Consider the following 57,671-nt stretch of genomic DNA (forward strand, 5'->3'; position numbering starts at 1 on the left):
TTTGTTCAATATACCCGGCGTCAAAGGAATGAGTCGGGCAAAAAAGGATGTACGCAAACGGCTAAGCATGGAGAACGTCGCCCGGTGGGAATACAAACGCTCTCCGTAACGGCTCGCCGCCCGAAGCAGTCCAAGCAGCTTGACCAGCGAGGTGAGTACAATTAAGGTGTACAGCGGTGGCGCAAATACCGTTTGCGAAATCAGATACCCGCTCGCCGAGAAGAGAGCCACTCCTGCAATCCCTGCAATAAACCCACCAAGAATGGAAAAAATGATATCCTTGCGCTCCTGAATCATGGCTTTGGACAAGATTGCTAGCTCATTCATGCTAAGCCCCCCTTTCGTTGAACGTCAATCATCTCGGCATACTGGGGTAAACGCGCCATAAGCTCTTCATGGCGTCCCGTATCCAATAACACACCTTGGTCCATAAACAATATGCGGTCGGCATGTTGAATCGTATATAACCGATGAGCCACCGTAATCATCGTCGCTGTGTCTGCCAATGTGGCAATAGAACGTTGCAATATCTGCTCTGTGCGCAGATCCAGTCCTACCGTGGGTTCATCAAACAATATGATGGATGGCCGCTTCAAAAAAGCACGCGCCAAGGCAAGTCGTTGCTTTTCCCCACCAGACAGCCCCCGACCTCCTTCACCAACCAAGGTATCGAAGCCATGCTCCAATTGAGCAACAAGTTCGGCAAGCCCGGCATCCTCTGCCGCCTGCTCGATTTCAGTTCTGGACACGTTCTGCCCCGCACCAATCGCAATGTTCTCAGCAAATGTACCTGCAAAAATATACGGATGCTGTGTAATGTAGCTAATCTGTTCGAACCATGCAGCCTCATCATATTTGGATAGCTGCTGTCCATTTACCAGAACCTCTCCTGATACTGGCTTCAGCAAACCCGCAATGAGATGGAGTAACGTCGTTTTCCCTGAGCCACTTTTGCCGACAATGGCAATGTGTTCTCCCGGGTCAAGCTGTGCTCGACCCGTCTCAAGCTCGAATGATTCGGGCGCATATCGAAATTGGAGATGGTTCAATATTATGGACGGCGGCATGGAACTTCCATTGGAACGGTCCATTTGCAATGTCCCTATCCCGTTCTCCCTTTCCATCCGATCCATGTTATCGACCTCGTCAATTCCATCGGATGTACCTGATCCTTCTTTGCCATCTGCCGATTTACTCTCCCCAGCTGTTTCCTCAAGCATCTGCTCTACCTTACGAACTGCTCCCATACTTGTTCGCCCGCTGTGAAAAGCCGTTCCCGTATTTTTCAACAAACTGTAGAACTCGGGAACGAGAAGCAACACTAGAAACGCGGTGTGGAACGACATCGATTTGAATACAAGCAGCTGGATTGCCAGTTCAAGAGCCACGATACCGATGCTTAGCATTACGATCGATTCCAGCATGAACGTATTGGTAAATGCAATCCGCAAAATGCCCATCGTGGCATCCCGATATCCCAGGCTGGTGCGTTCAATCTCCTGCTGCTGACGATGAGCCCGTCCAAATATTTTCAACGAAACCAGCCCTTGAAGAGAGTCCAGAAACGTACCGGAGAACTCGGCCAGCTGCGCATATTTCTCCTCTGATTTGTTCTTCGTTTTCAGTCCCACCAAAATCATGAACAAGGGGATAAACGGAGCCGTAAACAGCATAATGAAGCCTGAATTGGCATGCTGCATAAACGTTACCACCAAAATCAGAATTGGAATGATGGCAGCCTCCATCATACGCGGCATATACTGACTGAAATAACTGTCAGCCTCATCCACAGCATCCAGAGCAACACTGACCTTTCCGCCTGTTTGTCCACGAAGGGTTGATGGTATCGATGCATGGGTCAAGTTTTGCAGCACGGCTGCGCGCATATTCTTCTTCGCACTGGAAGCCATATGCAAACCAACTTTTCCGTTCCCATAAGACAACCCCGTACGTACGACCATGACAGCCAAGAGTATCCCTAGCAGCATGACGACCGACGAAAGGGAGGCCTGCTCCACGAAAATCCGTTGCACTGCTTCAGCAAGCAGCGCAGCCTGACTTACAATTGCTGCACCCAGCGCAAGTGAAATCACTGCAAGGAGCACGAGACGTTTTCGCTGCCCAGACATTTGTTGAGAGATCAAGCTTGTTTTCCTCTTCATGCAAACTCTCCTCCTTTCTATGAACCTGTGAGATTACTCCCTTATGTCACATACTGCATTTAATTATTTTTTTCCCTTAACATAATCCGCATCAAACAGAAACAGTTTGAAAACCAGAATCAAGGAAGGAATCAACATACACATGCCACCGATAAACACAACTACCAGTGCGAAGCCCATCGCTGGTGAGGTCACACTATTCTGAATTGTAATGAACGGATCAAGGATATAAGGATATTGACCAATTCCATAAGCGAAAAAGGCACAGAAAAATTGCAGCATGATACATATAAACGCTAATCCGTAGCGGCGGCCGTTATAGATCAGCCACATCGCAATCATGAAGAAGGCAACGGAAAGCGCAAGCAGCCACCATAAATCCATCATATTTTGAAAATGTCGCACATTGTGCTGTCCCAAATAAATAAATGCAGTCAGTGCGATGATAATCGTCGGTGTGCTCCAGAACAGGGCATAGGTTCGCACCAGCTTCAATGCAGAGTGATCCTCTGCCCGCGACGCATAGAAGGCCAGAAAAGAGCTGCTAATGAACAATACGGATACAATCGCCAGTCCAACGATGCTCCAGGATAACGGATTGGTAAACAGCGTCCAGTAATCCAGAGAAACCGTCGAACCCTGCTTCACAATAAAACCACCTTCAGACAGCGTTAGCGCCACTGATAGCGAAGCGGGAATCAGCAATCCCGAAGCTCCATAAAGAAACAGATACACGATGTTATTTTTGGAGCCATAGTTCTCAAAGGCATAAAACGACCCCCGAATAGCCAGTAAAATGACCGCAATGCTTCCCGGTACGAGCAGCGCTGATCCGTAATAATAAGCTGTGTCGGGAAAGAATCCAACGATGCCAATATAGAAAAAGACAAAAAATACATTCGTAATCTCCCACACCGGTGATAAATAACGGGAGATCAGACGATTAATCAGGTGATCCTGTTTCGTCAAGCGTGCATAAAAGGCAAAGAAACCCGCCCCGAAATCAATGGAGGCTACAATCAAATAGCCATACAAGAACAGCCAGAGTACCGAAATGCCAATCAGTTCGTAACTCATGTACGCTCACCCTTTTCTGTAGACTGATTGCGCTTCTCCTTCATCCATTTCTCCATCTCGACTTCTGCCGGATTATTGTTGAATAAACGTCTTAATACGAGAACACACATCACTCCCAGAACGATGTAGAGGAGCAGGAAGAAGAAAAAGATCATTCTGATGTTGAGTGATGAAGTGGCGGCTTCCTCCACACGCATATATCCCCGGATAATCCAAGGTTGTCGTCCCAGTTCAGCATAGAACCAACCCAGCTCAACCCCGAGAAAAGCCATTGGAGCACCCAGCGCTATGATCCCAAGCAGCCACTTGTTCAGCTCATTGCGCTTTTTCCAGAACACAAACAGGAAGTACAGAACCGAGATAGCCAGCAGCGTAAATCCGATTCCCGCCATTAAATCAAACAGGTAGTGAACGAGCAGTGGCGGCCATTCGTCCTCCGGAAATTCCTCCAGTCCGGTTACCTCGGCATTAAAGTCACTAAAAGCCAGGAAGCTGAGCAGTTTCGGCAGGTGGAGGGCTCCTATAATTTCATGCTCTGCATTCAGCCATCCCAATAAAATCAAATCTGCGCCGCTCTCCGTCTCAAAATGCCATTCCGCAGCTGCAAGTTTCTCCGGCTGATGCTCGGCCAGAAATTTGGCGGACACATCTCCCGCTAATGTGTTCAGTAAGCCGAACAGCAGAACCACCGCCATCATGAGATTCAAGGCTTTTTTGTGGTAGGCGGATGCTCCTTTTCTCAGCATTGCAAAGGCTGCAATTCCGGCTAACAGGGCAGCTCCTGTCAAATAGGCCGAGCTTAATACATGAAACACCTTGGAGAATGTCGCCGTATTCAGCATCGCCTGCACCGGGTTAACCGCTGTGAATTGGCCTGCTTCCATGACAAAGCCTCCAGGCTGGTTCATGAAGCCGTTCACCGTCGTAATAAACACAGCCGACATACCTGCACCGGTGACGATGGGAATCGTCAGCAGCCAGTGGATGTATGGATTTTTGAATCGATCCCACGTATACAAATAAATGCCCAAGAAGATGGCTTCAAAAAAGAACGCAAACACTTCCATGAATAGTGGGAGTGCTATGACATTGCCTGCCAGTTTCATAAAATTCGGCCACACCAGGGCCAGCTGCAGTGAAATCGCTGTACCTGTCACCACACCAACCGCCACAGAAATGACAAACCCTCTTGACCACCTCTTCGCCATCAGTGTGTAATGGGGGTCCTTCTTGCGAATTCCCATGAACTCTGCAATTGCGATCATTAAGGGTACGCCGACGCCTAGCGTCGCAAAAATAGCGTGGAAGCCCAGCGTCATGCCTGTCACCAGCTTGCTCCACATCACCGTATCGATTGCCATTGTTTACTGCCTCCTTTCAAACTCTGTTCGATTTTCGTACTGATTTGAATCTTTTAATTATTAGGTCAGTCAGCCCTCGGACTACGTTTTTTATCAGGTTGATAGAAACCCCACTAGACTGGTTCAGGGTCTATCCATAAAGCGTTCCTCCATCGTTGTATGTACAAAGAGAATTTTTTCACAAAGTATGAGACGAAGGAGCTTTATCACACCATCATTGTGTATTGATACACATCGTTACTGGACTTAGCACGGTTTGGCGAGCAATGTTTTACCTGAAACGGAAGAGCCAAAGTACTTAACAGGACCTAATAGTTAAAATTATTATATCTTTGTGAATTAGCAATTCAATCACTGACACGTCTTCGTCCCTAAATGTTCAAGAAAGGATCAACTCTTTCTGACAACTCGGTGAAAAGCGTAAAAAACACCCAAAGGGGCTATTGATTCATTAGGCACAACCGTGGTATTGCAATTTTAAATTCTACTATGCATGCAAGATGTTCTGGAAAACCGTTCGCGGTTGCCCGGATTCTGATAGCATCTTACAAGTAAAACAAAAGAAGCCGCTCGTATAGCGAGCGACTTCTCCACTTCTTTTTGTTCATAAATCTGCATAGCTTCAATTCTATTACTGTACGGTATCCTCCAGCCATTGCTGCAAAGGAGTATCCTTGGTCAACTCACCGAGCAGAATGTGACTGAATATACCTTCCTGATCTATGATTAAGGTCGCTGGCAACCCGGTGATGCGATACAGGCTGGAGACCTTTCCGGTCACATCAATGATAAAAGGGAAATCGAATTGCTGTTTCTCCATGAATTCTCGAATGGTGCCCTTCGCTTCCCCCACGTTGACAAACAGGGTCTCTACATCGTTTTGATACGTCTGAGCGATCTGATTAATCATTGGCATTTCCCTCACACAGGGCGTGCACCATGAAGCCCAGAAGTTAATCATGACGACTTTGCCCCGATAATCGGAGAGCTTGACCTGTTCTCCCTCTGAATTAACCGCAGTGAATTCAGGAGCAATTACACCTGCTTCAATAGTACCGGTTCGTTTGGGCTCGGATGATGAAGTCCCCTGGTAAATTGCCCACACAGCGGCCAGCACAGCAGCCATTCCAATCAGGATAGTTATCAAACTTCTCATTTTCGAATTCATTTTAGCACTATTTTTTTTCAATAAATTCACCTTCATTTTAAGCCAAGACTATGATGAAATGCAGCATGAAGCGACCCGAACTGTTGACGAAAGTCTTCAGTAGGACCATTTCCCACATTACGTCCTTGGTTCATAAAAACAATCTGATCGGCAACATCATCTGCAATCTCAAGCTGGTGGGTGGAGAACACGACCATCTGTCCCTCCGCCTTGATCTGTTTGATCAGATTTGCAAACTCTTGCATCCAGAAGGGATCCAGTCCATTCGTCGGCTCATCCATGATCAGCAGCGGAGGCTTGGCCAGCAGAGCCTGGGCAAATAACACACGCTGCCGCATACCTTTGGAAAAGGTCGTGACCCGTTTCTTTTTTTGATCGGCCAAGCCTACCATCGTTAGCACTTCCGTTACTCGCTCTTTGGGCACTCTCCTAAGCGCCGCCCAGAACTGGAGCACTTCCTCTGCGGTCAAGCCCTGGTTGAAATGATAATCATCGGGCATATACCCGATCTGTTCCGAATATCGCTTTCGTTCTTTGGACCAGCGCATCTTGTTTATAATGATTTCACCCGAGGTAGGTTGAAGAATACCTGCAAGCATACGCAGAACGGTGCTTTTTCCCGCCCCATTTCCGCCACATAAGGCAAGCACATGACCGGAAGAAACGCGAAAGGATATATCTTCAACGATCTGTTGTTTTTTTATGGATTTACACAATCCAACAATCTCTGCTTCCACGTTATCCATGAGAACGCCCCCTTTCCCAGATCCCGTAAACTGCCACGATCGAACATGCAATCCACAGCAGGCATATCCCCATAAAGATCCAGCTCCCGCTGGATGGCTGTACCCAATCTACCCACTGATAATATTCAGGTCCCAGTATCGAGCCCCCTCCAAGTTTGATCACCACAAACAAACGTACCAGCTCAGCCGGATTGATGAAGGTTAGAACGGTGAGTAAAGGTTTTATCCACTGATAAGGCATGAGACCCAATACGGAGATTAGAAGCGTAGGCCATCCGATCACAGCAAAAAACCAAACGGAGACGGATATCGTTAACGCTTGCCAGCGATTTTTGGATAACGAACCGATAAACAGTGCAATAGTCAGAAATAGCAGCACCAGTCCACAGGAGAAGACCAGAAACAAAAGGTACGTCATAACATCCAAAGGGCTGCCCACCCATCCACTAAGAAGTCCCATCAGGCCATAACCGAATGTAATGATCGTCATTAATACAACCGACAGACCCAGATATTTGCCAACAATAAAAGACATCGTACCGATAGGGTATGTGGACAACAGCTGCCAGCTGCCCTCTTCCTTTTCAGAAGTCAATGAGAATGAGCCCAGAAAAAGGGTCATCAGCGGCAACAGATAAAGAATCAGATTTAACATGGAACCTGTCGTGCCAGAGTATCCTGCTACAAAATTCTGAGAGTTAATGATCAACAAACTCAGGCTAAATACGCAGAAAAGAATCAAAAATGAATATGCCCAAGGGTTGCGAAATCCCATTTTCATCTCTCGTCGAACGACTTGCAACATATCTCCCATCATGCATCACCATCTTCTTTGGTCATTTACTTATGGCCTGAATCTTCCGTTGATTCACTTTCCTCATGTGTTTCTTCATGCATGCCCTCACCCATTCCCTCTTCGGAATGCCCATGTTCACCCATCATATCCATCGTTTCTGTGTTTTGTTTCCAGTCGTGGGAGGCGAGGTCTTCAGCAGTCATGATCGTTCCCACACCCTGCTCGGCAACAAATGCTTCGGCAGACTGTTTATCCTTGAAATTGAGAATGCCGTAAGCCATCGGTGTACGCAGTGAAGTATCATATACATACGTCGCTTTGCTGTACTCAATCCATTCCTTGTCATTATAATCACGAACAAAATCCATCCCGATATTATCTGTTCCGTTCTCTTCTTTCCACTGGTGCATACAACCAATGTCATCAAATTTATAATTTTTACCGTCTTTCGTGGTAAGCTGCGTGGCATAGGCATCATCTTTCACCTGCATTTTGCAAATGGCACAGATATCCACGTCTTCATTGATGGGCAATGCCTCGTATTTTTTTCCGCAAGCTGTTAATAACAGCACCCCAAAGAGAAGCACCATAACTGTTTTCCAATATGTTTTCATTTTCATTTTCGTAATCCCCCCATTTTGATCATAATAAAAGTGGCCATGCCCAGCAAAATGCATCCGATGATCCAAACCCTGGTTGGCTCTTTAACCGCTTGTGTACCTTGTGTACACGACTTCGTCGTCTGTGATTCCGCTTTCATACTCATTAATGGCGATCTGTCGCTTGTCCACTCTGCCTTCCCTTCCGTAAACAAGTTGCTCATAAAGATCATGCCTGGAGATTGAAAAAAAAGCTGGTAGGCTGAATTTCGGTTGACTACTTGCTCATAAAAAGGATTAATCCCATAGGACAGTTCACTGATCCCATCATTGTTCAAATCAAGACCCTGAAAGGAATCCCAGTAATTTTCCTTCATCTCATTGTTCCGGCTCTCCATCGCTGAAGCTTCAATCACATTCGAAACAAATTGGTTTCCACTAAACTGATTATCCTCTGCAAGCACGAGCTGAATTCCGATGAAATTCCGAAGCACCGCATTGCCGCGAATTTCATTTCCTGAGGATTCAGCAATGTTCATGCCAACACGATTACCTTCCACGACATTGTTATGAACCGAGGATTGCTGTACGTCATACAACAAAATCCCTTGTGAATGCACATTTTCGTTCTGTTTGCGAAAGGAATTACCCGATACAACCGTATTCTTGACGCCCATGACCATGGCTCCGGTACTGTTGTTCTCCCCCACATTGTCCATAACAGAAGAACCATCGATATACATACAATGAATGCCATACCTGGTATGTAACAGTGTGTTGGCCTTCACCGTAAGATTGCGACTGTTCTCCAGGTAGATACCATCCCGCATACCCGTAATTTTGTTGTCTTCAATGTGGGTACGATGGGAATTGTACAGATCAATGCCATTCCCCTTTTGACCACTGGAAGCAGACTTCGGTCCAGCCCATGAAATGGTATTGCTATGTATGCGCCCGTCGACGGAGCCCCGCAGCACAATTCCAAAACTTTGACTCTGAATAACCAGGCCCGTGATCTCTACACGGTCTCCTTCAACCTGAATCGCTGCAGTGGGTTCGTTTGTTAAGTGTCGTACCGTGAAACCCTGCAAAGTCACTCCTTTTGAACGAATGGTGATTGCGGATTCAGCTTCCGTATTCCATAGCGTTACGGATGAGTCTCCTCGAATGGATATATTCTTGTCTATACTTACCGGACCAGAATAAATACCCGGCTCAAGAACTAGCACATCTCCAGATTTAGCATCATCAATGATTGACTGAAGTGGAATAACGTCTTTGGTTTCAGGAGCAGCGTTTGCAGTGACAAGCGGGTAAGATAGCGGGATCGCCAGTATCCCTATAAACAGCAACATACCCAGGACAATCCGTCCGTTTAACATCATAACCTCCTTTATGAAGCACACTGCTCATAGTGTACATAAAAACAAATTTTTACCATATAGCTCAATCTGGCTATAGGGCTGGACGTTTTGTGTCCAAATTGTGAGATCATTGTGGTGAAAAGCAGAGAAAGTGACATCCTCATCCACTTAACAAAAAAAACAGAGAGAACGCTCCTTTATAGTAAAAAAAGCTTATTACAGACGATTGTGATCTGTAATAAGCCCTTGCTCCAGCGCATAACGTGTCAGTTGAACACGATTTTGAACCTGCAGTTTTTGCAAAATGTTTTTCAAATGATTCTTGACCGTATACTCTGAGATTGTATAATTCACAGCGATTTCTTTGTTGGTCCATCCTGCAGCCACACCATATAGAATATCCTTTTCCCTTGTCGTTAGTGGAACGTCAGGTTCTTTTTTCTCCGTTAGGGAGACATCCTTCAGGATTTGGTAAGCCACCTCCCGGCTCAATGGAGCTTCTTCTGTCACGATGGAATGAAGATATGCCAACCACATGGACGGTTCCAGATTTTTGAGCAGATAACCCTGAGCTCCCCGCTTCAACGCTTCCAGAAGGTGGAGTACATCATCCGAGACGGTAATCATAACAATTTTCACATAAGGAAAGGCCAGTTTGATCCGCTGTGTTGCTTCGAGACCGTTCATAATCGGCATCTGAATGTCCATGAGGATTAGATCGGGAAGCCACTGTTCTGTATAATCAATCGCCTGTTGACCGTCCGATACGACGCCAATCACCTCGAAGCCGGGATCCATGGATAAAATTTCACATATGGCTTCCCTTGCATGAGCGTGATCGTCTACAACAAGTACGCGAGTATGGCTCATAACATCTCACCGTCCTTTGAAAATTCGACAACAGTATACTGCTGCTCCCTACGGATTTGCATGTTAAAGTTCAGCTCATTCATCCGCTCTCTCATGATTTTCAGTCCATATCGATCCTTTCGTTCAAAGGGATTCATCTCAAATCCTTTTCCATTATCTCGAATCGTGACATTCCAGCACTTCTTGTCTCCGTTTCCCTGAATCCATCCATTGGAAGCAGATGCGTGCTTTTGAATATTAAAGAGAGCTTCCCGAATACAAGCGAGCAGTTCTACTTTCTCTTTGTTAGTAAATGCATCCTCCGGGATGCTCCAATCCAGTTCGATTCGCACGGGGATATCTCTGGCAATTCTTTTAATTTGACCAAGTAGTGTGACCGATTCGTTCATAGCCAAGGCATAGTTAGCATTAGGATCATAGCGCAAGTCGGCAATGGCCTGGCGTACATAACGATTGACTTCATGAACCGTTTTTTTGATCGAATACACATCGTCCAGCTGTTGATCCTGCTTGGCCTGTTCCTCCAAACGTCCCACTTTCACCGATAATAAAAAAAGGGATTGGGCGATTCCATCATGAAGTTCTTTTGCCAGCTTTTCACGGGATTCAAGCGCGACTTTGGCCGCACGCTCATGTTCCAGTTCTTTTTGAATACGTTCCAGGATAAGAAACAGCCGAGTTAACAACGTTATACTCACAACATATACAATGACTGGCGTAAGCCAGTTGCCCAAATTCATTGATATATAGGGGAGCAGAAACTGATGTCGTACATATTCCCAGAGACCAACGGTCAAAGTCGGAATGAGCAAGATCATCCACTTGATTTGTTTGTAAGACATATTCTCCTCCTCTGAACTGCAATATAAGAATCAGTGAGGCAAACGAAGAATATAGCCGAACCCCCACAGGGTGTGAATCAGATCTTCCCGATTCGGCACATGCTCGGATAGTTTGTCACGCAAACGTTTCACATGGGTATCCACGGTTCGATAATCGAGATCTTCCTCATGCTCCACTTTCCAAACAATTCTCAGCAAATCCTGTCTGGAGAATGCGATTTCCGCGTGTGTCGCCAGATGAAAAAGCAAATCAAATTCTTTGGGAGTCATATGAATCTCCTCATCTTCTACTGTGACTTTTCGGGAAGTAGGCTTGATTAAAATAGAGGAGATCAACACTTCGCTTGCTGAATGGTCTTTTGGTACAGGTTTGATTAATCCGTTATAACGAGCCATCATGGTTTTGATGCGCAGCACAACTTCCCTCGGACTAAACGGTTTCATGACAAAGTCATCCGCTCCAGCTTTGAAAGCTTCAAGACGATTCCCCTCTTCTGACTTGGCAGTCAGAAACATGACGGGTATGCTTAAGTTGGTCCGTAGATATTGGCATATTTCAATCCCCTTAATATCGGGGAGAATCCAATCCAGAATGATCATGGCATACGAGTCATGATGAAGCTTGCTTAAGGCTTGCCAGCCCAGCGAAGCCTCCTCAACGATAAATTGTTCTTTCTCCAAATACTTTCGAAGAAGTCCACGGACCCGTTTATCATCATCCACAATCAATATTCTATTTTGCTGCAAGGTCCCGTTCATGGCTTACCTCCAAATCTTTGCGATATTCGGGTCATTTTCTTAGTTTCTCATTGTAAAGCCTCAAGCCAGTGAGTGAGCTTGATGTAATCAGCATACCTTCAACGAACTCAAAAGGCATGACTCCATGGAGCCATGCCTTTAATAATCTATCTCTGAATTGTAGACAATGTATGAACGAGATTATGTTCAGGCTTATTTCTTGCCGGTGACGGCTGTTACCACATCGTCGGCAACCTTGCCGTCTGCAATTGGGCCCGACATCATCCAATGTCTCGCTGACACTTTGAACACATGGTTTGCCTTTACAGCAGGCATCGTTTTCCATACATGAAGTTTCTCGACCTCCGTTGCAACGGCACTGTTCTCATTGAACTCTTCTTCCGTGCTAATCGATCCTCCGTAGATGGCAAACACATAATCAGCTCCAATGGAGGGCAGCTTCTCCAGCGATGTCGTGACTCCCCAATCGTCCTTAGTATCCTTCTGGAATGCTGTAACGCTTTCGTCGGGAATTAACCCCAATTCAGTGTAGATAAGTGGAGCGAAGCTCGGAAAGAACACCTGAAGATCCTTGTCCGACGGACGCATGAAGACAACGGTTTTGTCCAGGCCCACAGCCGAAGTGATATCTTCCTTGGACCGGTTCAGTTTATCAGTATTCGCCTGAAGCACCTCCTGCGCTTTATCTTCAAGGCCAGTTGCCTTGCCGATTTCCACAATGGTTGTCTTCCAATCATCCGGTGAATAGGCAACGGTAGGTGCTATCTTGCTCAGTTCCTCGTACGCTTTGTCGTCGATGGCGTTTCGCTGTACGATGATAAGGTCAGGCTGGGTTGCCAGGATAGCCTCCAGATTCGGATTGAAATCCGCATTTCCAGCGAGGGGGATGTTCAATGCTTTGAGTTGGTCATCCAAGTAATAGCCATCAAAGTCGTATGCATAAACCATCGGTACGCCCAGGGACAACGTAAGATCCTCAAGACCAAATACGGCAACACGTTTTGGATGCAGCGGAACTTCCGTTTTGCCCATGGCATGTTCGATGACCTGAGTCTGAGGCTCTTCAGCAGTTTGAGTGACTGCGTCTGCGTTTGTCTTGGACGTTTCTGTTGCGGCTAGCTCCCCTGCTGTATTTGTTTTATTTCCGCAGGCAACTAACATAAGTGAAAATACCAACAGCATGAGCATCAAACCTGCAAATCCGCGTTTCCTTCCGTTTGTAGTCTTTTCTAAACGACCTCTTCTAAAGAGATCATAATTTTCTGTGTGAGACATGAGTTCCCCTCCGCATTTCTGTATTGAGAATGATTATCACATGATGATTATACAGATGTTCTTTGGCGAAGAAAATAGAAGAAGATGTCTACTTTGACCCATTACCGGGCACTAAATAGCAAGTTTACTTCCTGGAGCAGAAGTTCATGCCGATTGGCTGTATGTTCCAGGATCGGTTCGCTTAACCAATGGCCTCCCTGTGTCAGATAGACGTGGCGGTTTCGTACGGCATGCAGCTGCTTCCAGCTTTCCGCATGTTGGAGCCTCTCCCACACCATTTGGGAAAGGTGATCCTTCATAACACTAACGATGATGACGTCCGCATCAAATGCGGCAAGCTGTTCGGCTTCTACGTATCTGGTAAATTCAATCTGTTCCACACCTGAAGCCGGGGCAATCTTCAAATCGTCATAAAATACGGTTCCTGCCCTTCTGCCCCAGATCTGAATGCCCCGGGGAGACACACTTAATGAGATTAACTTTCCTTGTTGAAACGAATGAGGAAGATGATGAAGAACCGATTCCACTTTTTCCTCATATCGAAGAAGCCATCTTTCACCCTCATTCTCACGATCCAAAAAACGAGCCGTTCGCCGCAAATGTTGCCGCCAGTCTTCTCCGTGCCAACTTAGAAACAGCACCGGTGCGATATGCCGCAGCTTCTCCTTCTCCTCTTCGGGGATCATTTCGTCCAAGGCAACAATCCGGTCTGGCCTGGCCCGCATCAATGCTTTGAGATTGAAATCATAGTCGTGGCTGAGTGCCACCTTGACGTCATAACGATATTTTCGATGGTAATCATCTGTCCAAAACTGATCAATGGGCGCTGCGAAGGGGATCATCTGCAGGGTCAGCAAATGCCCGATATTGGGCCAGCTGTACGCAGCTGTTTTGCATTTCCTGTTCGCAATATATGTACGAGGCGGTAGCCCAACCTGCTTTTTGAATTGGCTGCTGAAGTAGTGTTGGTCCTTGAAACCTGCCAATAGTGCAACGTCTTTCAGTGGTTGTCCTGTTTCCATCAGACGTTTGGCCTCGTTGGTGCGAATTTCTGCCAGATAGTCCATCGAACTCTGACCGAACTTCTCTTTGAATGATCTCATGAAATAATAGCGGCTCATGCCCGCTTCATCGGCCAGGTTCTCGATCGTGATTGTATCCTGATAGTGATGCAGCATGTATTCCCGTGCTCTCTCGAGTGCATTCTCGTGCTGGTTCTGCTTCTTGAACAGCAGATGCAGAAGGTCCTGGAAACCCGCTTGGCTTGCGAAACGATCTGTTGAATCACCCGTATGCCAGTAACCGACAATTTTTTCGCAAAATTGCTGCACCTGTGCATCTGGAAACGTGATCGACCGACCAAGCTCGGTCAACAAACTCACAGAGGACTCCTTCTGTCCATCAGATGGAATGATGCCGAAATGAATCCGGTATACGACCTGCTCTCCATCTGTTAAGTAAACGGTCTCGACTCGTTGTCCTGGTAATACACAATGGGCACTATTCGGAACGAACGGATGCGGTATGCCATCGATGACGATTTTGCCATGACGATTTGCAGCAACAAGAATGACATGATCTGGTGTTTCTTCGTATACCAAACGATAGGCTTTGTTGACCGAATCCTTGAATACGTTCTTTAACCCATACCATGCGAGATCTGCTGCTGTCTGTCCTTCACCCTCCGGGTGATTTTGTTGTACATGTGTCATCCTAGCGCATCCCTCTTTTCGAATCTTCTTCAAAATTCTAAATGATAACAATTCTCATTGTCAATCACAATTCTCTCATGCACCAAATATCATGTCTTCGAATATGGATATCTACTAAGCCACAAATTTTTTAAACCTAGTAATAGAGCCCATTCATCAGGTTTTTCACAAAATTGATACCAATATGCATTTGACAAAGCTATATATTGATATAAAATTAAGAAAGCAATCTATATATAGTGTTTGTTTTTGATCACCTTTCATTTGTCAAGGAGGAAATGATAGTGCTAATTGTGTATGATTCGATAACCGGGAATGTTAAGAGGTTTATTTCCAAGCTTCAACTGCCGGCTGTTCAGATTCAGAATCAAATGACGATTGATGAACCGTACGTACTTGTGACATATACAACAGGTTTTGGACAGATACCTGATAAGGTGTCTTCTTTTTTGCAAAAAAACTCTACATACCTGATTGGCGTGGCCGCCAGCGGTAACCGTAACTGGGGTGAGCGTTTTGCCAAAAGTGCGGATTTGATATCTGCATCGTATAACGTCCCGGTTATTAGTAAATTTGAATTATCTGGCTCCAAGAGAGATGTGGAGTATTTTGAACAGGAGGTGAGCCGCATTGCGTCATATTGAATTAAATAACATGCTGCTAAAGCGCGACTCTGATGGCTTCTTCCAGTTACATAAGGATAAAGAGGCTGTAGAGGAGTTTATGAAAGAAATCAAAGATAAAAGTATGGCTTTTGCCAACATTGATGATCAGGTCCAATTCATGATTGATCATGATTATTACGAGGATTTCTATGCTTCCTATACAGCTGACCAAGTTAGAACCGTATTTGAAATTACGCGTGGCTATCAATATCACTTTCCTTCCTATATGGCAGCGTCCAAGTTCTATACTGATTATGCATTGAGAACATATGACCGCAAAACATACCTTGAGCAATATGCGGATCGAGTAGCAGCCGTAGCACTTCATCTGGGTCAAGGACACTTCGATACGGCTTGTTTGCTGTCTCGTTCTATGATGGAACAGCGTCTTCAACCCGCAACCCCTACTTTTCTAAATGCGGGAAAAAGCCGGCGCGGTGAACTGGTTTCCTGCTTCCTGCTTGAAATGGATGATTCACTGAACTCCATAAACTATGTACTAAACACTTGTATGCAGTTATCCAAAATCGGTGGTGGCGTTGCTGTCAACCTGTCAAAGTTGCGTGCTCGTGGCGAAGCCATTAAAGGTGTTGAAGGTGCTGCTAAAGGCATCACTCCGGTTCTCAAGCTGATGGAAGACGGCTTCTCCTACGCCGATCAGATGGGTCAACGTAAAGGTTCCGGCGCTGCATACTATAATATTTTCGGTTGGGACGTTATGGAACTGCTGGATAGCAAAAAAATTAATGCGGATGAGAAAATCCGGCTGAAAACTCTCTCTATCGGACTTATTGTTCCTAATCGTTTCTATAAGCTGGCTCAAGATAATGAGCCTCTGTACCTCTTCGCACCTTATAGTGTCTATAAGGCATATGGAACACATTTGGATGATATGGATCTGGACGTAATGTATGATACCTTGCTGGCTGACGACCGGGTGAAGAAGAAAAAATCGCTCAGCGCTCGGGATATGTTGACCAAAATAGCCATGACACAACTTGAATCCGGCTATCCCTATATCATTAATAAAACCAATGCCAATCAAGCGCATGCGTTGAAAAACGTAGGACAAGTCAAAATGTCCAACCTCTGCACAGAGATTTTCCAGCTCCAGGAGACTTCTGAAATTACAGACTATGGTCAACCGGATATTATCCGCAAAGATATCAGCTGCAACCTGGCCTCCCTCAATATTGTTAATGTCATGGAGAGTGGCAAAATCAAGGAATCCGTTCATGAGGGCATGATCGCACTGACCTCCGTCAGCGACATGACGCATGTTGCCAATGCTCCCGGTGTTGCAAAAGCCAATTCCGAAATGCATTCCGTTGGATTGGGTGCCATGAATCTGCACGGTTACTTAGCCAAAAACAGGATTGCTTATGAAAGCTCTGAAGCCAAGGATTTTGTACGTACCTTCTTTATGACCATGAATTATCATTCTCTGGAGAAAAGTATGGAGTTTGCAGAGCAGACGGGTCAACGGTTCTATGGATTTGAACAATCGGATTATGCGACTGGGGTATATTTTGATCGTTATGTGACTACGGATTACCGTCCTAACACGTCCAAAGTACAGGAATTGTTTAAAGGCATTGCTGTTCCGTCTCCCGAGGATTGGAAGCAGCTTAAGGCTAAAGTGATGAAAAAGGGTCTCTATCATGCCTATCGGATGGCTATTGCTCCAACGGCCAGCATCTCTTATATCCAAAACGCAACATCCAGTGTAATGCCCATCGTGGAACAGATTGAGACACGGACCTATGCCAATTCAACCACGTATTATCCAATGCCCTATTTGCAAAAAGATAACGTCTTCTATTACAAATCGGCGTATCAAATGGATCAATTCAAAGTAATTGACTTGATTGCGGAGATTCAGCCGCATGTGGATCAGGGGATTTCAACCATTCTTCATGTAAACAGTGATGTATCCACGCGAGAATTGGCTCGCTGCTACCTGTATGCTGCTCATAAAGGGTTGAAATCTCTGTATTATACAAGAACCAACAAACTGACGATGGAAGAATGCATTGCTTGTTCAATATAAACAAAATTCCCTTTTGGGTATGACGATTGGAGTTTGATATACCATGCCGGCAATTCAAGCTGTGAACTGGAATCGGGCGGATGATGATTTCACACTGATGTTCTGGAATCAGAATATTATGCAATTTTGGACCGATGACGAGATTCCTTTATCCGATGATAAAATGACCTGGGGCATGCTCAGTGACATAGAAAAAGACGCTTATATGAAAGTTTTGGGAGGCCTGACCCTTCTGGATACGATCCAGGGCGGTGTAGGTATGCCGCAGATTATGGAGCATGTCGATGGACTGCAACGCAAGGCCGTACTTAGTTTTATGGCAATGATGGAACAAATTCATGCGAAATCATACAGCAGTATTTTTACCACATTGGCATCAACCGAAGAAATCGACAGTGTATTTAAATGGGTGGAAGAAAACCCATATCTGCAAACCAAAGCGACGGTTATACGTCAGTATTACATGAACATTGAAACTTCAAAAGATCTGTATATGGCAATGGCTGCTTCCGTTCTTTTGGAAAGTTATTTGTTTTACAGCGGATTTTTCTATCCGCTCTATTTAGCCGGACAAGGCAAACTCACATGCAGTGGTGAGATCATAGATCTGATTCTGCGGGATGAAAGTATTCATGGTGTATATGTGGGCGTGTTGGCCCAGGAAATATACGCAAGCTTTGATGAAACCCAGCGGAACGATGTGTACCAAAGTCTAGTTGATCTAGTACAGCTTCTTCATCAAAATGAGTTGCAATATACGGAGGAATTATATACACCTATTCATTTGACCGAAGAAGTGGAAACCTTCCTTCGTTATAACGCTAATAAAGCGATGATGAACCTCGGGTTTGAGCCATTATTTGATGACGAGGAAGTTAATCCGATTGTGTTAAATGGCATCAGTACACATACCAAGCAGCATGACTTTTTCTCTAAAAAAGGCAATGGGTATATTCGGACTCTGAATGTAGAACCTCTGACGGATGATGATTTCAAGTTTAAATAAGTCATAAAGAATCATAATAAGGCTAACGTGTAGCCTATGAATATAAATAAAGAAGGCTGTTCCTCCCAAAGGAATAGCCTTCTTTATTTACTTTTCGAGCAATGAAATCAGTCTTTGCAGCAGAACGGGCTCTTCCTTGCGGAATTGCTCGAACCGGAGTTTTACCTTCGCAAACACGGCTTTGTCTTCACGAATTTCATGACGGATGTATTGATCCCTTAGCTTCATTGCCCTGGTGGTTATATCCTGATAACCATTCACCAGTTCTTCGTCGTAGGGAATCACTCCCTCATCTATCAAGTAGGCAATCCGTTCACTCATCATTTTTTTGTGCTCCCAGAGCACATGAAGATGCCTCACATCATTACGGTCACCAAGACGAGGATCGTTGCTCTCTACCGCATCATAGTACATTTGCAAATAGTCGTAGACGTCAATTCCGAAAGCCTGTTCGTCATCAGGAATGTAATTAATGCGATTCAGATGAGTCTCTCCGTTCAGATAATCATGCAGTTGGTCGAGTGCTACAATTTTATCAAAAGGATAAGGAGAATGCGGCTCATATTTGTAAAAATAAGTGTGATGATCCGCGGTAAGCCCTTCTCTCAGCAGATGTCTCATGGATTGGACAGCATCCAGGAACTCCGTGAACGGAATCTGTACATTGCGGTACACTCCCGTGTGGTCGAACATGGAAGCATCAAAAACACGTCTCTCCCAATGGAAACCGTATAGAAAAAGATGATGAGGAAACGGTTCCTGCTGATAGGCCGCCGCTGGCGGTAGCTTGGCTTCGTCCAAAAACACGACACAATAATAGCCGCTGCGAATCTGATCCGCGAAAAATTGGGGCCAGGCGTCCAGCGCCAAATGCTCCAATATCGTATAATTCACAGAGCATGTGAGCAGAAATGGATTGTTGAAATTCAGTTCGTTGGGTTTGCCCCGAAAAAAATCGATATAAAACTGTCTGCCATCCTCCAGAAAGGTTTTCTTGCAGGACAACTGAATGAAATTACTGTAATACCAAGGAATCGTTTCCTCATGTGCACTGGTAATCGAAAGCGTGTAAGCCCAGCGCAGAAATCCTTTAAGCGGCGGATTTAACACCGGCAGCTGTACGGCATTCATTCTTTCTCCCCCTTAACTGCTTGCACTACTATATCCCTTCACAGCCTGTTTCCAGAGCAATCGTATAATTGTGAAGAGTATGAGCGAAGCGACCAGCGCCAGTCCTGTATAGAGCCAGCTGAGCTGTCCTAGCAGGAACATCGGTCCGAAATTGGTAATCAGGAACAGTGGAATGACAAAGGTACCGATCCGCCGGACCCAAGTTGGGTATATTGCCATTGGAAAATTGTTGGCGTCCCAGGCGGAATGGGCAATCTCCGATGCAGAGCCGGTCTGAACGAATCGAAATGACAGCAATGCAGGGATAATCATTAGACAGTATGTGATGATAACAGAGACGAATAACAGCAACACAAATCCAGCAAGCTGGAGAAACGTCAGAGGTATGTCCATAGCATGCCAGCCAATGCCAATCATGACGAAACCAACTAAAATATCAGGGATTGGCAGCGCCAGATCGACATAACGCAAGGAAGCCATAAATTGAAGTGAAACCGGCTTCGTTAGCATTAGATCAAGTGACCCGTCCTTAATATATTCCGGAATTTTCGTAAAATTGGTGAAAAATAGCCCGACATACATTCCTGTCACCACGGTGTGCATGCCTATAAATAGAAGCAACCCTTCTGGCGGTATGCCGTCGACGTGAAGATCGGTGCGGAACACAACGAGTACATATAACAGTTTGGCGAGCAGGTAGACGGATTCCACCAGCAGGCTCATCATGAAATTGCCCCGAAACTCCATCTGGGCAATGAGACAATTTTTGATGAACATACCATACAAATGTGCGTATTTTCTCATGGTTCTAAACATATGGGATCTCCGCTACCCCCCAACCGCTGAATATTTCTTCATGGATATGCGCCACGTGAGACGAGATAGCCATAAAAACAGAAGTATCCACCCGCACTGGATGAGCAATCCTTGATACATCGCCGCCACTTCCGTTTTGCCGCTAAGTACATTGACTGGAAAATAAATGGTATACGGAAACGGCGTGTACTGAAGTGCCTCCACTATCGAATCCCCAAAAATCTCCAACGGGAACATACCTCCGCTCAGAATATTCACAAGCAGACTCGTAATGACGAAAAAATAAGAGATTTCGTTCAGATAAAAAGCACTTGCACAGATGCAGTAGGAAATCAGGAAATTGAGCAAAAGCGCCCCGGACAGCGTGACGACGAATAAGATCATCCGTATGACCTGGAAGTCAAGCACACCACTGGCAGATGAGATCCAGATAATCCCGACGAGCAGCACAGCTGTAACGCCGTAATAGATCGCCTTCTGTCCGAAAAAGGATACTAGCCGATATCCGAAGTAACTAACCGGTTTGATCAAATACTTGTTGAGGCCGCCGTTCTTGATATCATCGACGATCTGGTGCTCGAACTGGGTGGCGATCAGTTTGGATACCAGGCCAGCCAAGATTGTATACAATATGATCTGATTATATGAATACGAGAATAGCGCCGTTTCGCCGGAATGTTGGTACACCGCTGTCCATATAAAATATTGAACAAGAATCGGAAACGCAGCTCCGAGAAGACCGAGAAAGAAGTGAAATCGGTATTCCATCGATTGCTGTACACCCATCGAAAAAACAGCCGTATACAATTTGCGTCCATTCATCCGACCGATTCCTTTTGGTAGAGCATGGAGATACTCTCTTCGATCGGTACGTCCTCAATCGTCCAGTCAACGATTGGAAACGAATCAAGCACAGCACGCGACACTTCTTTTAGACGGTGTTTGGGCAGCTCCAGAACAACACTGTATTCGTCTGCGCTGATCATTTTCCCAAATTTGGCCAGACGCTGCTCGGCAACCGGCTCCGAGAACTGCAACTTTACAATTTTATGCTCGCCAAACAGATCATTTATCTTATGAAGATCTCCGTCATACAGAAGACTTCCTTCGTTAATGATGATTGTCCGCTTGCACAGGTCCTCCACGTCCTTCATGTAGTGGCTCGTCAGCAGAACCGTGGCACCAAACTGCTCATTATAATATTTCAGAAATTCCCGCACCCTCTTCTGCGAAGGGAAATCCAGGCCGATCGTTGGCTCGTCAAGATACAGCAGCTTTGGTCGGTGGATTAGAGCTGCGATTAGCTCCATTTTCATACGTTCGCCCAAGGACAGCCTGCGAACCTGTACATCCAGCAAGTCTTGCACATCAAGCATCTCTGATAGTTCGGCAAGACTTCGACGATAGAGATCATCCTCGACGTCATATATACATTTGTTCAAATAAATCGAATCGCTGGCAGGAAGGTCCCACCAAAGTTGATTTTTCTGACCCATTACAATGGAGAACAGCCGTTTGAACTCGTTCTTTCGCTCCCAAGGTACATAACCAAGGACGTCGGCTTCTCCACTTGTGGGATATAGAATACCCGACAACATTTTGAGCGTCGTGGTTTTACCTGCTCCGTTCGGACCCAGAAATCCAACGCACTCCCCGGGGCCGATATCAAAGGAAACGGATTTAACCGCTTCCTTCACAAGTGATTTGCGAGCAAACAAGTTTTTCAGTGAATGTTTGAGTCCTGCTTCTTTCCGGTAATATACAAACGATTTGTGCAGTTCTCGTACACGGATAAAGTCCATCCCCGCTCCTCCTGAATGATTGCATGTTTTCCCTTATTGGCGCTTAAAGTTAAAGCGATTAAACTCCGTTGTTATACAGAAGCACGCATTTCGAGCAAATCGGTGTCAAACCGCAGGCCAGAATCTCGCGTTGTTTTCGCAGATCCTCACCATGGAAAATATCGGCCACACTTTCTTCATATAAATTACCGACACTGAATTCCGGAAAAAATTTGCATGGATTGACCTTACCGTCTGGCATCACGTCCATCCGGTTCGAGATCGAGAAACACTTGGTCCGATTCATGGCCGGCTTTTCACTACCTCGAATAAAACCTTCTACTTCTTCGGGCTCCAACGCAGGCTGATAGCGGATACGTACATTCCACACTCGTGAATTAACTCGTTTAAATTCCTCAATTAATGTATCGTAACGATCTGGTGAAATGTGAAAAGTGAACGAGTGCCAGCTGTTCTTGTGGTCGCTTGCAAAGCGGGAGGCAAGGTGCGGAAAGTGCGCATCAAAGTAGGTATCCATTTTTTCCGCCGTATCGGAAGGGATGTACCATGGGAAGCAGAAGTACACGGAATCAACGCCCAACTCTTCAAAGAATTCCATCAAGCTATACAGCTGATCAACCATCTGGTCATTTACGGTCAGAGCAACGGACACTTTACCTTTGTACAAGCCCTGCTTTTGAAGATCTAGCAGCAGCTGTATGGCATGAATTACTTTTTTGAATGTGCCTTTGCCCCGAATCGCGTCATTCTCCTTCTCGAATCCTTCCAGGCTAACCAGCATGACTAAATTCTTAGACATTTTCAAAATGGAATCCAGCTTTTGTTCAATGAGAATCGCGTTTGTACAAATGGTCGTATGCCGGTCTTCCTTGGCCAGCAGTTCTGCCAGTTCATCGAACTTGGAGTAAAATAGCGGTTCTCCGCCCCACAGGAACACACGTGATTTGCGTTCTCTCGTTTCGGCGAGCAGTTTCTCCACGACGGGAATCTCGATTTCGTCTCTCTTCACTTCACTGGCAAAGCCGTGATGAAAACCATCTGGATTCCATTCAAAACAATGCTTGCAGCGCAGGTTACAGCCGTTATTAAGCTTGATTCCGATCTCATAAGGCACGGGCGCGGCATACGTCGGGTCCTCCCGGCGTTTCCTTCCCGTTTCTGCGAGCGGAACGAGGGTTCTTTTCATATTTTGGAATGTCAGCTTATCAAACGTAACTGCTGTTTTCGGCTGCATACGTTTTCCTCCCCAATTGATTGATTTTTGATCGCTGCTCCAGCAAACGTCTGTACAGCTCTTCGAGATGTTGTTCCGAGTAGTGTAGAGCTTTCCATTCTGCGAACCGGATACCAAAACCACAGGACTGCCAATAGTTTGAATTCTGAAGCTCATGGTCGCCGAAAGGCTCCAACATAACAAAAGGTATTCCGTAGGACAACGAATCGTTCAATGTTGCTCCTCCCGGCTTGCTGATAATGGCAGCGCAATTGCGCATCATATCCGTGTAATCAGAGTAATTACGCAGCGGAATTGCCCGAAGAATGCCTTCTTCACGCACATATCGGTTCATTGGTGGAAACGAATGCCGCCCTTGGGCATCCCGACTCCACGGATTCCATGAAGCATCTGTACCGAAGTAGCGTGTGCTTCCATCGTCCTCCTCCACCTCTGAAGCATCGTAGACAATCACATTCAGCAAATAACCAAGTTGGCGAAGCTCACTAATCGTTGACGCGTACGTTCCTATCCCCCAGCCGCCGCCATGGATCAAAATGCGTCCGTCACGCTGTGCATAAGGCAGGAGCTCCTTTTCATCTGAGGCAATATAGCAATCTGGAGACAACCTTGAAGGCTCGTAAAGCCAGACATTATCGTAATCCGGATACAAGGACTTGTGTACTTTAAACGATGGCGTATCGCACGCATCCAAACGGATCAGTTGAATATCCAGAGACGTGTGCGCAATGGATTTGTACCTCTCCAGGATCGGGAGCCAAAAACCGGTAAACACAGCAAACTGGGACACGCCATCACGTAACCAGGATTCCAACAGGAACTGAACTTCTGCTTCATTTAGGGAAGAATCTACAGGCTTGGCCAGCTTATGTCCCATAAGGGCAACGGAGAAATCGGCATGAAATGCTTTTTTGGTAGAATTAATCTTGGACCTGATTTCTTCATGATACAGATTCTCCAGCACGTGAATGCCTGTTTTAACACCTCTATCTTGCAGGTACGTATGCAGATGCATAGCCGGAATGTATGCACCAAGCGAATTGCCCGAAGCAAGCAGGGTAACCGAAGATGAATTCATGCGCAGCCTCCGCATTACAGATTTAGTTGTACACTTTAATGGACAAGTCGGCGAGTACCTGCCTCAGGCTTACGATCAGTTCACTGCGATGTTCTTCGTCACGGCCCACCACCGAGATATACAGTCGTCCCTTCGGCATTCCGCGATGACTCTGAATTCCCTCGGATTTTCGCCGAGAGGTCATAATACCATTCACCATTAAGGTGTTAGAGGAAATAGGTACAATTCCATACTTACCTTGCCCGCTGAATAGAAGACCAGATACATGCAGAGTGTCCATTAGACTTTCAAATGTGAAGCCTTCAGGTAGACCGAGAGACAGAAAGGTAAGCAGGCCACTGTAGCCGTACATTTCCCATCCTTTGTCAAGGTAAGTATTAATAAGACCCATGGATTGGCGGGCGTTAATCTCTACAATGGGCACGATACCCCCGTCCTCCAGAATCATGGAATCGAAGCAAACGAAACCATGGTATCCATCTTCAAATAATATCCGAAGTGCCTTTTCCATTGTATCGAAATAACCCGCGTTCTCCAGCAGAAGAAGCAAAACTTCATCTGCTCTAATAGAACCGCCGTAATTCTGCTGCTGATTCAACATGCGCTGAACCGAAAGAAACTCCCTCTCACCGTTCGTATGAATGAACCAGTGTGAGCTGAAATCAAGTTCTTTTCTCAGTAGTGGTTCCAGTAGAAATTGCGAGCGCATCCCCCTTCTCTCCTGCTTTTCCAGGTGCTCTCCTATCCTTCGCTGCATGGCTTCATTTTCAATGAGCAGGTTGCCCTTGCCGGAAACGCCAAATGGATCTTTTAGCAAATACGCCCCTCGCTTCAGCAACGTGTTTCCGACAGCCTGTACTTCTGCTACACTATTCACTTCCGTACCATAACACTGCTCTCCGATTTTGGTCAGGAGTCGGTTGGAGTAGAATTTGGAATTCACATGTTTAACCGTCTCAAGGTCCGGCAAAGAACCCAATGATCCAGCAACATGCATGTACCGCGCTGTATCAGCCGTAATGGCATATGGAGATAGATGTTTTACGTTGTGGGTCAATATTTCTTCACACTGTCGACTGTCTGAAGCAAGACTGAACATGCACTGCTTGAATACGTCCGGTTCCGGTAGGTAGCTCTTCTCATCGTTCAAATCAAAGTGGTAACGGTTATGAAAAGAAAAACCTAACCCGTTCAGATACTCGTACAGTTTTGGATCGATTTTGCAGCGGGTGTAGTGGATATCGTCAGGCTCGCAAAATGGAAATAACAGCTCGTCCATACATAGGACAATGGTTTCCCGGTCCTGATCAGGCATGGCGGGTAACTTGGCTAAGTTCGGATCTCTCCATCTCGTTTCGGGGTCAAACGTCCCCATAACGATCGCTGGAACCCCCCTGGCCTCACTTCTGGACATCTTCATACAATGATTGCTCTTGCGACTGGCAGCTTTTCAGAAAGGTCATAAATGTGTCGATCGACTGGAGATGTTCATAATCAAATTCGTCATAGTCAATGATTACGTTTAACTGATCCTCGACTTTGAGCATAAACTGAATCATTTGCAGGGAATCGAGACCAATATCGTTATTGAGTTCCGTTGCTGGGGACAGGGATTCGCGTAGTTCCGGTTGGTCTTCTTTGATAGTGCACAAAATGTCTACGATTTTATCGTACATGACTACACTCCTTTAAAGTGATAATTATGTGAGGTACAACCGAAATTATTACGCTTACATATGCATTCATATCAAACCTGGGTTCGGTTTATATTTCTCCTCTCTCTTCCAAAGTTACAATTATTATCTTTATAATGACATTTTATGTCAAGGGATAAAAACCTGTGATCTCACACTCACCAACAAGGTTTCCAGCTACTAAAAACCGCTATTTTAGTGGCCTCCCAGGTTCGGCCCTCCTCATTTTGTTTTGGACGATTTTCTCCCTTTGATAAGATCAAGACAAATTGTTAAAATTTATGTACTAACGTTAGAACCCACCCATTTAATAGAAAATGAGGCGAGTACATGATTGAAATTACGATTGAATTGGTACGTCAATTAATTGATAGTCAATTTCCGAAGTGGAAAGGCTTAACGATAACACCTGTAGAAAAAAGCGGGCATGATAACCGTACCTATCGATTAGGTGACGAAATGACGATTCGTTTACCAAGTCACGAACGTTACGCCTCTGCTGTAGAAAAAGAACTGAAGTGGCTTCCAGTTTTCAAACCTCAGCTGTCCTTGCCCATTCCAGCTCCCATTGCAAAAGGTGAACCTTCGGATGACTATCCCCTTCCCTGGTCAATCAACCAATGGATTGCAGGCGAGACTGTCACGCATATCAACGTACTCGACCTAAGCGTTTTTGCCGAAGAACTCGCTACATTTCTGAGAGAACTCGAAGCCATTGATGGTAGTCATGGCATACCCGCAGGCATTCAAAATTTTCATCGCGGCGGGGACTTAGCGGTTTATGATACAGATACAAGGACCGTAATTGAAAAGGTATCTGGCCATTACGATACAAAACTCATGACTGAAATATGGGAGCTTGCTCTGGCAACGAAATATCAAGCTGCACCGTTATGGCTGCATGGTGATGTTGCAGTAGGTAATCTGCTCGTGCAAGATGGACGATTATGCGGAGTTATTGATTTTGGAACTATGGGCGTGGGCGATCCTTCCAGTGATCTTGTGATGGCCTGGAACTTTTTTGATGATGTAAGTCGTGAGATATTCCTAAGCTGCATGAATGTTGACCAAGACACGGTTGATCGTGCCCGTGGTTGGGCTTTGTGGAAAGCACTTATCTCCTACGATTGGAATGAACAAGGCTCGGAAGCCTCGAATTGGGGAAAGCATGTCATAGATGTCATTATTCGTGACTATAAATCGCTCTAAGTATATGAGCCTAACAAATCCCTACGCGGGCGCACAGCCTCGCATAGGGATTTATTTTTGCTTTTCCGTAGATTTGTTTTGCATTTATTTCACCCATCCCATTTAACCTCTAAATCTCGCAATATTAATTACAAATCAGTGTTGACATTGAGCTTAGGATAAAGCAGTTCGTTATAACGAGCTGGTGTGATGATGTGGTGGAGATGCAGATATGAACTGGGGAGCGTAAATTGATCTTACTATTGTGAATTTTTCATATACTGAAATAATAATATAATGCTCGAAGACAGGGTGCATTGAGTTGATGTTTGAAGTTTCACGATTAAATTCCCCCTTAATTCTTGGATGGAAATCTGGAGGAACCACCCCCTCTCCATAGATATAACTAATACGCTTTTATCTTTTATTTTTGTGAATTTTTCATATAGTGAAAATATTAGGTTGTTGCGAATAAAAAAAGCCGCCTTTGAGGCGACTTGGGGATAATCACGCTAATTTTATAGATGAAAGAATCAAGTTCGTCCAGTCCAATCAGTTCCCGCTACTTCTTTCCACCGTTCTCTAATCTCGTCGTATAACTCCTTACTCAGAGCTCCTTTGGCGACAAGATCGGCATTTTGCTGCCAACGGTTAGGTTTGGCTGTACCCACAATTGCCGTGTCTACCCCTTCTGTACTGAGCGTAAAACGTAATGCCGTTTCAACGGCTGATTGTGCATCTTCGCTCAGAAATCCATAACCAAGTTCATTCAAGCGCTTCCAGTATACAAAGGGATATGCTTCTTCCGGAAGCGAGTCATACGTCCATGCCGCATTGGCAATGGGGCGTTTGGCAATAACACCCATATTTCTCTTTCTCGCTTCTGGCAGCGTCAGATCGATGGCTTCCTGATCGGCAATGTTCAGCGAGGTTTCCAAGCTGTCGAACACACCTGTCTGAATCGCATAAAGTGCATCTGTCGTATCGCCACTATATCCAATAAATCTTGTTTTCCCGGCTTCCTTGACTCGTTGCAGCACTTCTATGACTGCTCCTTGCCGAAGTACTTCTTCAGAGCAGCTATGAAGATGGATTACATCAACGTATTCCGTTCTTAGTCTACGAAGACTACGGTCAATCGTCTGCTCTAATACTTTGGCGTCCCAATCTGGGCCATCTATCCCAGCGGCATGTCCACATTTGGTAAATAAATAATAATCGTCTCTGCGATGTGATAGCACGTCTCCAATTAACTCTTCACTATCCCCATAACATTCAGCCGTATCAATGACGTTTAACCCTGCATCCAACGCACTGTTAAGCAATGTTTCTACATCTGCTTTGGATACGTTCTTGCCGATCTCCGCTCCACCAAACCCAAGTGTACTTACTTTCATGCCAGTGTTTCCGTAATTACGCAGTTCCATGGATCATTTCCTCCAAGCTTCGTGAATTTGGTTACAGATAATGAAAGTTCTTATAGTACAAAGTAGTCCTCGGTATGTATTACCCTTATGTTGGGTATTACTCCCACTTGTTCATCTTACTTTATTTACTCCAACACGGATACACCCGTTGAATCAGGTTACGAAAAACTGACTCGGGTTCCCCAGTTCAGGATGAAATTTCTCACGGAAGCGTCCTCCCGTATATTCCCCTATGATTTTTCGCCAGAATGCCTGAGCAATGACATTGTTGCGAACCTGGGTTACTTTCCACCTTCCTGGAAAACGTCCAAACAGCTCATAAGCTGCCCGGGTGCCCACTCCACTACGCCGATATTTTTGCATTACAAAAAACTCAGTCAAATAGTAGTCATTATCTTTGCCGCCTGGTTCACAACGCTCTACTAATGCAAACCCTGCTGGTGCCTCATCACTCGTAATCAAAAAAGGAAACTTACGGTCTTCTTCTGACCAAAAAGCGTCCAATCCGGGATACTCCGGGAAAATACCGTTACTATCCACATCAATATTCAAATATCTAGTAAAATCATACAGATAAAATTGCATTAAGTGCCGAATCACCTGACTGCGTTCCCGGGGAACCAGCTCTATTTTTATATTCATCCGGTTCACCTCCTCTGCTCTACTTATAACTCATACTTTAAAGCTTTACATCGCCAAGGGCAAGGAAGATAGATGTGTGTTATTCCGGTTCCGTGAACAGGCTGTGACGATCTAAATATGGTAAACTAGGATATAGCATATTTTAGAAATTATTTTAACATGGGGGTGCCGAACTTGACCAATGTGCAAAAAGAGATTGACCGACGCAAGCTGGATGACAAACTGCCTTCCATGCCTTGGTTCGTTCAGCAATTCATTGACTATAAATTACCCGATTTATCTCCTTCAACTTTGCTTGAATATTTAAGGGATTATGAAGCCTTCTTTGGCTGGTTACGCGCGGAAGGATTATCCGAAGCAAGCTCCAATAAGGAAGTTACATTGCTTGAACTGGAAGTCCTTCGAATGGAATCAGTGACATCATATCGATTATTTTTGGCCACCAAGCGTGAAGGAGCCAACTCCAGAATCACGGTTTCCCGCAAGCTTTCTTCTCTGCGTTCACTCTTTCATTATTTAAGTCAGATTGCGGAAGACGAAGATTTCTACCCCCTGCTGAAACGAAATATTATGGCGAAGATTGAGATCAAACGTACCCATAAACCCAAAGATACAGCAGCCAAACTAAAGGGTAAACTTCTGGAGGAAGAAGAGTTACTGGAGTTTATCGGATACATCCTTGAAGGATATGCCGTGGATATGGAAAAGAACAAACAGGCGATTTACTCGCATGACCTAAACAAAGAACGAGATGCCTGCATCGCCAGCCTCATTCTGAATTCGGGTCTGCGTGTATCTGAAGTGGTGAACCTGAACGTGGATGATCTGGACCTCAACAATAAGCTGCTGTATGTATATCGCAAAGGTAATAATGATGAGACGTTTAAGACGCCAGTGTATTTTAGAGAACAAGCCAAGGATGAACTCGCAACCTATATCAATCTGCGCCAGTCACGTTACCGCACACCCAAACGGGAAAAAGGCTTGTTTATCGCTCTTCGCAATGGAGAGTCGGAAGGAAGTCGGATGACCAAACGAGCCATACAGGCCATGATCATGAAGTACGCCAAACAATTTGGCAAGCCGTACCTGACTGTGCATAAATTGCGCCATTCTTTTGCGACCGACTATTATTTGCAAAATGATATCTATAAAACGAAGGAACAGCTTGGACACGCTTCTACGGAAACAACCGAAATTTACGCGCACCTCACGGATAAAACGATGTCTGAAGCGATTGAACGTCGTACAGATGATGGGATGTAGCCTATTGATGCAACTCAGCATGCAGATTCATTAGATTCATTACAAGGTAACTTAAAAAAGCGATTCTTCCAAGAGAATGTCTTGAAAGGATCGCTTCTTCATATTTATTGCTTCGCAAAATTAATAAAACATACTCTTTTCCTTACATTTCATTTCATTAGTTTACATAATAATTATTTCGTCATAATTTTCTTTTTTCTTCGTGACGCTCAAGCGAAACCAGCCATCTTGCTATGTCCCCTGTCTCAAGAACAGAATGCCAAACGAGGTTTTCTCTTACCTCCATATATTCTTTCTTATCATGCACCAGCCATGAAACAATCCCAATTACATCCTGTAACGTCTCGATCAGAGAAAAGTCTTTTTCTTCACGGAGCATGACTAATTTGGGATATGGCGCTTGTTTGTATCCCTCAATGAGAATCCAGTCGTACGCTGATAGATATTTTATCATGTCTTCCAACGAAGTCGCTTGTCTTTCAATGAGTGCGGTACGTTTCTCCGACATAACAACGACTGCATCGGCCCCTGCTTGAGCAAAGCCGTAGGAATCGGTTCCTTCGTGATCCATCTCAAAATGATCATGTCCATCATGTTTAATTACAGCCACTCTTCGTCCAGCAGAAGTAAGGTAGCGAGTAAGTGCAGCAATTAAGGTGCTTTTGCCTGTGTTTTTATATCCAACAATCTGCATGATATATGGTGAACTGCTGCTTATTTCAGACATGTATGACCTACCTGACATGACCCGTGGGAAGTCTGAGAATTTGAACCTGTTCACCAGCAGGAATGCCTTTTTTCTCAGGCGGAACAATGATCAGGCAGTCGCTATCTTTAATAGTAATCATGACACTGGATTCGTCCACACGCGATGCTGAAGGTTTAGCATACACCCTTCCGTTTCGTATCTCTGTCCGTCCGCGTACAAAGCGCGTGAAATTGTTGACCTTCGTATAGTCATCATCCAATATCGCTGTCCATTCTTCCAAATATGGATGAGCATCAGCCTGCATCGTACGAATCGTTGGCCGAACAAATAACTCAAAGCCGACAAAACAAGCCCCCGGATTGCCCGAAAGTGCAAATAGCAGCTTGTCATTAACCACAGCAGCCGTCGTAACACTGCCGGGACGCATGGTCACTTTGTTAAACAGCATCTCCATATTCCCTTCCCGAACCAGGTCACCCATAATATCATAATCCCCAACCGATACCCCACCTGTTGTGACCACCATATCATTATGTTCAAGCGCTTCTGTAAGCTTCATACGTGCCGTATCTACATCATCAGCAATCGAACCATACATAACCGGCTCACCCCCCGCTTCAACGACCAGAGAACGAAGCATATAGCTGTTACTGTTCCGAATACGGCCAGGTTGCAATGGCTCGTCCACCTCCAACAACTCTGTACCTGTTGCAAAAATGGCTACCTTGGGGCGTTTGTATACAGGCACTTGACCTACGCCGAATGTCGCCAGCACGGATTGTTCACCTGCCTGAATAATCGTTCCTGCTTCCAGCAGCAATTGGCCCTCATGAACTTCCAATCCAATTGGCGTAATGTTAGCATCAGGCTGAATATGGCGCTTAAGAGCAATCCATTGTTCCCCATGCTCTTCTTTACTTTCAGTCATCTCCATCATAACAACAGCATCTGCACCTTCCGGCACCTGAGCTCCTGTCATGATCCGAGCAGCTGTACCTGATGTAATCGTAAGATCCGATGTATACCCGCATGGAATTTCATCAATGATACGAAGCCAAATCTGCTGCTCGCTGGATGCTTCAATCGTATCCGAACTCAGAATCGCGAATCCATCCATTCCGGAACGACGAAAGAATGGGTAAGGATGGGGAGCATGAATCGTCTCAGCAAGCGTTCGACCATGTGCTTGCTCAAGTGTTACTTTTTCTGTTGAACCCAAACCGACATGAGCAGCAACTTTCGCCTGCGCATCCGTTACTTGTATAGCTTTACGGATAAATTTCGAAGTCGTCATATCCGTTGAATGTGAATTTATTTTCAATGGTGATAGAACCTCCCTGAGTCATTTGTTCATATTTAAAAAGTGTAGCCCGAAAGCTAGGTCATGACAAGTACTCTCCAACATCCCATTCACATGAAAGACGAATCGTCAGTCCATAATATGTAAGAGAAAAGGAGCTGATCTTATTGAACCAACGATGCGAATTATGTGGAAGGGAGCCTGTCGAGACAACAGTTCATCACCTGACACCTAAAGAAATGGGCGGAACACACATGCCTACTGCCGATCTCTGTATCCCTTGCCACAAACAAATTCATTCTCTATATACGAATCGCGATATTATTACCTTAGGTTTAACCGAGATACAGGCGCTAAGGAAAGATGAGCGCATCGCTCCTTATATCCGCTGGATTCGCAAACAACCTGCCGCAACCATTCCTCGTGTTCGAAAGTCTCATCATGTCCGCAAATCGTAAAACAAAAAGAACAGCATCCAAGGTCATGTTCAGTGGCATAGCTCGCTCCACCTTACCTTTTCACTGTTCTTCTGCTAATGCTTTAATATTGCGGGTCCCATTCATGAGAAGTGCTACCTACGCCTCATAATTCGGCCGCCGCCAACCCTCGTTTTGGGCTTTTTATAGGAACTCTTCGGTGAGTCAAATAATCCTCCAAGGCCGCCACTACTTTTATTACGATCAATTGTGCCTTTGCTTTGTTCCTTATTCCGGCTGAATAATCCTCCACCGGAGCCTACGCTTGAATCCTTATCGCTGCCACGACGGGTAATCGATCCTTTTCGGTCAACGGTAATCGGGGGAGCAACCTTTTTATCGCTGCTCGTCGGTGTCCGATAGGATCCTTCCCTTGGCTTATACGTGTCCTTGTTCGTATACCCCCGATACGTACCTGCCCCTCTACCCCCGAACGAATCAAACAAATTACCGATTAATGTTGCGGTTAAGTACCCTTGCAAAAAGGACGAATCATAATTCTGCCGAACATATTCCTTTGAATCCACCTCAACCAAGGTGTCTTCCGCGTTATTCGGGTCTTGCTGCAAATGATAATACTGGTCCTGATACACCAGGAACATCCGCTCTGTATTTTCCGCCGAGATCTGATCCGGCTTCCGCTGTTCAGATAATTCCTGAGCAACCTCTGGAACGGTGCGATCGGCAGCTCGGTACACATAGGATGTCGTATTACCACTGCCGCTGACCGATTCAAGCGGATATGTGTCCTGAACGGAAGGTGCTCCGCACGCGGACAGCAGGGACATCACAAGGCTGAGGACCAGCATTAATTTTAATCCATGTGCCAAGCGCTTTTTCATTGGAACCTCTCCTAGCTCGAACGAATCACTTTGATATCCGCAGGAAGAATGGACTCACCCTCATACAGCGTAAATCTTCTGTCTTGCCACTCCACACGCAATAGCATGTTATCATCAGACTGATATTGCCATACTAATTGTTCCCCAGCCTGACCATAGGGTGTCCTGCCTGCAGTGGTTACCATTCCTCCGTATTCTTCCTCCAGATGATACGCACGTCCATCCAAATCCAGCAACGTAGGCACCTCATCTGGTGCATCGAGACGGCCATCAATTGGTGTATAGAGGGCATACCGGGTCATTTCCCGTTCTTCAATATGCAAATGTCGGATTGCCGTACCATCCTGCAACGTGAGGACAGCTGCATTTCGCGCTCGATGATGTACCCGCCCAACAACTTCATAGGTGACCAGCGAAACCTCACAGATATCACCAGGCGCCAGCTGAAGCATTGTTTTCTCTACCTTAGGCGGTTCAGGTTTGGCTATTATCCCTTTAATCCGTTTCCACACACTCATACCCATTACTCCTGTTCTTTATCTTATAAACAAGCTGCAATAATTAATGCGCCCACGATATGTAGTGCACCTGAGAACAAACCATAACCTGTCTTGCCCTGCTGTATTCCCGTATCCAGATCCAGGTTGGCCCATCTCCGAATCATAAAGTGAACCACGCTCTCCAGGATCAGCAAAATGATAAATGAAACAACGGATACGAGCAGCGCTTCTCCAAGATGACCCGCTGTCGAAATGGAGGTGGCGAGTACATATCCCTGAGCAAACAGCTTCATAACCATACGTGTCGTAACGGCCATATTGCCCGCCTTCACTTCGGCAAAATCCTTATATTTTGTAAACAAAGAATCCACATACATCAAGACAAACAGCAAAACCGAACCCGATAACGTCCAGACCAGCATTGCCAAAATGTTCAAATCCATTTACATAGCCCCCACATCTCAACATGAACCGCAATTAAAAGCGAAGGAGAAACGCTGGTCTCTCCTCCGCTGGTGCCCCTGCTTGCTTACAAGGTTTTAGTTCTTATTTTCGTATTGCTTCATCAACGCTGCCAGTTCATCCTCAACAGCCTGATCTTTGCCCAACTTCTCGAACTCATCATCCAGCGATTTTCCTTTGGACGACATCTCATTGCTGGCTTCGGCCTGAGCTTCCATCTGCATCATTTTCTCTTCCATACGCTTCATACCGGCACTTGCAGTGTCGGAGCCAAATCCGTTCAGCGCCTTGTTGATTTCGGTTTGAGCTTTTGCCGCGTTGTAGCGTGCAACCAATGTTTCACGTTTGTTTTTCATTTGCGTTAATTGTTTTCGCATTTCGTCCAGCTTGCCACGAAGGTTATCGGCAGAAGCCTTGTTTTGGTCATAGCTTGTTTTGTATTCGGCCATCTTCTCTTCAGCGACCTTCTTCTCTTCCAATGCCCGACGTGCCAAATCCATATTCTGTGCACGCGCTGCTGTATGTGCTTGCTCCTCACGTTTCTTCACGAGAGCTTCCTGTTCTTCAAACAGCTGCTTGAATTTTTTCTCGATGGCGATCTGTGCAGCAACAGCTTTTTCTGCATCTTCCAGATCTTCCTGCATATCCCGAATATATTGATCCGTCATTTTGATCGGATCTTCTGCCTTGTCAATAATAGAGTTAATGTTAGACATCGTTAAATCGCGCAATCTTTTGAAAATGGACATTATGGTATTCCTCCTAGTCGATAGTTCATCCTTGTATATAATCATACATACGTGGCAATGTTCTACTCGTTTCAATTTTAACAAAAAAAATCATAAAAAACGATTTTAGCCTGCCTAGCCTATATGGAACTATTGAATCAATCGACCCGTTTGGCACAGCTCTTCATCAAGCAGTTTCTCTGCAGTCTGCACAATCTCATCAATCTGCATCCGCGTAATTGCATCAAAGTGAATCCCCATCACTACGGTAACGGTTACCTTTAAATGAAGGGCAGCCTTACGTGCTAATCTCTCACACAGTTCTTGTTCTTTATGCCCTGGAATATGGACTGTAGCCCCACTCACTCGTTCACGGTCTGGATAAAATGTGGCTACTGCTCCAATATGTGATCTACCTCCAGTTACCATAAACACTTTGTCTTCCCCTGCCTCAATCACCTGTAAACGAACGGAGTTTAAATCGTATGTACTCATCCTGCTCCACCTGTCCTTTTAAATATGTAATATGTAATGGTGGAATTATGGCTCCAATTTAATGAATCAGCAGTGAAACATCTCACATCATGCATAAATACGGATGGCCCCGGGCATACCATAGAGAACGCAATTTGGGAAAAGGAGGCACGAACATGCGTATACGCCTCATCATGTTATCCATCATGGTCATTCTTCTGGGAGGAAGTTATGCTCCTGCTCAGTTATGGGCTTCTTCAAGCCCGCAAACCGAACCTGCTTCGAAATCTGATTCTCCTGAAGAAGAACAGTTGACGCTGGGACAACTCAGACAGAAATATGCAGATACGTTCAAAACCAATGGCCCCTCAACAAAAAAGGTTGCTCTGACTTTTGATGACGTACCTGATCCCCGTTTCACCCCGCAGGTGCTGGATATTTTAAAAAAATACAAGGTGCGGGCTACGTTTTTCATCGTGGGACATCGCGCTGAGAAACATCCGGATTTAGTGAAACGCATGGTGAAGGAAGGGCATATTGTTGGCAATCACAGCTACAATCACCCGGAGTTCAGTAAGTTATCCATGAATGCATTTCGCAAACAAATCTTACATACCGGGGACATTATTCGGAATCTGGTGGGTTACACTCCCAAAATGATTCGTCCACCTTATGGTGACATTAACGAGCAACAGCTGCAATGGGCTGCTAAACAACATTACAGCATTGTGAACTGGAACGTCGATTCTCTGGACTGGAAGGGCCTCACCAAAGAGGAAGTCAAACAAAACATCCTGTCCGCCGTCAAACCGGGTTCCATTGTGCTTCAGCATGCAGGTGGAGGTGTAGGATCGAAGCTAAATGGGTCCATCGAGGCGTTGCCTGAAGTTATCGAGGAATTGCGAAACCGCGGGTATGAGCTGGTGACTTTGGACGAAATGTTGGAACTGCCAAAGGGTAAATAGGTCAAGGAATTCAGAAGTCGGATTTTACAAAAGGGTGTTCTTCAATCACGATATCGTGATTGAAGAACACCCTTTATTGTTTAATTTAGATGTAGTTGGAGTCACATATGATGATGTGCAGCTAATCTTTGATTTTATTTCAAAATGTAAAGTTCAACATCCTGAATACCAAAGGTATTTACGGATTGCTTGCTGCCAGGAATAAAGATATCAATCTTGTGCCCTTTAATGGCACCACCCACATCACGAGCCGTAGCGACGAATGCCTGTTTGGGCAGTCCTGGATGTGTATGACCTGTCACCAGTACCTTTGTACCCAATGGAATGATACTCGGGTCTACTGCGATCGTGCCCAGTTCAAGCGGATTGCCGAAGTAATCTACAGCACCCCATCCTCCATTTTCAGAAGCATCAGAAGAGTATGCCGTTGCTTTGACGTCAACAGTTTTGCTGTAATCAAACGTTTTTCCCCAGGCTTGTACAACTTTACTATCTGCATTAACGTCAAGGCTTGCGGCAGTTACCGTTTTAGCTGCTGCAGCAGAAGCTGTGTTCGTTGTTTTACCAGGGATCGTGATTTTCAAACCACCATAAATGTTGTAAGCTGAAATGTCATTATTAGCTTTAATAAGAGCGTTAAGTCCAACTCCATATTGTTTGGATAAGGTGTAGAAGGTATCCCCCTCTTTGGCCACATGAACTGAATCAGCATGAGCCGGAACGGCCTGAATGAGCATTGCTGCTGTCAGCAAAGCTGTTGCTGTTTTGGCTATACGTTTCTTGTTAATCATGGTCTTCCTCCCTCATTATGCCTGCGAAGTTAGTTGTCGGATTCGGATGGAGGAAACCACCCTATAGGTTCAATTACATTAATAATTTTATGTAGCCCTAATTCACCCCAAGCCGTGTGCAAATGAATCTTCCCCAAGCACACTCTGCATCGTTACATCCCCCACACTCCCAACTCCGGAAGTTTCGGCAGGAACAAATATATCACAATTTTGTAACCAAGAGTCGTAGTAAATGTTACCATCTCGCTAATTCACTTCAATACTTTTGCTGAATTCAAGCGGTTTTTTCAAAAAAATGTCTATTTGAGCTTATATCGTTGATGACAGAAACGTTACTTTTTATGTATATCTGTAAGTATCCTCGCATAACAAACAATCCCTGCCGACGGGTCGTCGGCAGGGATCTATGAGGTGATGAAATTCTCATACGCAGTATAGATTTTGCATTTTTATCCTAATCTTCATCCTTAATAACTTGGATGGATTAGAGCACTTTAGCAAGGAAGTCACGTGTACGTGCATGCTTGGGCTCGCCAAACACTTCAGCAGGCGTTCCTTCTTCTACAATTACCCCGCCATCCATGAACAGGATACGATCACCTACTTCACGTGCGAAGCCCATCTCATGCGTTACTATTACCATAGTCATTCCGCCCTCTGCAAGCCGCTTCATGACATCCAGTACTTCACCGACCATTTCAGGGTCCAGTGCTGAAGTAGGCTCGTCAAACAGCATGACATGCGGCTGCATCGCAAGCGCTCTTGCAATGGCGATCCGTTGTTTTTGTCCACCGGACAGCTGATTTGGATAGGCGTCTTTTTTGTCAAAGAGGCCAACCGTCTTGAGCAAATCTGCGCAAATTTGTTCCGCTTCGTGTGCAGATTGTTTTTTCACTTTAATGGGAGCAATCGTAATGTTCTGCTGCACCGTTTTGTGCGGGAACAGATTGAAATGCTGGAATACCATCCCCATTTTTTCACGAGTTGCATTAATGTTATGTTTGGGGTCAGTAATCGACACACCTTCGAAATTAATTTCGCCGGAAGTTGGCTGTTCCAGCAGATTCAGGCAGCGCAAGAAGGTACTTTTCCCCGATCCCGACGGACCGATGACCACGACAACCTCGCCTTTGCCAATTGTTACGTTAATGCCCTTGAGCACATCGTTATTTCCATATGATTTGTGTAATTGTCTAACGTCTATCACTTGCACTCAACTTCCTTTCCAGTCGACCCAGCAGCTTGGACAAAATGAACGTCAGCACAAAGTAAATGGCCGCTGCAATCAGGAATGGATTCATTCCTTGGTACGTAATGTTTTTGACTACACTTGCTTGGTACATAATGTCCACCATACCAATAACTGAGATGATGGAGGATTCCTTGATAATGGTCACGAACTCATTACCGATCGCCGGCAACACCGCTTTGAACGCTTGTGGAAGCACAATGAAGCGCATTGCCGCACCTCTGCCCATTCCCAGGGAACGAGCTGCTTCCAACTGGCCTCGATCCACACCCTGAATACCAGCCCGGAAAATCTCGGCCAGATAGGCACCACTATTGATGGATAATGTGATAATCCCCGCCTGAAGTGGCGTGAAATTAATTCCCAACGTCAGAGCAAGACCGTAATAGATAATCATCAGTTGAACCAGCATTGGCGTACCGCGAATGACCTCAACGTAAGCTGTTCCGATCCAACGCAGAATTGAGACGTCATGCAGACGGAACAGACAGATGATCAACCCGATAATTACCCCGAAGATTACACCGAGTGCAGACAATAAGAGGGTGTAACCTACACCTGTTGCATAAAAGCTTTTGTACTCCCAGAACACTTGAAAAATGTTTTGGTCTTTTTTCACCTTGTCTGCCATCAACTGGCTTGCTTCGATAACCAACTGATCGATTTTATTTTCGCTTTTCAGACGCTCGAGCGTCCCGTTCACTGCATTCAGCAATTCCGAATTGCCCTTGCGAATCCCGATTGCCGCTTCGGCCTGCTCTTCATCCGGAATAGCCGGAGCTAATCCAATCACATCATCCAGGTAACCGGCAGCTACCGTATCCTCAACGATTGCAGCATTTACACGATTGGTCTGCAATTGCAGTACGATATCAGATATTTTATCAAGTGCTGTCAGTTTTGCGCCTGGGATTCCCTGGCCAATCGTTTCCTGAATGGAGCCTTTTTGGACACCAATTTTTTCATTTTCCAGATCTGCCATGGTTGGATATTTATCTTTATCCGCATTGCGAATCATGATGACTTGCTTGGATTTATAATAGGTATCTGAGAAGTCAATGCTTTGTCTACGCTCATCCGTTGGCGTCATTCCCGAGATGACCATATCCACACGACCACTCTGCAACGCAGGAAGAAGTCCGTCAAAACCCATATCCTCTATTACAAGTTCTGCGCCAAGATCCGCAGCAATTTCTTTAGCAATCGAAATATCAAATCCGACAATTTGGTCTTTACCATCAATCACTTTATGGAATTCATATGGTGCAAAATCGGCACTTGTACCGAGCACCAGCTTTTTACCGCCTGAATTGCTTGTAGTTCCCGTTGCGAACGCAACAGGTGCAACCGTAGTTAGCAAGACCACAAAAGCTAGCAGCATCATGGTGTAACGACTAATCAATTTCAACCCTGTTCTCCCCTTATAATACTTTGTATGCTTTCTGTTGTTGATGCCTGAGTCATTATAAAGTAGAATGCATGATTATGCAATGCATTTCGACAGGATTCGATTCCATCTCATTTCTGAAAAATAACCGCAACTATGATATAATTATTGAATTATTTTCATTTTTGCTTAAGGAGTCCACCATGACACATACCAAAACACAAATTTTAACTGTTATTGACCAATATGCTTCCCGTTTTAAGGAGATTTCATCATACATTGGTGCCAATCCCGAACTTGGTAACGAAGAATACCTTGCCTCTGCTCGGTTAAAAGAAGAACTTGCCTACCATGGTTTTTCCGTAGAAGCTCCTGTCCTTGGTTTGGACACTGCATTTATCGGTACGTATGTTGCTTCCAAACCAGGCCCGACTATTGCCCTGTTATGTGAATACGACGCACTTCCCGAAATCGGTCATGCTTGTGGGCACCATCTAATCTGTATGATGAGCCTCGGAGCTGCGGTAGGTCTGAAGTCCATACTGGATGAAGTCGGCGGAACATTAAAAGTGTTCGGTACACCAGCGGAAGAAACGCGTGGAGCCAAAGTGCCTATGGCTGAAGCAGGATTGTTTGATGACTGTGATGTCGCACTAATGGCGCACCCTTATTACGCCTATGAGAAATCTGGCAGTTCCCTGGCTATTGATGCTGTACAATTTGAATTCCATGGGAAATCTTCACATGCTGCTGCAAGTCCACATGAAGGCATTAATGCCTTGGATGCGGTGATCCAGACGTTTAATGGCATTAATGCATTCCGACAACAAGTGAAAAGCACGGTTCGTATTCACGGGGTTATCAATAGCGGAGGACAGGCAGCCAATATTATTCCTGACTACGCTTCTGCTCAATTCTATGTACGTGCCTCAACGAGAAAAGAGTTGAATATTCTCACTCAACGTGTAATTCAGATCGCGGAAGGTTCTGCTCTGCAAACGGGATGCCGGCTTGTTACATCCAATTATGAGACTTCCTATGATGAGATGGTCACGAATGAATCGTTATCTGCTGCTTTTAGTGCTAATCTGCTTGAACTCGGCATTTCTCAAGAGGAGATCGTGAGTGGTAACGACCATGGTTCCATGGATATTGGTAACGTATCCTTGCGTTGTCCTGCGATCCATCCTTATATCCGTGTTGTGGACGAAGTTCATACGCTTCATTCCATTGAATTCCGTGATCTGGCGCTTCAGGAACGGGCCCTGGATGGTATGATCCTTGGAGCCAAGGCAATTGCTGCAACTGCTTATGATGTTCTTACACAGCCTGAATTGCTGCATACCATTCAAACAGAATTTAAGCAAGCAAGTCGCTAAGTTTTTCGCAAACTGCTGCGTATTAACAGTAGGGTGTTCTGTAGGACCTGAATTTGGGGTCTTAAGGAGCACCCTTTTAGTTTTATCATAAATACGTATATACGGACACAAGCTGGAGATGCTGTGAAAAGAAAACGTTGAAAAATGTTGAAACCCTTACATTTAGCAACCATACTTATGGTTCATCTGCTCTCTAACTTGGTTATTTATAGCTATAACTTTATCTTGAGTTCAGGAGGTGTTGTCATGCTGCTCGAAGCGATGTATCACGTTCCCCGCGATAAATGGGCTTACGCTTATAATCCCTCGACGATTCATCTGCGTGTACGAACGAAGAGAGACGATGTACAATATGTGACTGCACTGACTGGTGATAAATACGATTGGAATGGAACATATAAGGAAATTCAATTAGAAAAAGCCGCTTCTGACAGTATGTTTGACTACTGGGAAACTGCAGTTAAGCCCAAATTCAAACGTCTGACTTACATCTTCCGTATTACCGCCGGCACCGAAAATATTTATCTGGCTGATAACGGAATTCATTATGCTCACCCGTACCCTACAGGAGGATATTATGAATTTTCCTACATTCATGAAATCGATGTATTCAAGGTTCCCGAATGGGCCAAAGAAGCCGTGTTCTACCAAATCATGACGGAAAGGTTTGCTAATGGAAATCCCGATCTTAACCCCGAAGGAACTCAGGAATGGGGCGGCCGACCTGAACTGGATAACTACTTTGGCGGAGACCTGCAAGGTGTTCTCAATCACCTGGATGATCTGACTAAACTCGGTGTTAATGCCATTTATTTTACCCCGCTGTTCCAAGCAAACTCCTACCATAAATACGATACCGTTGATTATAAAAAAGTAGACCCTCAATTCGGGAACAATGAAATGCTCAAAAAAGTAGCAGAACAATGTCATCGCCGCGGAATCCGTGTCATGCTAGACGCAGTTTTTAACCATTGCAGCGAAGACTTCCCTCCTTTTCAGGATGTCCTGAAGAATGGTAAAAACTCCAAATATGCAGATTGGTTTCATATCAATGAATATCCGGTGCAGATCAAGGATGGTATTCCAACCTACGATACATTTGGGTTTTATGGCAATATGCCCAAGTTCAACACGGCCAATCCCGAAGTAAAAGACTATTTGCTTGATGTGGCTGAATACTGGATCAAGGAGATTAAACTCGACGGTTGGCGGCTCGATGTTGCGAATGAAGTGGATAACCATTTCTGGCGCGATTTCCGCAAAGTGGTCAAAACCGCTAATCCGGAAGCCTATATTGTAGGCGAAGTTTGGAGTGATTCTCTGACCTGGCTCATGGGAGATCAATTTGATTCCGTGATGAACTACCCTTTTGCTGACAAGGTGCTTGAGTTCTTCTGTGGTTCAATGGATGGTTATAACTTCGCTAACGAGATGGGATCTCTGATTATGCGCTACCCGCAGCAGACGAATGAAGTCATTTTCAACATGCTGTGCAGTCATGACACACCTCGTCTGCTTACCCGGGCTGGAGAAGATAAACGCAGATTAAAACTGTCGGTTGTGTTTCTTTTCACTTATATCGGTACACCCTGTATATTTTATGGAGATGAGGTTGGTTTACGCGGAGAAGGTGATCCGGATTGCCGTAAATGCATGCAATGGGATCCTGCCAAGCAAGATAAGGAGCTTTATGACTTCTACCGTCTGATGATTGATTTGCGGAAAAGTAATGAAGCTCTGCGCAAAGGCCGCTTCCGTTTTTTGAAGGCCGATCACAACGATCCATGCATCATTTATGAACGTATGGATGATAACCTTCATTTTACGGTGTGGATGAACAATACTCCGCAAGAACGTACCCTGTCACATCCGATGGAAACCAAGGACTGGAAGGATGCTCTAACCGAAGATGCTGTTGTTCCCACCAATGGAATGATGAATATTAAACTTGATCCTTACGGATACCGTATTTTGTATAGACAATTGGAACCGAGCTAACCGAGCTAATACCTGCCAGAAACTCCTGAAATATTGAACGACCTTTTTTATCATCGGATGCTTCAGGAGTTTCTGACAAAGAGCAGAGTTTAAGGCTATAATTTCGTCGTTTTCAAATCTCCTTTTGCATCTATGGTTATTTTCCACCGCGTAGAATTTGGACCAAGCATGACAATTTCATTTACTAATTGAAATAACGTTCCATTATTATCTTTAACCAGATCAACGACTACGTTTTTCCCATTCGTAAAAGGACTTGCGCCAAAGAGATAACGTCCCGTCGCACTTGCCGCAACCATCAGCATGTTATCTCTTATGATGTTGCCCTCCACCGTATTATTAACAATATCCAGATGCACAGCCCACCATGTTCCCTCATATTTTAAGCGATTTCCAGTTACGATATTGTTCGAGCCACGCAATTGAATACATGTCCCTTTTCCTGCAACTGAATTATGAGAAAAGGTACAATCATTATGCAAACTGACCATCCGGTCAGGATTGGTCGTCTTAAAGCCGGGCTCAATGATGTTGCTTGATGCAATCACTCCATTGGCAAGATCCATGGCTATGCCTGCTTGAGCAATGTAATTGCCTTTCACGATTATATGACCATCCGCGACAATTCCCCAGTGTTTTCCTCTTGGAATAATGATGTTGTCTGAAATAATTCCAATGTCCATATCTTCTGCACCTGTACTGGTTTTCGCTTCAATGGCAGCAGTAGCGCTTGGTCTTGAAATGGTGTCGATCAGGTTGCCCTGGATAACAAACAGATGATTGCTCAGTCCGTTGGGATTGTATCGGGAGGGAGAGAAAGAAACTGAAATGACTGAAGTGATTTTAATATCCTTAAAGACATTGGAGGTTACAAAGGCTCCTTCAAAACCGATAAGCCCCACACCAAAAGCTGTTCCAATCAGGCTATTGCCATGTATATGCAGATTTTTGGCTCCAGTCTCGCCTCCCTCATTGTTACAGGTAATCCCGCCGCCGACCGCAGGCATATTATTCACTTGTTGTCCGCCTGAAAAAACAACATAATCTGAATCACTGGATAATACAGGAGTATGAAGAAAGTTATCGGTGATCGAAACATGCCATGTGCCCTTGACCAGAATGCCATCCCCAAGATACCGGTAACAGTCATTCTCGCGAATCACTACAAAAACCAAATGACTCCGAACTGCAATCGGTTCTTCTCCCAAGTGATGAAGCTTATTGTTTCTTATCACAACATTTCGGGCGGGATTGTCTTGACTGCTGGAACCATTCACTCCGATCCCATCGGTAAATTTACTAATATCGTTATGCTGCAATAGTACATTGCTCGAATTCCCGATGCTAAGCCCTGTCTTGTTTTTACTCCAAGCTGCTTGAGTGGTACGAACCAAAGTCAAGCCACTAATCTCGACATGATTGCTTCCTTCAATTCGGATTCCCTGATCCGAGACCTCCAATATTGCACCTGGTAATGCCTTGATGATGACAGATCTGCCACTAAACGTATAGAACCAGCCCGTCTTAACAACTTTATAGTGCCCTGGCGTAAATAATAAAACATCACCTTCCTGTGCTGAGTCAAAAAAAGCTTTGATCTGGGCTGTCTGATCGCTTCCATCTCCGGGCGCAAAACTCCTCACATTAATAAAGCTGCCTGTTAGCGTGGATTGCACGGCAGCAATATTTCCCATGATCTGTCCAAATATTTCATTCATTTTGACGGCATTATATCCGTCGGCACTGCTTAGAGCTTGTAAATTCGGATTGTAAGTAGAGGTAAAATTAATGTAGTTGTTCATTTTAAATTCGCCTCCTCTTATGATCGTACAAAAAAAGCCACAGTACGAATATACTGCGGCTCATTAGTGCAAATCTATTATACAGATTCAAGTGTTATGCGGCGATAAATATCCATATACTCTTCAGCTGAGACGTTCCAGCTGTAGTCTCCGCTCATTGCATTTTTTACAATCTTTTTCCAGTGATCTGGCTGACGGTAAAATTCTTCTGCACGACGAATGGTGTTCATCATATCATGGGCGTTAAAGCTGGTAAAAGAGAATCCATTCCCCTCACCGCTGAATTCATTGTATGCCTGCACCGTATCGTTCAGACCCCCTGTTTCCCGGACAAGTGGCACACTGCCATAACGGAGTGCAAGCAATTGGCTAATGCCACATGGCTCGAACCTCGATGGCATCAAGAATAGATCACTGCCGGCATAGAAACGGCGGGATAACCCATCATTGAAGGTAATCTGAGCAGACATTTTCAGCGGATAACGATTAGCTGCCTCGCGGAACCAGTGCTCATAAGCCGGATCCCCGGTACCCAATACAGCGAATTGAATATCGTCATAGTACAATAATTCATCCAATACACGACATACCAAATCCAAACCTTTGGAATCCACTAGCCTTGTAACCATCACCATAAGTGGAGCATCCGGACGTACTGGCAATCCTAATTCCTTTTGCAGCTCGATCTTGTTCTCGATTTTCTTGGACAGGCTGGTTCTGTATTTAACCGCAATTTTATTGTCCGCTGCGGGGTTGTAACTCTTGGTATCAATACCGTTAACAATCCCACTGAAACGATCCCCCAATGAACTGAGCAATCCATCCAGACCATAGCCATAGTAGGAGGTTTGTACTTCCTTGGCGTAGGTAGGGCTGACGGTTGTTACATGATCCGCAAAAACGACTCCTGCTTTCAGGAAATTGACATTGCCATAATATTCTGCCCCATCCACCGTGAAATACCGATCATCCAGCTCAAGCAGATCACTGAATAAATCATGTGGAAACACACCTTGATATAACAGGTTATGTATCGTAAAAACCGTCCTCATTTCACTGTAAAAAGGATCATGAGCATAGTGAGCTTCCAGTAGTAAAGGAATCATACCCGCGTGCCAATCGTGACTGTGCAGCACATCCGGCTTGAATTCAAGTTGCGGCAACACCTCGAGAACAGCACGGTTGAAGAAGGCAAAACGCTCTCCGTCATCCATATAACCATACACGCCATCCCGTCCAAAATAGTATTCATTGTCCACAAAGTAGACAGGAATCCCGTCATGGACCAGCATCTCTACTCCACAATACGGTCTGCGCCAACCAAGAGGAACATCTGTCGTGATGACAGGCTCCATTGCCTCTTTATACTCATCCGGAATGCCCTTATATTTGGGTAGAATGACACGAACATCTGCCCCACTCTTCTTTAATGCCTGTGGTAATGCGCCGATGACGTCAGCAAGGCCTCCTGTTTTGATAAATGGATGTACTTCAGCAGCAGCAAATAGAATATTCATGCCTTCGTCCTCCTTTTGGGTTTAACTGTAGTGCCGTTTGTTGTTTTACTGGTTTTCGTGGTACTGGCTTTTGCTCTGACGGATTGAACTTTAAGGGGCAATGCATCCGTTTTCCGACGTGTGTTCTTTTTTAGAATAACTACGCTTAGCGGTGGCAGAACAACTTCCAAACTATGTGGTTGCCCATGAAAAGGAATCTTTTCAGTAGTAAGCTGCATATCATTGATAATGCCTGATCCGCCGTAATCGGAATGATCACTGTTCAGAACTTCGGTATACATACCGGGACGCATGACACCAATCCGGTAACGCTCCCGCTTGACCGGCTGAAAGTTAATGAGCACAAGGAGTGTATCCGTAGGTTTTTTTCCTTTGCGCACATATGAAATGACACTTTGGTCATGATCATCCGGAGTGATCCATTCATAACCGTCAAAGGAATGATCAAGCTCCCACAAAGCTTTTTCGCCAAAGTATAACTCGGACAGTTCCCGTTCAAACTTGTGGAGTTTACGGTGACTGTCGTAGTTCAGCAAAAACCAGTCCAGTTGATCTTCATCTTTCCATTCGATAAACTGGCCAAATTCTCCACCCATAAACAGCAGTTTTTTGCCTGGGAATGTCATAAAGTACCCCATGAAGGCACGCATGCCGGCAAACTTCTGCTCGTATGTTCCTGGCATCTTGTCTAGGAGCGACTTTTTGCCATGAACGACCTCGTCATGAGACAGAGGAAGCACGTAATTTTCAGCAAAGGAGTATACGACCGGGAATGTCAGCAAATGATGTTTGGAAGGACGTTCGTGAAAATCCGATTCCATGTAATCAAGTGTATCGTTCATCCAACCCATGTTCCATTTGTAGTTGAAACCTAACCCACCCTGATCTACTGGAGAAGTAACCATTGGCCATGCACTGGATTCTTCTGCCATCATCAACGCATAGGGAAAGTACTTGAAGACTGTTTCATTCAACTGCTGCAAAAAAGCAACAGCTTCCTTGTTTTCCAGGCCACCTTCGTTATTCGTTCGGTATTGTCCTGGCTGCTTTTCAAAATCCAACTTAAGCATACTGGTTACGGCATCGACTCGAAGTCCGTCGAAATGGTACATCTCCATCCAGTACAACGCATTAGAGATCAAAAACGAACGAATTTCAGGTTTAGAGTAGTCAAAGCTAAGTGTGCCCCAACCTGGTCTCTCTGCTAACAATGGATCTGCATATTCATACAAAGGCGTTCCATCAAACAAACGCAAGCCATGAGCATCCTTGGCAAAATGTGCGGGGACCCAATCGAGCAACACACCTATGCCTGCCTGATGTAGCGTATCAACCAGATACATCAGATCTTTAGGTTGCCCATAACGGCTAGTTGGAGCAAAAAATCCTGTATTCTGATAGCCCCACGAAAGGTCGTAAGGATGCTCACTCAGGGGCATCATCTCAACATGGGTATATTTCATCTCCAATAAATAAGGAACAAGCAAGTCCGCAAGTTCACGATAACTGTAGAGAGTTCCGTCTTCTTTCCGTTTCCAGGTTCCAGCGTGCATTTCATAAATATGTAAAGGTTTGTTATACACACCTCGTTGTTTGCGTCTCCATGCGCCATCATTCCATTTGTAACCTTCAATGGAGCTGGTGACAGAGGCCGTACGCGGACGAACTTCGGCCTGAAAAGCATAAGGGTCCGCTTTGAGCAATTCAGTACCATCTTCCGTTAATATACGGAATTTGTATAAAGTTCCTTCACTGATTTCCGGAATAAAACGACTCCAAAATCCAGAATCGGGTATCTTATATAAAGGTTCCTGTTCACCTTTCCAACCATTACGGTCTAAAGCCAGTCCGACTTCTGTGGCATTCGGAGCCCACACGGTAAAACGATACCCCTGACGATGATCCTCGATCGCAGGCTGTGCGCCCATTATTCGATAACTGTGATGAAGGTTTCCTTCATGAAACAAATAAATGTGCTCCGGCGAAATTTCCGGGTTTGTTAACGGTTGAATGGCCAAGAGATCACCTTCTTCTCCAGAAAATAGATATAACATTAACCATTACCCCATTCTAGCCAAGTTGAAAAGAAAAATGCGGTGTGTAAAAAAATGTTGTAATTTTTCAGAATTTTTACAGTATACATCGTTTCAATAGCTCCGCATTACGTTTATGTATGTACTACACTGGACAAATATTTTGGGAGGGAAACGATTATGTTTAATAAAGATTGCATCGCTATGCTGTTGGCGGGAGGAGAAGGGAAGCGATTAGCCCCTTTAACCTCAAGTATCGCAAAACCCGCTGTACCGTTTGGCGGGCACTACCGGATTATCGATTTTCCTCTCAGCAACTGCGTAAACTCAGGCATCGACACCGTAGGTGTTCTGACGCAGTATCAAGCTGATTCATTACATGATCACATTGGTGGAGGAGAACCTTGGGGACATGGTACTTCAAGTGAGGCAGGAATTTCCTTACTTCCATCTTATCATACAGGAAATGACGAATACTTGGGAACCGCGGATGCTATTTATAAAAATATTGACTATATTGACCAACAAAACCCCGAAAATGTTCTAATTTTGTCGGGTGACCATATCTATCATATGAATTATCGTGAAATGCTGGAAGCTCATACCGCTAATGAAGCGGTAGCGACGATTTCCGTTATGGAGGTTCCATGGGAGGAAGCGCATCGCTTCGGCATTATGGCAGCGGATGAGCATCTGAGAGTTACAGAGTTTGCCGAGAAACCGGCCGAACCGAAAAGTAATCTGGCTTCCATGGGCATTTATATGTTCAAATGGGAATACCTGAAGCGCCACTTGCTCGAAGATGCCGCTAATCCGGAATCCAGCCATGACTTCGGTAAAGATGTGATTCCTCAAATGTTAAATGAGAATACCCCTCTCTTCGTATATAACTTCAATGGTTATTGGAAAGACGTGGGTACCGTGAAGAGTTTATGGGATGCGCACATGGATCTGCTTCATAATGATGAAGACTGGAGCCTGCAAAAAGAAGACTGGCCGATGTTTACTCGTGACTGGAGAACTAAACCAAGTGCATACAAAGCACGTCAGACGCGTGCTGAACTCCTGCACTCCATGATCCATGAATCCTGCAATATGGATGGCCGTGCTGAACGCTCTGTTATTTTCTGCGGAGCCGAGGTCGGTAAAGGTTCTGAGGTTAAAGACAGTGTGATCATGCCGAATGCACGGGTTGGTCGCGGTGTTCACATCGAACGTGCCATCATTGGTGAAGGTGCCATTATCAAAGACGGTGCCATTGTTAAAGGCACGACGGATGAAATCGTGGTTGTCGGACCGAATGAGATTGTCTCCGCCAAACCGGCTGTGCGCACACAACCTGTACGTATGCTGAAAGATGTTTATGAAAAAAGCGGGCGTCTGCGCGCTGGTGAACTTTCTTCATAAGCTTAAAGAAAAGGCGAGCCTATATGGCTCGCCTTTTTGATGCGAAACAATCTTTAATGCAGAAATCAATCTTTTTTTGGATCAGACTCTGCTTGAGTTAACTTTGCATCGACTGTCACTTCGGCTTCTTCATTCATTATGGGTTCCTCCACCGTCTCTTCTTCCGGTAAAGCCGGTAACGTCACCGTTACAGTTGTTCCCGTTCCCAGTTCACTTTGCATGATAATTGTTCCCTCATGCAGTTCTACCAGTTCCTGCGTAATAGCAAGTCCGAGCCCTGTTCCACCATTCTGGTGATCAACCTGGAAGAAGCGATCACGCACCTTGATTAAATGCTCTTCACTGATACCAATACCCGTATCCTGCACAGCAGCTATAATCTGTCCGTCTTCTTCTTTGACTGATAAAAAGATCCAGGAATTCTCATGCGAGAATTTGATCGCATTGTCTACAATGTTCAGGAAGACTTGTTTCAATCTGTTACCATCCCCAAAAACATTGAAAGCACGATTTTCATCGCTTTCTAACTTGAGATGTATCTGTTTTTGCTCAGCTTTTGCCCAAACATTCAACATGGTTTCCTGAACAATCTCACGAATGCTGACGGTTCCTTTCACCAATTTCATCTGATTTTGCTGCAATTTGGAGAAATCGAGCATCTCTTCTACCAGTCCGATCAGACGCTCCGTTTCTTTAGAAATAATACTCATTCCAATTCTTGTTTCATCGGGATCGTATCCACCGGAGTCCAGCGTCTCACTCCACCCTTTGATACTGGTCAGTGGCGTTCGCAATTCATGAGAAATGGAAGAAATAAAATCGTCTTTGATCTGATTGCTTCGCACAATTTCATGTGCCATAAAATTCAGAGTAGACGCCAGTTCACCTAATTCATGTTTGTAGTTGCCCTTAACTCTGACATCCAGACGTCCTCGTGCCATCTGAGCGGACACTGCCGTAATATTGTTAATAGGACGTACAATGGAATTGGCCATACCAATACTAATGATCAAGACAATTGCCAGTACACCAACACCTACAGCAACCGCAAGCATCCCCATGAACAATAACTTGGAATTCACATTTTCGAGCGATGTTAGGTATCGAATAACATACGTATTTTCGCCACCTAAATCAAACTTGTGGGAAACAGCCATGACCTGCTCTCCTGTGCCTGGTTGTCTTCCTACCCAACGTCCCATACTGCCATTTAACGCCTGTTGGATATCACTCGTTTGCAGCACGGCACGGTCTGATTCAAAAGCAGTTGAACTCGCTAACACATGACCGTTCAGATCCAGAATTTCAAGTTCTGTATTAGATAATTCCAAATTAACAAGTAGTCTGGACAGATTATTCCCATCTTCCGAATTACTCTCACGAGCTAGAGGCTCAAAAAAATCCTTCGAATTGGAGATATGGGTACTGATTGTATTGTAGATGCTCTCATAATAATATCGTTGCACCGCCAGCATAAATACGAATTCCACCAACAGCAGAGCCAGAAAAACTACAATGAAGTAATGTAATACAATCTGCCGTGTGATGCCTTTTTTGATCATTGATCCCGGCCCTTCCATTTGTAACCGTGACCCCATACAGTCTGCAGGTATTCAGGTTCGGAAGGATTGTTCTCAATTTTCTGGCGTAAGCGGCGAATGTTTACGTCCACGATTTTGGGATCACCCATATACTCTTTGCCCCATACGTGATCCAGCAGCACATCTCGACTAAGCGGTGTATTCTCTTTTTCCAGGAAAAATTGAATCAAGGAAAATTCGGTTGGTGTTAACTCAATTAATTCATTTTGTTTCTTGAATTGCTTGGAGATTAGATCCAGCGAGAACGGCCCTGATTGGAACGTTACCTTTGCAGCTGTCTCCCGGTGAACATTGACCCGGCGAAGCAAAGACTGAATACGTGCAATCAGCTCGGTTGGACTGAACGGCTTACTTACATGATCGTCTGCTCCAACAGATAGCGCATATACTTTGTCCTGCTCCTGCACTTTGGCGGTCAGAAAAATAATACCTAGACGTTCATTCGTTTCACGAATACGACGACACACTTCAAATCCATCAATACCAGGAACCATAACATCCAGCAAAGCCAAGTCAATATCTGGTACGGATTGCAGAATGCGAAGCGCTTCATGTCCATCCCCCGCTTCAAGCACTTCGAACCCGTTTCTCTTCAAATTGATAACAATAAAACTGCGGATGGATTCTTCATCCTCAAGAATAAGTACTTTACTCATTAAGTTCTTCCTTTCTATTCAGTTGCGGTATATTGTCAAGCAATCCATCATCGGCATCCAATTGTGCACCGCGGGAAGCAATGACCCGATCATTCGTCCGGGTAATCTCTTTCCAACTTTTGCCTTTTTCCTGTTCCCACTGGGAAAGCGTGAAATATTTAATTTCACCTACGGTTTCATCGGTATCAATCATTTTAAAACGGATGTATTTTTCCTTTTCCGATTTGGTATCGATGGTAATCTTTCCATACCACTCCGGCTTCAGATTTAAATGGAATAAGTCAGCATCATCCCGATATTGGAATGAGACAAATTTCTTATTATCCTTGCCATCCCATTGATAGAAGGTATAGAACCACATCCGGGAATCAAATACGTAATGCTCCCATCCTTTAGGCGTTTCCTTCAATCCAAACTCAATAATACCATCATTGTCGACATCACCGCTTAAAATTTTGTCATCTCTGTAGGTTTGATCAGGCGATTTAAAAGCATTCACTAACTTGTTATCTTTTACGTATATAATCTGTGAGAAAGTACTTCGGTCATCCAGCTCCGAATCCAGTACGATACCCACTTTATCTTTGGCAATCTGCCCACCAAGAGCGTTATATATCTCTTTGACAGTGTAGTCCGTCTGCATTCTGTCAACTTCCTTGAAGCTGCCATCGTCATATTGATACAACGCAATAGATGCAAATCCGCTATTGTTCAGAGATACGATTGCGAAATCATTTTTCTTGTCCCCGTTTAAGTCGAGGGTATTCCCTTGAACATCATCTATAATATATTGATTATATGGAACACCACCCAACACTTGTTCAAGTGCTCCAGCTTTATAAGAATAAGCAGTTAATGCTTTCTGTTCTTGCAAACTTACGCCGAGGATAATATCGGGATTACCATCATTCGTGATGTCCAGTACCTTGAACGATTGCAGTTCATTCCCCGGAACATCAAATGTCAGCTTCTTAACCCATGAATCTCCTTGTTCCTCCAATAACATGCCGTGAATCCGCACGTTCTCATTCGGGGTCTCATAGAAAACGATGGCTTCCCGAGTACCATCACCGTTTAGGTCTTCAACACGAATCATACTGGTATTATTCATGTCTTTGGGGCGAATCAATTTGCTTTCGGGTGGCTGTTCCCGCTGAACCACATTTAATAATTTTTCCTTGTCTGTTGACATCATTGGTTTTCTCATCAAACCCTTAGGATCGCTTATGACAGTACATCCGCTAAGGACTGAACCGAGCAAGATACTCACTGCTCCCCCCGCTAACAGGCGTCCCCACCGTGAATTAAGCAAATTCATCACTCTTTTCAGTAGTTTAAATCATATTTTTTTCTTGTTGTGTCAAGCGACGTCCACGTATATCAAAAGCAATCTTGCCTTCCGCAAGACCCCAGATGCGGGTCGCATGTTTCTCTGCCATTTCAATCGGCAATACTGCAATCACGGTAGCCCGTTCCTCTTCGCATAATTTACGCAGTGTCTCCAGCACCGTATCTGCTGTATGAGGATCAAGGCCAATGACAGGCTCATCCGCCAAAACAACTTTGGCGCCATGTGCAAGCGCTCTGGCAATCGCAACACGCTGCTTCTCGCCACCACTGAGCTTCTCTGCCGTCTGGTGAGCTTTATCCAGCAATCCTAGCCCTTCCAGATAATCCATCGCACCCATATAATCATCCGAACGAACCATACCTGTTACCATTCTCCACAAAGGAGTTTGACCGGACCGACCGATCAATACATTTTTCAAAGCTGTACGTCTCGGATACAATTGCGGATTCTGTTCCAAGTATGCCCATTCCCGTTTAATTTTCCGTTTTCCGGACCAACCTTCTTTTATAATCTCGGCGCCGTCCACCGTAAATTGACCACTATCCCATTTCTCCATCATAGCAAGGCATTTAAGAAGCATGCTTTTCCCGCTGCCACTCGAACCCACTACACCGATCATTTCTCCCTGTTGCATATCGAATCGTATATCCCGCAGAACCGGAACCCGGTCCGCTCCAACGGATTTGCTTAAACCCTCAACTCTGATCATCGCGATGTCTCCTCTTGTCCATGTTTTTCCCTACTACTAGTGTACTCGGAAATGGACATCAATTTCCATGCGAACACCAGCTTCTATTTTACCACAGATTCGGGCATAGGTTTACGACGAAATAATATACCTGCTGCACCAAAAAGAAGATACATGAATCCAAGCAAAATAAACATGCTTCCTGGTGAAATCCAGTTAATCACTTGCCCACCCAGATTAGGTCCAATGATACTCCCGATTGTAAAATGAAATGAGGCCACCACGTTCGCTGCAGGCAGCAGAACTTTGGGCAAAATATCTGCGGCGTAGGCTAAGCCGAGCGAGAAAAATGAACCTACCAGACCTCCTGCTATGGTCAGCAGCACAAGTGTCCACCAGAAATGTGTGCCCGCAACAGTAACCAACATGAAGATGATACCTCCAGTAATCCCGGCAAACATTAATGTTTGCTTACGTCCATAACGGTCACTCAACATGCCTAAAGGTAATTGCAGGAATAAACCACCGATTCCGACAAAAGGCAGCAAGGACGATATCTGATTAGCATCCAAGCCAATCCGCAGTCCGTATACCGGAAAATTGCTGTTCATCCCGGCTTCCATGTACCCGTACAATAACGCAGGCAACAGCGCATACCATGCCCAGGCCAAGCTCCGACGGAAACGGTGTTCAGGCAGTTGTCCATGTTCAGCCTTTTCCGGCTTCGTATCGGGAAGCTTCATTAATACAAGGATAAGTACAGCAGCCATACATACGAATAATACCCAGAATGGAACGGCATCCCCAAACCCAAGCAGTTTGATTCCCAATGGGCCAATACTGAATCCTAAACCATAGGACATGCCATATAAAGAGATGTAACGTCCGCGTTTTTCGGGTGCGGTCACCAGCAGCACCCATAATTGGGCAGAATAATGGAGTGCACTATCCCCGATTCCTACGACGAGACGCAATATGAACCAAATTTTGATATCAGGAAAATAAGGAAACAGTATTAGGGGAATCATGACAAATAACAGTCCGCCGATAATCAGCTTTTTAAAACCAATAGCTCCCAGCAGTCGTTCCGCCACAAGTGTCATGGCAAAAGAACCAACGTACAATGCGGCTGCATTCAATCCGTTCAAACCCGGTGAGACCCCTTTTTGCTCCAAGAAAATCGAGAGCACTGGTAATAAAAGTCCCTGGCTGATCCCCGCCACAACAATAACGGTAATCAGAATGAGATAGTTTGATGTAGAATGTGATAATTTTGGGGTGGTTATAGATGACACAAAAATCATTCCTCCTGCAAGCATACAAAGAAAAATCGCCATCACTGACGACCTTTCAGATGTTATATCTATTCTATTAATCATGTTTGGTTACGCCAGAGTTTGCCCTGGACTTGAACATTATAGTGGACAACGCCCTGCAAAACAAGCCATAATAGTACTTAAGTCGCTGCGTACATTTAGATGTGACGGGAGGATTCTGCATCATATGGCTTATCATGTTAAAATCGATGTTTCACCGATATATGAAATGCTCAACAGCTTTTTGGTATATGTAACGAAGAAGTGGATTCAACATCTGGATGTTGGCCCCGAATGGATCATTGAGGTGGAAGGCAAACTAAGTTCCAATGTTCGAGCAGCTCTCGCACCTGCTGCAACTTGGCCTTTTGATGACTTTGACGTATTATTTGCCTGGGCGGCCTACCGTAACACTTCTAATGAGAATATTGATTTTCTGGATATGCTTGCTGGACTGACAGCCGAAGAGCTGTTCGCACGCGTATCTGTTTTGCTACCCCATCTTACAATAGAAGAATCTACACGTATTCGGGATAGCTATGTGCCACTTTTGCGGCTCTGGGATCAGCATTACTGTCAGAACATGAGTGAGGATTATCGTACCTGGCTTGAGGAAGACGCTGAAGAGAAACGTATATTGCTTGATAAAATGGGACCTGAACTCCTGATTGAATATGCTACTGCGGGTGTTCTCGTTGAACCGATGCCTGGACTGGATGAAGTCATCCTGTTTCCAACCGTCCACAATCGCCCCATTAATATGTACTGTTTCTATGAGGGCATGATGATTATGCAGTATCCTGTAGACGCACCTGAAGAGGATGAAGACCAACCACCAACCTGTCTTCTTCGTTTCACACATGCCCTGGCTGACCCGGAAAGACTCCGTCTGCTCCGCTACGTGTCAGGTGAACCGAAGTCGCTCGCTGAGATGTGTGAGGAGCTGGGCAAAGACGAGGATATGGTTAAAGATCAGGTTATGGCACTGCGCATCGCCGGACTGCTACGAACCCATCTGCTCGGCAGTAATCGTAAAGAGAAATACAGTATTCGACCAGATGGCGTATCTGAATTGAATATGTTCCTGGAATCTTATATTCGCATATAAAATATGAACAACTGTGCTGCTGCTGCAAGGAGTGAATTGGATATGAAAATAATAAAACAACATATTTTGTTTGATCTCGATGATACACTCGTGTACTGCAATAAATATTTCAACCTGGTACTTGGTGAATTCTTCGAGAACATGCAGGAGTGGTTTGACGGACATGCACTAACAGTTCAACAAATTAGGGAGAAACAGCTGG

At 45.0% G+C, this 57,671-nt stretch carries 54 protein-coding genes, 1 pseudogene and 1 riboswitch (2 of these 56 only partly in view); of the genes and pseudogenes, 12 read left to right on the plus strand and 43 right to left on the minus strand.

Features of this window, described 5'->3' with window-relative positions:
- From cydC to RS891_RS31715, 15 genes and pseudogenes are all read right to left on the minus strand, one after another.
- Nucleotides 1–327, minus strand: the beginning of a protein-coding gene (gene cydC, locus RS891_RS18640; protein ID WP_315792836.1) for a thiol reductant ABC exporter subunit CydC. It extends 1,407 nt beyond the left edge of the window; only the first 327 of its 1,734 coding nucleotides appear in the window; it begins with the start codon at nucleotides 325–327; the stop codon falls past the left edge of the window.
- Nucleotides 324–2,162: a thiol reductant ABC exporter subunit CydD gene (gene cydD / locus RS891_RS18645; RefSeq protein ID WP_315792837.1), complete on the minus strand. Its 1,839-nt coding sequence runs from the start codon at nucleotides 2,160–2,162 to the stop codon at nucleotides 324–326. The genes cydC and cydD overlap by 4 nt, the downstream gene beginning before the upstream one ends.
- Nucleotides 2,163–2,225: 63 nt before the next feature.
- The gene (locus RS891_RS18650; RefSeq protein WP_315792838.1) at nucleotides 2,226–3,239 is read right to left on the minus strand and encodes a cytochrome d ubiquinol oxidase subunit II; all 1,014 of its coding nucleotides are present in this window, start codon (nucleotides 3,237–3,239) and stop codon (nucleotides 2,226–2,228) included.
- Nucleotides 3,236–4,600 carry a cytochrome ubiquinol oxidase subunit I gene (locus RS891_RS18655; protein WP_315792839.1) on the minus strand — a complete coding sequence of 455 codons (1,365 nt, stop codon included), beginning with the start codon at nucleotides 4,598–4,600 and terminating at the stop codon, nucleotides 3,236–3,238. Before RS891_RS18655 ends, RS891_RS18650 begins: the two co-directional genes overlap by 4 nt.
- Nucleotides 4,601–5,231: 631 nt before the next feature.
- Complete coding sequence (locus tag RS891_RS18660; RefSeq protein WP_315792840.1) at nucleotides 5,232–5,756, minus strand: TlpA family protein disulfide reductase; 525 nt, start codon at nucleotides 5,754–5,756, stop codon at nucleotides 5,232–5,234.
- A 44-nt stretch (nucleotides 5,757–5,800) separates the two neighbouring features.
- On the minus strand, nucleotides 5,801–6,514 hold the full coding sequence (gene ccmA / locus RS891_RS18665; protein WP_113054465.1) for a heme ABC exporter ATP-binding protein CcmA: 714 nt from the start codon (nucleotides 6,512–6,514) through the stop codon (nucleotides 5,801–5,803).
- Nucleotides 6,507–7,328: an ABC transporter permease gene (locus RS891_RS18670; RefSeq protein ID WP_113054558.1), complete on the minus strand. Its 822-nt coding sequence runs from the start codon at nucleotides 7,326–7,328 to the stop codon at nucleotides 6,507–6,509. The genes ccmA and RS891_RS18670 overlap by 8 nt, the downstream gene beginning before the upstream one ends.
- A 26-nt stretch (nucleotides 7,329–7,354) precedes the next feature.
- A complete protein-coding gene (locus tag RS891_RS18675; protein WP_315792841.1) occupies nucleotides 7,355–7,930 on the minus strand; it encodes a nitrous oxide reductase accessory protein NosL in 576 nt (191 codons plus the stop codon).
- On the minus strand, nucleotides 7,927–9,294 hold the full coding sequence (locus RS891_RS18680; protein ID WP_315792842.1) for a right-handed parallel beta-helix repeat-containing protein: 1,368 nt from the start codon (nucleotides 9,292–9,294) through the stop codon (nucleotides 7,927–7,929). The genes RS891_RS18675 and RS891_RS18680 overlap by 4 nt, the downstream gene beginning before the upstream one ends.
- Nucleotides 9,295–9,489: 195 nt before the next feature.
- On the minus strand, nucleotides 9,490–10,143 hold the full coding sequence (locus RS891_RS18685) for a response regulator (protein ID WP_090899722.1): 654 nt from the start codon (nucleotides 10,141–10,143) through the stop codon (nucleotides 9,490–9,492).
- Entirely contained in the window at nucleotides 10,140–10,985 is an 846-nt protein-coding gene (locus RS891_RS18690; protein ID WP_113054466.1) for a sensor histidine kinase, read from the minus strand. The genes RS891_RS18685 and RS891_RS18690 overlap by 4 nt, the downstream gene beginning before the upstream one ends.
- A 30-nt stretch (nucleotides 10,986–11,015) precedes the next feature.
- Nucleotides 11,016–11,744 (minus strand): response regulator transcription factor, encoded by a 729-nt coding sequence (locus RS891_RS18695; RefSeq protein ID WP_315792843.1) that lies wholly within the window; start codon nucleotides 11,742–11,744, stop codon nucleotides 11,016–11,018.
- Nucleotides 11,745–11,936: 192 nt separating this feature from the next.
- Nucleotides 11,937–13,019 carry an ABC transporter substrate-binding protein gene (locus tag RS891_RS18700; protein WP_315792844.1) on the minus strand — a complete coding sequence of 361 codons (1,083 nt, stop codon included), beginning with the start codon at nucleotides 13,017–13,019 and terminating at the stop codon, nucleotides 11,937–11,939.
- 101 nt (nucleotides 13,020–13,120) lie between these two features.
- Entirely contained in the window at nucleotides 13,121–13,861 is a 741-nt protein-coding gene (locus RS891_RS31710; protein WP_397386965.1) for an ABC transporter substrate-binding protein, read from the minus strand.
- Nucleotides 13,862–13,975: 114 nt separating this feature from the next.
- Nucleotides 13,976–14,731, minus strand: a pseudogene (locus tag RS891_RS31715) (helix-turn-helix transcriptional regulator); the annotation flags it as partial.
- A 284-nt stretch (nucleotides 14,732–15,015) separates the two neighbouring features.
- Between RS891_RS31715 and nrdI the strand changes: the two are divergent.
- Genes nrdI through nrdF form a run of 3 tightly spaced genes read left to right on the plus strand, consistent with a single transcriptional unit; the run spans nucleotide 15,016 to nucleotide 18,452 of the window.
- Complete coding sequence (gene nrdI / locus RS891_RS18710) at nucleotides 15,016–15,375, plus strand: class Ib ribonucleoside-diphosphate reductase assembly flavoprotein NrdI (RefSeq protein ID WP_315796369.1); 360 nt, start codon at nucleotides 15,016–15,018, stop codon at nucleotides 15,373–15,375.
- Nucleotides 15,362–17,446: a class 1b ribonucleoside-diphosphate reductase subunit alpha gene (nrdE, locus tag RS891_RS18715; RefSeq protein ID WP_315792846.1), complete on the plus strand. Its 2,085-nt coding sequence runs from the start codon at nucleotides 15,362–15,364 to the stop codon at nucleotides 17,444–17,446. Before nrdI ends, nrdE begins: the two co-directional genes overlap by 14 nt.
- A gap of 43 nt (nucleotides 17,447–17,489) precedes the next feature.
- Nucleotides 17,490–18,452 carry a class 1b ribonucleoside-diphosphate reductase subunit beta gene (gene nrdF / locus RS891_RS18720; RefSeq protein WP_315792847.1) on the plus strand — a complete coding sequence of 321 codons (963 nt, stop codon included), beginning with the start codon at nucleotides 17,490–17,492 and terminating at the stop codon, nucleotides 18,450–18,452.
- An 87-nt stretch (nucleotides 18,453–18,539) separates the two neighbouring features.
- On the opposite strand, the gene RS891_RS18725 is transcribed toward nrdF, so the two are convergent.
- From RS891_RS18725 to RS891_RS18760, 8 genes are read right to left on the minus strand one after another with little or no spacing between them, the layout of a single operon-like run.
- Nucleotides 18,540–19,583 (minus strand): hypothetical protein, encoded by a 1,044-nt coding sequence (locus RS891_RS18725; RefSeq protein ID WP_315792848.1) that lies wholly within the window; start codon nucleotides 19,581–19,583, stop codon nucleotides 18,540–18,542.
- 12 nt (nucleotides 19,584–19,595) lie between these two features.
- A complete protein-coding gene (locus RS891_RS18730; protein ID WP_315792849.1) occupies nucleotides 19,596–20,399 on the minus strand; it encodes an ABC transporter permease in 804 nt (267 codons plus the stop codon).
- A gap of 12 nt (nucleotides 20,400–20,411) precedes the next feature.
- On the minus strand, nucleotides 20,412–21,221 hold the full coding sequence (locus RS891_RS18735; RefSeq protein WP_315792850.1) for an ABC transporter permease: 810 nt from the start codon (nucleotides 21,219–21,221) through the stop codon (nucleotides 20,412–20,414).
- Nucleotides 21,218–22,201, minus strand: coding sequence for an ABC transporter ATP-binding protein (locus RS891_RS18740; protein WP_113054477.1), 984 nt, complete (start codon nucleotides 22,199–22,201; stop codon nucleotides 21,218–21,220). Before RS891_RS18740 ends, RS891_RS18735 begins: the two co-directional genes overlap by 4 nt.
- 58 nt (nucleotides 22,202–22,259) lie before the next feature.
- Complete coding sequence (locus tag RS891_RS18745; protein WP_113054478.1) at nucleotides 22,260–23,435, minus strand: radical SAM protein; 1,176 nt, start codon at nucleotides 23,433–23,435, stop codon at nucleotides 22,260–22,262.
- The gene (locus tag RS891_RS18750) at nucleotides 23,407–24,513 is read right to left on the minus strand and encodes a glycosyltransferase family protein (RefSeq protein ID WP_315792851.1); all 1,107 of its coding nucleotides are present in this window, start codon (nucleotides 24,511–24,513) and stop codon (nucleotides 23,407–23,409) included. Before RS891_RS18750 ends, RS891_RS18745 begins: the two co-directional genes overlap by 29 nt.
- Before the next feature lie 22 nt (nucleotides 24,514–24,535).
- The gene (locus RS891_RS18755) at nucleotides 24,536–25,933 is read right to left on the minus strand and encodes a hypothetical protein (protein WP_315792852.1); all 1,398 of its coding nucleotides are present in this window, start codon (nucleotides 25,931–25,933) and stop codon (nucleotides 24,536–24,538) included.
- On the minus strand, nucleotides 25,914–26,189 hold the full coding sequence (locus RS891_RS18760; protein ID WP_315792853.1) for a phosphopantetheine-binding protein: 276 nt from the start codon (nucleotides 26,187–26,189) through the stop codon (nucleotides 25,914–25,916). Before RS891_RS18760 ends, RS891_RS18755 begins: the two co-directional genes overlap by 20 nt.
- Nucleotides 26,190–26,537: 348 nt before the next feature.
- Here RS891_RS18760 and RS891_RS18765 point away from each other — a divergent pair, with 348 nt between their 5' ends.
- The gene (locus RS891_RS18765; RefSeq protein ID WP_315792854.1) at nucleotides 26,538–27,416 is read left to right on the plus strand and encodes an aminoglycoside phosphotransferase family protein; all 879 of its coding nucleotides are present in this window, start codon (nucleotides 26,538–26,540) and stop codon (nucleotides 27,414–27,416) included.
- 512 nt (nucleotides 27,417–27,928) lie between these two features.
- On the opposite strand, the gene RS891_RS18770 is transcribed toward RS891_RS18765, so the two are convergent.
- The gene (locus RS891_RS18770) at nucleotides 27,929–28,822 is read right to left on the minus strand and encodes an aldo/keto reductase (RefSeq protein WP_315792855.1); all 894 of its coding nucleotides are present in this window, start codon (nucleotides 28,820–28,822) and stop codon (nucleotides 27,929–27,931) included.
- Between the two features lie 153 nt (nucleotides 28,823–28,975).
- On the minus strand, nucleotides 28,976–29,464 hold the full coding sequence (locus tag RS891_RS18775) for a GNAT family N-acetyltransferase (protein WP_315792856.1): 489 nt from the start codon (nucleotides 29,462–29,464) through the stop codon (nucleotides 28,976–28,978).
- Nucleotides 29,465–29,623: 159 nt separating this feature from the next.
- On the opposite strand from RS891_RS18775, the gene xerS reads away from it, so the two are divergent.
- The gene (gene xerS / locus RS891_RS18780) at nucleotides 29,624–30,730 is read left to right on the plus strand and encodes a tyrosine recombinase XerS (RefSeq protein ID WP_113054484.1); all 1,107 of its coding nucleotides are present in this window, start codon (nucleotides 29,624–29,626) and stop codon (nucleotides 30,728–30,730) included.
- A gap of 181 nt (nucleotides 30,731–30,911) precedes the next feature.
- On the opposite strand, the gene mobB is transcribed toward xerS, so the two are convergent.
- Both mobB and glp read right to left on the minus strand, forming a co-directional pair.
- The gene (mobB, locus tag RS891_RS18785; protein WP_315792857.1) at nucleotides 30,912–31,457 is read right to left on the minus strand and encodes a molybdopterin-guanine dinucleotide biosynthesis protein B; all 546 of its coding nucleotides are present in this window, start codon (nucleotides 31,455–31,457) and stop codon (nucleotides 30,912–30,914) included.
- A 7-nt stretch (nucleotides 31,458–31,464) separates the two neighbouring features.
- Entirely contained in the window at nucleotides 31,465–32,733 is a 1,269-nt protein-coding gene (gene glp / locus RS891_RS18790; RefSeq protein WP_113054562.1) for a molybdopterin molybdotransferase MoeA, read from the minus strand.
- 173 nt (nucleotides 32,734–32,906) lie between these two features.
- Between glp and RS891_RS18795 the strand changes: the two genes are divergently transcribed.
- A complete protein-coding gene (locus RS891_RS18795) occupies nucleotides 32,907–33,197 on the plus strand; it encodes an HNH endonuclease (RefSeq protein WP_315792858.1) in 291 nt (96 codons plus the stop codon).
- Between the two features lie 113 nt (nucleotides 33,198–33,310).
- On the opposite strand, the gene RS891_RS18800 is transcribed toward RS891_RS18795, so the two are convergent.
- The 5 genes from RS891_RS18800 to RS891_RS18820 form a co-directional block, all read right to left on the minus strand.
- On the minus strand, nucleotides 33,311–34,057 hold the full coding sequence (locus RS891_RS18800) for a DUF4247 domain-containing protein (protein WP_113054486.1): 747 nt from the start codon (nucleotides 34,055–34,057) through the stop codon (nucleotides 33,311–33,313).
- A gap of 11 nt (nucleotides 34,058–34,068) precedes the next feature.
- Nucleotides 34,069–34,575, minus strand: a complete 507-nt coding sequence (locus RS891_RS18805; RefSeq protein ID WP_076289146.1) for a DUF4178 domain-containing protein — start codon at nucleotides 34,573–34,575, stop codon at nucleotides 34,069–34,071.
- Nucleotides 34,576–34,598: 23 nt separating this feature from the next.
- The gene (locus RS891_RS18810; protein WP_063562809.1) at nucleotides 34,599–35,000 is read right to left on the minus strand and encodes a DUF350 domain-containing protein; all 402 of its coding nucleotides are present in this window, start codon (nucleotides 34,998–35,000) and stop codon (nucleotides 34,599–34,601) included.
- A 96-nt stretch (nucleotides 35,001–35,096) separates the two neighbouring features.
- A complete protein-coding gene (locus RS891_RS18815) occupies nucleotides 35,097–35,768 on the minus strand; it encodes a PspA/IM30 family protein (protein ID WP_024634017.1) in 672 nt (223 codons plus the stop codon).
- Nucleotides 35,769–35,897: 129 nt separating this feature from the next.
- Nucleotides 35,898–36,242 carry a prenylated flavin chaperone LpdD gene (locus tag RS891_RS18820; RefSeq protein ID WP_113054487.1) on the minus strand — a complete coding sequence of 115 codons (345 nt, stop codon included), beginning with the start codon at nucleotides 36,240–36,242 and terminating at the stop codon, nucleotides 35,898–35,900.
- 155 nt (nucleotides 36,243–36,397) lie between these two features.
- On the opposite strand from RS891_RS18820, the gene RS891_RS18825 reads away from it, so the two are divergent.
- Nucleotides 36,398–37,186 (plus strand): polysaccharide deacetylase family protein, encoded by a 789-nt coding sequence (locus RS891_RS18825; protein WP_113054488.1) that lies wholly within the window; start codon nucleotides 36,398–36,400, stop codon nucleotides 37,184–37,186.
- Between the two features lie 134 nt (nucleotides 37,187–37,320).
- On the opposite strand, the gene RS891_RS18830 is transcribed toward RS891_RS18825, so the two are convergent.
- The 3 genes from RS891_RS18830 to RS891_RS18840 all read right to left on the minus strand — a co-directional run bounded on the left by RS891_RS18830 (nucleotide 37,321) and on the right by RS891_RS18840 (nucleotide 40,634).
- A complete protein-coding gene (locus tag RS891_RS18830) occupies nucleotides 37,321–37,977 on the minus strand; it encodes a 3D domain-containing protein (protein WP_113054489.1) in 657 nt (218 codons plus the stop codon).
- A 2-nt stretch (nucleotides 37,978–37,979) separates the two neighbouring features.
- Nucleotides 37,980–38,177: riboswitch (cyclic di-AMP (ydaO/yuaA leader) on the minus strand.
- A gap of 284 nt (nucleotides 38,178–38,461) precedes the next feature.
- A complete protein-coding gene (locus RS891_RS18835) occupies nucleotides 38,462–39,184 on the minus strand; it encodes an amino acid ABC transporter ATP-binding protein (RefSeq protein WP_315792859.1) in 723 nt (240 codons plus the stop codon).
- Nucleotides 39,171–40,634 carry an ABC transporter substrate-binding protein/permease gene (locus tag RS891_RS18840; RefSeq protein WP_315792860.1) on the minus strand — a complete coding sequence of 488 codons (1,464 nt, stop codon included), beginning with the start codon at nucleotides 40,632–40,634 and terminating at the stop codon, nucleotides 39,171–39,173. The genes RS891_RS18835 and RS891_RS18840 overlap by 14 nt, the downstream gene beginning before the upstream one ends.
- Nucleotides 40,635–40,816: 182 nt before the next feature.
- Between RS891_RS18840 and RS891_RS18845 the strand changes: the two genes are divergently transcribed.
- Both RS891_RS18845 and RS891_RS18850 read left to right on the plus strand, forming a co-directional pair.
- Entirely contained in the window at nucleotides 40,817–41,992 is a 1,176-nt protein-coding gene (locus tag RS891_RS18845) for a M20 family metallopeptidase (protein ID WP_113054563.1), read from the plus strand.
- Between the two features lie 246 nt (nucleotides 41,993–42,238).
- The gene (locus RS891_RS18850) at nucleotides 42,239–43,990 is read left to right on the plus strand and encodes an alpha-glycosidase (protein ID WP_315792861.1); all 1,752 of its coding nucleotides are present in this window, start codon (nucleotides 42,239–42,241) and stop codon (nucleotides 43,988–43,990) included.
- A 95-nt stretch (nucleotides 43,991–44,085) separates the two neighbouring features.
- Here the strand turns inward: RS891_RS18850 and RS891_RS18855 are convergent, their stop codons facing one another.
- The 3 genes from RS891_RS18855 to glgB form a co-directional block, all read right to left on the minus strand.
- Nucleotides 44,086–45,792: a right-handed parallel beta-helix repeat-containing protein gene (locus RS891_RS18855; RefSeq protein WP_315792862.1), complete on the minus strand. Its 1,707-nt coding sequence runs from the start codon at nucleotides 45,790–45,792 to the stop codon at nucleotides 44,086–44,088.
- Nucleotides 45,793–45,869: 77 nt separating this feature from the next.
- Nucleotides 45,870–47,309, minus strand: a complete 1,440-nt coding sequence (gene glgA / locus RS891_RS18860; protein WP_113054494.1) for a glycogen synthase GlgA — start codon at nucleotides 47,307–47,309, stop codon at nucleotides 45,870–45,872.
- On the minus strand, nucleotides 47,306–49,363 hold the full coding sequence (gene glgB / locus RS891_RS18865) for a 1,4-alpha-glucan branching protein GlgB (protein ID WP_397386849.1): 2,058 nt from the start codon (nucleotides 49,361–49,363) through the stop codon (nucleotides 47,306–47,308). Before glgB ends, glgA begins: the two co-directional genes overlap by 4 nt.
- Before the next feature lie 159 nt (nucleotides 49,364–49,522).
- On the opposite strand from glgB, the gene RS891_RS18870 reads away from it, so the two are divergent.
- Nucleotides 49,523–50,749, plus strand: coding sequence for a glucose-1-phosphate adenylyltransferase (locus RS891_RS18870; RefSeq protein ID WP_315792863.1), 1,227 nt, complete (start codon nucleotides 49,523–49,525; stop codon nucleotides 50,747–50,749).
- 65 nt (nucleotides 50,750–50,814) lie between these two features.
- On the opposite strand, the gene RS891_RS18875 is transcribed toward RS891_RS18870, so the two are convergent.
- The 5 genes from RS891_RS18875 to RS891_RS18895 all read right to left on the minus strand — a co-directional run bounded on the left by RS891_RS18875 (nucleotide 50,815) and on the right by RS891_RS18895 (nucleotide 56,349).
- Nucleotides 50,815–52,311, minus strand: a complete 1,497-nt coding sequence (locus RS891_RS18875; RefSeq protein ID WP_315792864.1) for a sensor histidine kinase — start codon at nucleotides 52,309–52,311, stop codon at nucleotides 50,815–50,817.
- Nucleotides 52,308–53,006 carry a response regulator transcription factor gene (locus RS891_RS18880; protein ID WP_063562821.1) on the minus strand — a complete coding sequence of 233 codons (699 nt, stop codon included), beginning with the start codon at nucleotides 53,004–53,006 and terminating at the stop codon, nucleotides 52,308–52,310. Before RS891_RS18880 ends, RS891_RS18875 begins: the two co-directional genes overlap by 4 nt.
- The gene (locus RS891_RS18885) at nucleotides 52,999–54,201 is read right to left on the minus strand and encodes a hypothetical protein (protein ID WP_315792865.1); all 1,203 of its coding nucleotides are present in this window, start codon (nucleotides 54,199–54,201) and stop codon (nucleotides 52,999–53,001) included. The genes RS891_RS18880 and RS891_RS18885 overlap by 8 nt, the downstream gene beginning before the upstream one ends.
- A gap of 139 nt (nucleotides 54,202–54,340) precedes the next feature.
- Nucleotides 54,341–55,066: a phosphonate ABC transporter ATP-binding protein gene (locus tag RS891_RS18890; RefSeq protein WP_076289134.1), complete on the minus strand. Its 726-nt coding sequence runs from the start codon at nucleotides 55,064–55,066 to the stop codon at nucleotides 54,341–54,343.
- Between the two features lie 83 nt (nucleotides 55,067–55,149).
- Nucleotides 55,150–56,349, minus strand: a complete 1,200-nt coding sequence (locus RS891_RS18895; protein ID WP_397386850.1) for an MFS transporter — start codon at nucleotides 56,347–56,349, stop codon at nucleotides 55,150–55,152.
- A gap of 199 nt (nucleotides 56,350–56,548) precedes the next feature.
- On the opposite strand from RS891_RS18895, the gene RS891_RS18900 reads away from it, so the two are divergent.
- Entirely contained in the window at nucleotides 56,549–57,469 is a 921-nt protein-coding gene (locus RS891_RS18900) for an ArsR/SmtB family transcription factor (protein ID WP_110001195.1), read from the plus strand.
- A 42-nt stretch (nucleotides 57,470–57,511) separates the two neighbouring features.
- On the plus strand, nucleotides 57,512–57,671 hold the start of the coding sequence (locus RS891_RS18905) for an HAD family hydrolase (protein WP_113054501.1). It continues 608 nt past the right edge of the window; the window shows 160 of its 768 coding nt (coding positions 1–160); the start codon lies at nucleotides 57,512–57,514; its stop codon lies off the right edge, out of view.

Origin of the sequence: Paenibacillus sp. BIC5C1 (assembly GCF_032399705.1) — a bacterium.
GTDB classification, from domain to species: domain Bacteria; phylum Bacillota; class Bacilli; order Paenibacillales; family Paenibacillaceae; genus Paenibacillus; species Paenibacillus taichungensis_A.

Bases quoted from the DNA above. Each gene is read 5' to 3' on its own strand.
- RS891_RS18810 (WP_063562809.1), bottom strand. From the start codon at position 35,000: ATGGATTTGAACATTTTGGCAATGCTGGTCTGGACGTTATCGGGTTCG.
- RS891_RS18750 (WP_315792851.1), bottom strand. From the start codon at position 24,513: ATGAATTCATCTTCGGTTACCCTGCTTGCTTCGGGCAATTCGCTTGGT.
- glgA (WP_113054494.1), bottom strand. From the start codon at position 47,309: ATGAATATTCTATTTGCTGCTGCTGAAGTACATCCATTTATCAAAACA.
- RS891_RS18870 (WP_315792863.1), top strand. From the start codon at position 49,523: ATGTTTAATAAAGATTGCATCGCTATGCTGTTGGCGGGAGGAGAAGGG.
- glp (WP_113054562.1), bottom strand. From the start codon at position 32,733: ATGACGACTTCGAAATTTATCCGTAAAGCTATACAAGTAACGGATGCG.
- RS891_RS18760 (WP_315792853.1), bottom strand. From the start codon at position 26,189: ATGTACGATAAAATCGTAGACATTTTGTGCACTATCAAAGAAGACCAA.
- RS891_RS18680 (WP_315792842.1), bottom strand. From the start codon at position 9,294: ATGATGTTAAACGGACGGATTGTCCTGGGTATGTTGCTGTTTATAGGG.
- RS891_RS18855 (WP_315792862.1), bottom strand. From the start codon at position 45,792: ATGAACAACTACATTAATTTTACCTCTACTTACAATCCGAATTTACAA.
- nrdF (WP_315792847.1), top strand. From the start codon at position 17,490: ATGCCGGCAATTCAAGCTGTGAACTGGAATCGGGCGGATGATGATTTC.
- RS891_RS18730 (WP_315792849.1), bottom strand. From the start codon at position 20,399: ATGTTTAGAACCATGAGAAAATACGCACATTTGTATGGTATGTTCATC.
- RS891_RS18880 (WP_063562821.1), bottom strand. From the start codon at position 53,006: ATGAGTAAAGTACTTATTCTTGAGGATGAAGAATCCATCCGCAGTTTT.
- RS891_RS18770 (WP_315792855.1), bottom strand. From the start codon at position 28,822: ATGGAACTGCGTAATTACGGAAACACTGGCATGAAAGTAAGTACACTT.
- RS891_RS18800 (WP_113054486.1), bottom strand. From the start codon at position 34,057: ATGAAAAAGCGCTTGGCACATGGATTAAAATTAATGCTGGTCCTCAGC.
- RS891_RS18735 (WP_315792850.1), bottom strand. From the start codon at position 21,221: ATGAATGGACGCAAATTGTATACGGCTGTTTTTTCGATGGGTGTACAG.
- RS891_RS18700 (WP_315792844.1), bottom strand. From the start codon at position 13,019: ATGTCTCACACAGAAAATTATGATCTCTTTAGAAGAGGTCGTTTAGAA.
- RS891_RS18685 (WP_090899722.1), bottom strand. From the start codon at position 10,143: ATGAGCCATACTCGCGTACTTGTTGTAGACGATCACGCTCATGCAAGG.
- RS891_RS18745 (WP_113054478.1), bottom strand. From the start codon at position 23,435: ATGCAGCCGAAAACAGCAGTTACGTTTGATAAGCTGACATTCCAAAAT.
- RS891_RS18845 (WP_113054563.1), top strand. From the start codon at position 40,817: ATGACACATACCAAAACACAAATTTTAACTGTTATTGACCAATATGCT.
- RS891_RS18885 (WP_315792865.1), bottom strand. From the start codon at position 54,201: ATGATGTCAACAGACAAGGAAAAATTATTAAATGTGGTTCAGCGGGAA.
- RS891_RS18805 (WP_076289146.1), bottom strand. From the start codon at position 34,575: ATGAGTGTGTGGAAACGGATTAAAGGGATAATAGCCAAACCTGAACCG.
- RS891_RS18690 (WP_113054466.1), bottom strand. From the start codon at position 10,985: ATGTCTTACAAACAAATCAAGTGGATGATCTTGCTCATTCCGACTTTG.
- RS891_RS18725 (WP_315792848.1), bottom strand. From the start codon at position 19,583: ATGAATGCCGTACAGCTGCCGGTGTTAAATCCGCCGCTTAAAGGATTT.
- glgB (WP_397386849.1), bottom strand. From the start codon at position 49,363: ATGTTATATCTATTTTCTGGAGAAGAAGGTGATCTCTTGGCCATTCAA.
- mobB (WP_315792857.1), bottom strand. From the start codon at position 31,457: ATGTCTGAAATAAGCAGCAGTTCACCATATATCATGCAGATTGTTGGA.
- RS891_RS18895 (WP_397386850.1), bottom strand. From the start codon at position 56,349: ATGATTTTTGTGTCATCTATAACCACCCCAAAATTATCACATTCTACA.
- RS891_RS18695 (WP_315792843.1), bottom strand. From the start codon at position 11,744: ATGAACGGGACCTTGCAGCAAAATAGAATATTGATTGTGGATGATGAT.
- RS891_RS31710 (WP_397386965.1), bottom strand. From the start codon at position 13,861: ATGATCCCCTTCGCAGCGCCCATTGATCAGTTTTGGACAGATGATTAC.
- RS891_RS18875 (WP_315792864.1), bottom strand. From the start codon at position 52,311: ATGATCAAAAAAGGCATCACACGGCAGATTGTATTACATTACTTCATT.
- RS891_RS18670 (WP_113054558.1), bottom strand. From the start codon at position 7,328: ATGGGAGATATGTTGCAAGTCGTTCGACGAGAGATGAAAATGGGATTT.
- RS891_RS18650 (WP_315792838.1), bottom strand. From the start codon at position 3,239: ATGAGTTACGAACTGATTGGCATTTCGGTACTCTGGCTGTTCTTGTAT.
- RS891_RS18830 (WP_113054489.1), bottom strand. From the start codon at position 37,977: ATGATTAACAAGAAACGTATAGCCAAAACAGCAACAGCTTTGCTGACA.
- RS891_RS18660 (WP_315792840.1), bottom strand. From the start codon at position 5,756: ATGAGAAGTTTGATAACTATCCTGATTGGAATGGCTGCTGTGCTGGCC.
- RS891_RS18820 (WP_113054487.1), bottom strand. From the start codon at position 36,242: ATGAGTACATACGATTTAAACTCCGTTCGTTTACAGGTGATTGAGGCA.
- ccmA (WP_113054465.1), bottom strand. From the start codon at position 6,514: ATGGATAACGTGGAAGCAGAGATTGTTGGATTGTGTAAATCCATAAAA.
- RS891_RS18815 (WP_024634017.1), bottom strand. From the start codon at position 35,768: ATGTCCATTTTCAAAAGATTGCGCGATTTAACGATGTCTAACATTAAC.
- RS891_RS18890 (WP_076289134.1), bottom strand. From the start codon at position 55,066: ATGATCAGAGTTGAGGGTTTAAGCAAATCCGTTGGAGCGGACCGGGTT.
- RS891_RS18675 (WP_315792841.1), bottom strand. From the start codon at position 7,930: ATGAAAATGAAAACATATTGGAAAACAGTTATGGTGCTTCTCTTTGGG.
- xerS (WP_113054484.1), top strand. From the start codon at position 29,624: ATGGGGGTGCCGAACTTGACCAATGTGCAAAAAGAGATTGACCGACGC.
- RS891_RS18655 (WP_315792839.1), bottom strand. From the start codon at position 4,600: ATGGCAATCGATACGGTGATGTGGAGCAAGCTGGTGACAGGCATGACG.
- RS891_RS18775 (WP_315792856.1), bottom strand. From the start codon at position 29,464: ATGAATATAAAAATAGAGCTGGTTCCCCGGGAACGCAGTCAGGTGATT.
- cydD (WP_315792837.1), bottom strand. From the start codon at position 2,162: ATGAAGAGGAAAACAAGCTTGATCTCTCAACAAATGTCTGGGCAGCGA.
- RS891_RS18755 (WP_315792852.1), bottom strand. From the start codon at position 25,933: ATGAAGATGTCCAGAAGTGAGGCCAGGGGGGTTCCAGCGATCGTTATG.
- RS891_RS18900 (WP_110001195.1), top strand. From the start codon at position 56,549: ATGGCTTATCATGTTAAAATCGATGTTTCACCGATATATGAAATGCTC.
- RS891_RS18740 (WP_113054477.1), bottom strand. From the start codon at position 22,201: ATGGACTTTATCCGTGTACGAGAACTGCACAAATCGTTTGTATATTAC.
- RS891_RS18850 (WP_315792861.1), top strand. From the start codon at position 42,239: ATGCTGCTCGAAGCGATGTATCACGTTCCCCGCGATAAATGGGCTTAC.
- RS891_RS18765 (WP_315792854.1), top strand. From the start codon at position 26,538: ATGATTGAAATTACGATTGAATTGGTACGTCAATTAATTGATAGTCAA.
- RS891_RS18825 (WP_113054488.1), top strand. From the start codon at position 36,398: ATGCGTATACGCCTCATCATGTTATCCATCATGGTCATTCTTCTGGGA.